This window comes from Sphingomonas sp. CCH5-D11 (genome assembly GCF_001557395.1).
Lineage (GTDB): Bacteria > Pseudomonadota > Alphaproteobacteria > Sphingomonadales > Sphingomonadaceae > Sphingomonas.
In genome coordinates this window covers 1-55,176 of record NZ_LSKH01000306.1, presented here as the reverse complement: position 1 = coordinate 55,176, position 55,176 = coordinate 1, and the positions used below count along the sequence as shown (strand labels likewise).

56 protein-coding genes, 1 tRNA gene, 1 pseudogene and 1 other annotated feature (1 of these 59 only partly in view) are annotated in these 55,176 nt (G+C 66.8%); of the genes and pseudogenes, 39 read left to right on the top strand and 19 right to left on the bottom strand.

Annotated features, from left to right (window positions below; translation table 11 throughout):
• A protein-coding gene (pdxH, locus tag AX702_RS18775) for a pyridoxamine 5'-phosphate oxidase (RefSeq protein ID WP_066781935.1) crosses the window boundary here: on the bottom strand, positions 1 to 557 show its 5' portion. Its footprint begins 34 nt before the window's first position; the window shows 557 of its 591 coding nt (coding positions 1–557); its start codon is at positions 555 to 557; the stop codon falls past the left edge of the window.
• A gap of 84 nt (positions 558 to 641) precedes the next feature.
• Between pdxH and ku the strand changes: the two genes are divergently transcribed.
• The 5 genes from ku (at position 642) to AX702_RS18750 (ending at position 8,877) form a co-directional block, all read left to right on the top strand.
• On the top strand, positions 642 to 1,538 hold the full coding sequence (gene ku, locus AX702_RS18770; protein WP_066781934.1) for a non-homologous end joining protein Ku: 897 nt from the start codon (positions 642 to 644) through the stop codon (positions 1,536 to 1,538).
• A gap of 84 nt (positions 1,539 to 1,622) precedes the next feature.
• Entirely contained in the window at positions 1,623 to 4,112 is a 2,490-nt protein-coding gene (ligD, locus tag AX702_RS18765) for a DNA ligase D (protein WP_066781933.1), read from the top strand.
• A gap of 101 nt (positions 4,113 to 4,213) precedes the next feature.
• The gene (locus tag AX702_RS18760) at positions 4,214 to 6,694 is read left to right on the top strand and encodes a circularly permuted type 2 ATP-grasp protein (protein ID WP_066781932.1); all 2,481 of its coding nucleotides are present in this window, start codon (positions 4,214 to 4,216) and stop codon (positions 6,692 to 6,694) included.
• Between the two features lie 23 nt (positions 6,695 to 6,717).
• Complete coding sequence (locus tag AX702_RS18755; RefSeq protein ID WP_066781958.1) at positions 6,718 to 7,602, top strand: transglutaminase family protein; 885 nt, start codon at positions 6,718 to 6,720, stop codon at positions 7,600 to 7,602.
• A gap of 81 nt (positions 7,603 to 7,683) precedes the next feature.
• Positions 7,684 to 8,877, top strand: a complete 1,194-nt coding sequence (locus tag AX702_RS18750) for a multidrug effflux MFS transporter (RefSeq protein WP_066781931.1) — start codon at positions 7,684 to 7,686, stop codon at positions 8,875 to 8,877.
• Positions 8,878 to 8,935: 58 nt separating this feature from the next.
• Here the strand turns inward: AX702_RS18750 and AX702_RS18745 are convergent, their stop codons facing one another.
• The 6 genes from AX702_RS18745 to AX702_RS18720 form a co-directional block, all read right to left on the bottom strand.
• Positions 8,936 to 9,193, bottom strand: coding sequence for a hypothetical protein (locus AX702_RS18745; protein ID WP_156455596.1), 258 nt, complete (start codon positions 9,191 to 9,193; stop codon positions 8,936 to 8,938).
• A gap of 87 nt (positions 9,194 to 9,280) precedes the next feature.
• Positions 9,281 to 10,765: a SulP family inorganic anion transporter gene (locus AX702_RS18740; protein WP_066781929.1), complete on the bottom strand. Its 1,485-nt coding sequence runs from the start codon at positions 10,763 to 10,765 to the stop codon at positions 9,281 to 9,283.
• Positions 10,766 to 10,831: 66 nt separating this feature from the next.
• Positions 10,832 to 10,887, bottom strand: a sequence feature (sul1 is cis-regulatory element that is thought to sense ions involved in sulfur or methionine metabolism; They are found in Alphaproteobacteria).
• 67 nt (positions 10,888 to 10,954) lie between these two features.
• Positions 10,955 to 11,701, bottom strand: coding sequence for a ZIP family metal transporter (locus AX702_RS18735; RefSeq protein ID WP_231731941.1), 747 nt, complete (start codon positions 11,699 to 11,701; stop codon positions 10,955 to 10,957).
• 86 nt (positions 11,702 to 11,787) lie between these two features.
• On the bottom strand, positions 11,788 to 12,180 hold the full coding sequence (locus AX702_RS18730) for an acyl-CoA thioesterase (protein ID WP_066781927.1): 393 nt from the start codon (positions 12,178 to 12,180) through the stop codon (positions 11,788 to 11,790).
• Positions 12,177 to 12,737 (bottom strand): DedA family protein, encoded by a 561-nt coding sequence (locus AX702_RS18725; RefSeq protein WP_066781926.1) that lies wholly within the window; start codon positions 12,735 to 12,737, stop codon positions 12,177 to 12,179. Before AX702_RS18725 ends, AX702_RS18730 begins: the two co-directional genes overlap by 4 nt.
• Before the next feature lie 34 nt (positions 12,738 to 12,771).
• Entirely contained in the window at positions 12,772 to 14,832 is a 2,061-nt protein-coding gene (locus tag AX702_RS18720) for a S9 family peptidase (RefSeq protein ID WP_066781925.1), read from the bottom strand.
• 267 nt (positions 14,833 to 15,099) lie between these two features.
• On the opposite strand from AX702_RS18720, the gene AX702_RS18715 reads away from it, so the two are divergent.
• Complete coding sequence (locus AX702_RS18715; protein ID WP_066781924.1) at positions 15,100 to 16,029, top strand: DUF808 domain-containing protein; 930 nt, start codon at positions 15,100 to 15,102, stop codon at positions 16,027 to 16,029.
• A 71-nt stretch (positions 16,030 to 16,100) separates the two neighbouring features.
• Here AX702_RS18715 and AX702_RS18710 read toward each other — a convergent pair whose 3' ends face one another.
• Positions 16,101 to 17,021: an ABC transporter ATP-binding protein gene (locus AX702_RS18710; RefSeq protein WP_066781923.1), complete on the bottom strand. Its 921-nt coding sequence runs from the start codon at positions 17,019 to 17,021 to the stop codon at positions 16,101 to 16,103.
• Between the two features lie 66 nt (positions 17,022 to 17,087).
• Between AX702_RS18710 and AX702_RS18705 the strand changes: the two genes are divergently transcribed.
• Together AX702_RS18705 and tldD are read left to right on the top strand one after the other, a co-directional pair.
• Positions 17,088 to 17,318: a zinc-finger domain-containing protein gene (locus tag AX702_RS18705; RefSeq protein WP_066781922.1), complete on the top strand. Its 231-nt coding sequence runs from the start codon at positions 17,088 to 17,090 to the stop codon at positions 17,316 to 17,318.
• A 179-nt stretch (positions 17,319 to 17,497) separates the two neighbouring features.
• Complete coding sequence (gene tldD / locus AX702_RS18700; protein WP_066781921.1) at positions 17,498 to 18,922, top strand: metalloprotease TldD; 1,425 nt, start codon at positions 17,498 to 17,500, stop codon at positions 18,920 to 18,922.
• 300 nt (positions 18,923 to 19,222) lie between these two features.
• On the opposite strand, the gene AX702_RS18695 is transcribed toward tldD, so the two are convergent.
• Complete coding sequence (locus AX702_RS18695) at positions 19,223 to 19,468, bottom strand: type II toxin-antitoxin system CcdA family antitoxin (RefSeq protein WP_066781920.1); 246 nt, start codon at positions 19,466 to 19,468, stop codon at positions 19,223 to 19,225.
• 52 nt (positions 19,469 to 19,520) lie between these two features.
• Here AX702_RS18695 and AX702_RS18690 point away from each other — a divergent pair, with 52 nt between their 5' ends.
• The 4 genes from AX702_RS18690 to AX702_RS18675 all read left to right on the top strand — a co-directional run bounded on the left by AX702_RS18690 (position 19,521) and on the right by AX702_RS18675 (position 22,139).
• Positions 19,521 to 20,075, top strand: a complete 555-nt coding sequence (locus AX702_RS18690) for a pyridoxamine 5'-phosphate oxidase family protein (RefSeq protein ID WP_066781919.1) — start codon at positions 19,521 to 19,523, stop codon at positions 20,073 to 20,075.
• A gap of 42 nt (positions 20,076 to 20,117) precedes the next feature.
• Positions 20,118 to 20,318, top strand: a complete 201-nt coding sequence (locus AX702_RS18685; protein ID WP_066781957.1) for a putative signal transducing protein — start codon at positions 20,118 to 20,120, stop codon at positions 20,316 to 20,318.
• A gap of 132 nt (positions 20,319 to 20,450) precedes the next feature.
• On the top strand, positions 20,451 to 20,789 hold the full coding sequence (locus tag AX702_RS18680; RefSeq protein ID WP_066781918.1) for a P-II family nitrogen regulator: 339 nt from the start codon (positions 20,451 to 20,453) through the stop codon (positions 20,787 to 20,789).
• 12 nt (positions 20,790 to 20,801) lie between these two features.
• Positions 20,802 to 22,139 (top strand): ammonium transporter, encoded by a 1,338-nt coding sequence (locus AX702_RS18675; protein ID WP_066781917.1) that lies wholly within the window; start codon positions 20,802 to 20,804, stop codon positions 22,137 to 22,139.
• Between the two features lie 179 nt (positions 22,140 to 22,318).
• On the opposite strand, the gene AX702_RS18670 is transcribed toward AX702_RS18675, so the two are convergent.
• Positions 22,319 to 23,284: a retropepsin-like aspartic protease gene (locus AX702_RS18670; RefSeq protein ID WP_066781916.1), complete on the bottom strand. Its 966-nt coding sequence runs from the start codon at positions 23,282 to 23,284 to the stop codon at positions 22,319 to 22,321.
• A gap of 590 nt (positions 23,285 to 23,874) precedes the next feature.
• Here AX702_RS18670 and AX702_RS18665 point away from each other — a divergent pair.
• Positions 23,875 to 24,492 (top strand): trimeric intracellular cation channel family protein, encoded by a 618-nt coding sequence (locus tag AX702_RS18665; RefSeq protein ID WP_066781956.1) that lies wholly within the window; start codon positions 23,875 to 23,877, stop codon positions 24,490 to 24,492.
• 80 nt (positions 24,493 to 24,572) lie between these two features.
• On the opposite strand, the gene AX702_RS18660 is transcribed toward AX702_RS18665, so the two are convergent.
• Together AX702_RS18660 and AX702_RS18655 are read right to left on the bottom strand one after the other, a co-directional pair.
• Positions 24,573 to 27,014, bottom strand: a complete 2,442-nt coding sequence (locus AX702_RS18660; RefSeq protein ID WP_082746360.1) for a ligase-associated DNA damage response DEXH box helicase — start codon at positions 27,012 to 27,014, stop codon at positions 24,573 to 24,575.
• Positions 27,015 to 27,282: 268 nt separating this feature from the next.
• Entirely contained in the window at positions 27,283 to 27,471 is a 189-nt protein-coding gene (locus AX702_RS18655; protein ID WP_066781915.1) for a hypothetical protein, read from the bottom strand.
• A gap of 73 nt (positions 27,472 to 27,544) precedes the next feature.
• On the opposite strand from AX702_RS18655, the gene AX702_RS18650 reads away from it, so the two are divergent.
• From AX702_RS18650 to AX702_RS23030, 4 genes are all read left to right on the top strand, one after another.
• Complete coding sequence (locus AX702_RS18650) at positions 27,545 to 28,543, top strand: ligase-associated DNA damage response exonuclease (RefSeq protein ID WP_066781954.1); 999 nt, start codon at positions 27,545 to 27,547, stop codon at positions 28,541 to 28,543.
• A 68-nt stretch (positions 28,544 to 28,611) separates the two neighbouring features.
• Positions 28,612 to 29,781 (top strand): hypothetical protein, encoded by a 1,170-nt coding sequence (locus AX702_RS18645; RefSeq protein WP_156455595.1) that lies wholly within the window; start codon positions 28,612 to 28,614, stop codon positions 29,779 to 29,781.
• A gap of 114 nt (positions 29,782 to 29,895) precedes the next feature.
• Positions 29,896 to 29,986: transfer RNA gene (locus tag AX702_RS18640), tRNA-Ser, on the top strand.
• Positions 29,987 to 30,265: 279 nt separating this feature from the next.
• On the top strand, positions 30,266 to 30,526 hold the full coding sequence (locus AX702_RS23030; protein WP_231731937.1) for a hypothetical protein: 261 nt from the start codon (positions 30,266 to 30,268) through the stop codon (positions 30,524 to 30,526).
• Between the two features lie 33 nt (positions 30,527 to 30,559).
• Here AX702_RS23030 and AX702_RS23025 read toward each other — a convergent pair.
• The 3 genes and pseudogenes from AX702_RS23025 to AX702_RS18620 all read right to left on the bottom strand — a co-directional run.
• Positions 30,560 to 31,585: pseudogene (locus tag AX702_RS23025) on the bottom strand (recombinase family protein); the annotation flags it as partial.
• Between the two features lie 385 nt (positions 31,586 to 31,970).
• Positions 31,971 to 32,264 carry a type II toxin-antitoxin system RelE/ParE family toxin gene (locus AX702_RS18625; protein ID WP_047166819.1) on the bottom strand — a complete coding sequence of 98 codons (294 nt, stop codon included), beginning with the start codon at positions 32,262 to 32,264 and terminating at the stop codon, positions 31,971 to 31,973.
• Positions 32,261 to 32,530, bottom strand: coding sequence for a CopG family ribbon-helix-helix protein (locus AX702_RS18620; protein ID WP_047166818.1), 270 nt, complete (start codon positions 32,528 to 32,530; stop codon positions 32,261 to 32,263). Before AX702_RS18620 ends, AX702_RS18625 begins: the two co-directional genes overlap by 4 nt.
• 444 nt (positions 32,531 to 32,974) lie before the next feature.
• On the opposite strand from AX702_RS18620, the gene AX702_RS18615 reads away from it, so the two are divergent.
• Positions 32,975 to 35,008: a ParB/RepB/Spo0J family partition protein gene (locus tag AX702_RS18615; RefSeq protein WP_047166817.1), complete on the top strand. Its 2,034-nt coding sequence runs from the start codon at positions 32,975 to 32,977 to the stop codon at positions 35,006 to 35,008.
• A 98-nt stretch (positions 35,009 to 35,106) separates the two neighbouring features.
• Here AX702_RS18615 and AX702_RS18610 read toward each other — a convergent pair whose 3' ends face one another.
• A complete protein-coding gene (locus AX702_RS18610; protein WP_047166873.1) occupies positions 35,107 to 36,516 on the bottom strand; it encodes an MFS transporter in 1,410 nt (469 codons plus the stop codon).
• Positions 36,517 to 36,607: 91 nt separating this feature from the next.
• Here AX702_RS18610 and soxR point away from each other — a divergent pair, with 91 nt between their 5' ends.
• On the top strand, positions 36,608 to 37,069 hold the full coding sequence (gene soxR, locus AX702_RS18605; protein WP_047166816.1) for a redox-sensitive transcriptional activator SoxR: 462 nt from the start codon (positions 36,608 to 36,610) through the stop codon (positions 37,067 to 37,069).
• 302 nt (positions 37,070 to 37,371) lie between these two features.
• The gene (locus AX702_RS18600) at positions 37,372 to 37,671 is read left to right on the top strand and encodes a DUF736 domain-containing protein (protein WP_047166815.1); all 300 of its coding nucleotides are present in this window, start codon (positions 37,372 to 37,374) and stop codon (positions 37,669 to 37,671) included.
• A gap of 59 nt (positions 37,672 to 37,730) precedes the next feature.
• Here the strand turns inward: AX702_RS18600 and AX702_RS18595 are convergent, their stop codons facing one another.
• The gene (locus AX702_RS18595) at positions 37,731 to 38,060 is read right to left on the bottom strand and encodes a hypothetical protein (RefSeq protein WP_047166814.1); all 330 of its coding nucleotides are present in this window, start codon (positions 38,058 to 38,060) and stop codon (positions 37,731 to 37,733) included.
• Between the two features lie 261 nt (positions 38,061 to 38,321).
• On the opposite strand from AX702_RS18595, the gene AX702_RS18590 reads away from it, so the two are divergent.
• Positions 38,322 to 39,164, top strand: a complete 843-nt coding sequence (locus tag AX702_RS18590; protein ID WP_047166813.1) for a DUF932 domain-containing protein — start codon at positions 38,322 to 38,324, stop codon at positions 39,162 to 39,164.
• A 162-nt stretch (positions 39,165 to 39,326) separates the two neighbouring features.
• Here AX702_RS18590 and AX702_RS18585 read toward each other — a convergent pair whose 3' ends face one another.
• Positions 39,327 to 39,554, bottom strand: a complete 228-nt coding sequence (locus AX702_RS18585) for a helix-turn-helix domain-containing protein (RefSeq protein WP_047166812.1) — start codon at positions 39,552 to 39,554, stop codon at positions 39,327 to 39,329.
• 157 nt (positions 39,555 to 39,711) lie between these two features.
• Here AX702_RS18585 and AX702_RS18580 point away from each other — a divergent pair, with 157 nt between their 5' ends.
• The 11 genes from AX702_RS18580 (at position 39,712) to AX702_RS18535 (ending at position 48,064) form a co-directional block, all read left to right on the top strand.
• Positions 39,712 to 39,984, top strand: a complete 273-nt coding sequence (locus AX702_RS18580; protein ID WP_047166811.1) for a DNA -binding domain-containing protein — start codon at positions 39,712 to 39,714, stop codon at positions 39,982 to 39,984.
• 144 nt (positions 39,985 to 40,128) lie between these two features.
• Entirely contained in the window at positions 40,129 to 40,350 is a 222-nt protein-coding gene (locus AX702_RS23020; RefSeq protein ID WP_075150514.1) for a transcriptional regulator domain-containing protein, read from the top strand.
• The gene (locus tag AX702_RS23015) at positions 40,244 to 40,912 is read left to right on the top strand and encodes a DUF2285 domain-containing protein (protein WP_231731936.1); all 669 of its coding nucleotides are present in this window, start codon (positions 40,244 to 40,246) and stop codon (positions 40,910 to 40,912) included. Before AX702_RS23020 ends, AX702_RS23015 begins: the two co-directional genes overlap by 107 nt.
• A 129-nt stretch (positions 40,913 to 41,041) precedes the next feature.
• On the top strand, positions 41,042 to 41,308 hold the full coding sequence (locus tag AX702_RS18570; protein WP_015459426.1) for a helix-turn-helix transcriptional regulator: 267 nt from the start codon (positions 41,042 to 41,044) through the stop codon (positions 41,306 to 41,308).
• The gene (locus tag AX702_RS18565) at positions 41,305 to 41,811 is read left to right on the top strand and encodes a DUF2840 domain-containing protein (protein WP_047166810.1); all 507 of its coding nucleotides are present in this window, start codon (positions 41,305 to 41,307) and stop codon (positions 41,809 to 41,811) included. Before AX702_RS18570 ends, AX702_RS18565 begins: the two co-directional genes overlap by 4 nt.
• Complete coding sequence (locus tag AX702_RS18560; protein WP_047166809.1) at positions 41,808 to 42,353, top strand: S26 family signal peptidase; 546 nt, start codon at positions 41,808 to 41,810, stop codon at positions 42,351 to 42,353. Before AX702_RS18565 ends, AX702_RS18560 begins: the two co-directional genes overlap by 4 nt.
• Before the next feature lie 36 nt (positions 42,354 to 42,389).
• On the top strand, positions 42,390 to 42,725 hold the full coding sequence (locus tag AX702_RS18555) for a DUF736 domain-containing protein (RefSeq protein WP_082746359.1): 336 nt from the start codon (positions 42,390 to 42,392) through the stop codon (positions 42,723 to 42,725).
• 187 nt (positions 42,726 to 42,912) lie between these two features.
• Entirely contained in the window at positions 42,913 to 43,641 is a 729-nt protein-coding gene (locus AX702_RS18550; protein WP_443026313.1) for a lytic transglycosylase domain-containing protein, read from the top strand.
• Positions 43,642 to 43,879: 238 nt separating this feature from the next.
• Positions 43,880 to 45,640, top strand: a complete 1,761-nt coding sequence (locus tag AX702_RS18545; protein WP_047166806.1) for a relaxase/mobilization nuclease domain-containing protein — start codon at positions 43,880 to 43,882, stop codon at positions 45,638 to 45,640.
• A gap of 14 nt (positions 45,641 to 45,654) precedes the next feature.
• The gene (locus AX702_RS18540) at positions 45,655 to 47,628 is read left to right on the top strand and encodes a conjugal transfer protein TraG (protein ID WP_047166805.1); all 1,974 of its coding nucleotides are present in this window, start codon (positions 45,655 to 45,657) and stop codon (positions 47,626 to 47,628) included.
• Positions 47,629 to 47,638: 10 nt separating this feature from the next.
• Positions 47,639 to 48,064 (top strand): CopG family transcriptional regulator, encoded by a 426-nt coding sequence (locus AX702_RS18535; RefSeq protein WP_047166804.1) that lies wholly within the window; start codon positions 47,639 to 47,641, stop codon positions 48,062 to 48,064.
• A gap of 7 nt (positions 48,065 to 48,071) precedes the next feature.
• Here the strand turns inward: AX702_RS18535 and AX702_RS18530 are convergent, their stop codons facing one another.
• Positions 48,072 to 48,611, bottom strand: coding sequence for an NYN domain-containing protein (locus AX702_RS18530; protein WP_047166803.1), 540 nt, complete (start codon positions 48,609 to 48,611; stop codon positions 48,072 to 48,074).
• A gap of 275 nt (positions 48,612 to 48,886) precedes the next feature.
• Here AX702_RS18530 and trbB point away from each other — a divergent pair, with 275 nt between their 5' ends.
• From trbB to trbL, 7 genes are all read left to right on the top strand, one after another.
• Positions 48,887 to 49,873, top strand: coding sequence for a P-type conjugative transfer ATPase TrbB (gene trbB, locus AX702_RS18525; RefSeq protein ID WP_047166802.1), 987 nt, complete (start codon positions 48,887 to 48,889; stop codon positions 49,871 to 49,873).
• Positions 49,870 to 50,205 carry a TrbC/VirB2 family protein gene (locus AX702_RS18520; RefSeq protein ID WP_047166801.1) on the top strand — a complete coding sequence of 112 codons (336 nt, stop codon included), beginning with the start codon at positions 49,870 to 49,872 and terminating at the stop codon, positions 50,203 to 50,205. Before trbB ends, AX702_RS18520 begins: the two co-directional genes overlap by 4 nt.
• Positions 50,202 to 50,483 (top strand): VirB3 family type IV secretion system protein, encoded by a 282-nt coding sequence (locus AX702_RS18515; RefSeq protein ID WP_047166800.1) that lies wholly within the window; start codon positions 50,202 to 50,204, stop codon positions 50,481 to 50,483. Before AX702_RS18520 ends, AX702_RS18515 begins: the two co-directional genes overlap by 4 nt.
• A complete protein-coding gene (gene trbE / locus AX702_RS18510) occupies positions 50,480 to 52,969 on the top strand; it encodes a conjugal transfer protein TrbE (protein ID WP_047166871.1) in 2,490 nt (829 codons plus the stop codon). The genes AX702_RS18515 and trbE overlap by 4 nt, the downstream gene beginning before the upstream one ends.
• On the top strand, positions 52,966 to 53,724 hold the full coding sequence (gene trbJ, locus AX702_RS18505; RefSeq protein ID WP_047166799.1) for a P-type conjugative transfer protein TrbJ: 759 nt from the start codon (positions 52,966 to 52,968) through the stop codon (positions 53,722 to 53,724). The genes trbE and trbJ overlap by 4 nt, the downstream gene beginning before the upstream one ends.
• Positions 53,725 to 53,729: 5 nt before the next feature.
• Positions 53,730 to 54,032 (top strand): putative entry exclusion protein TrbK-alt, encoded by a 303-nt coding sequence (trbK-alt, locus tag AX702_RS18500; protein WP_047166798.1) that lies wholly within the window; start codon positions 53,730 to 53,732, stop codon positions 54,030 to 54,032.
• Position 54,033: 1 nt separating this feature from the next.
• On the top strand, positions 54,034 to 55,176 hold a 1,143-nt coding region (gene trbL, locus AX702_RS18495; protein WP_066781912.1), incomplete at its 3' end, for a P-type conjugative transfer protein TrbL.

The following is a 55,176-nucleotide window of genomic DNA, read 5'->3' as shown; positions in this document are numbered from 1 at the left end:
CCGCCATCGTCGTCGGCGCGCGTGAACAATCGACGCTCATGTAACCGATGTGCGCGGTCCTGCCAAAATTCGATCCGGTCGGGCACCACGCGGTAGCCGCCCCAATGCGGGGGTCGCGGCACGTCCCCGCCCTCGAAGCGGAATTGCATCGCCTCGAACCGCGCCTCGAAGATCGAGCGCGCCGCCAGTGGCCGTGACTGTTCAGATGCCCAGGCGCCCAATTGCGAGTCGCGCCCGCGCGAGGCGAAATACGCGTCGCTCTCCGCATCGGACACCCGGCTGACGGTGCCTTCGATGCGCACCTGACGACGCAGCGATTTCCAGTGGAAAAGCAGTGCGGCCTGCGCGTTCGCCGCCAGATCCTCCGCTTTCCGGCTTCCGCGGTTGGTATAGAAGACGAATCCGTCGGGCCCGTGCCCCTTCAGCAGCACCATCCTAACGGCCGGCCGTCCACTCGCCTCGGCGGTCGCCAGCGCCATGGCATTGGGATCGTTCGGCTCGCTCGCCCGGGCCTCGGAAAACCAGCTGTCGAACAAGGTGAAGGGGTCTGTGGTCATGCCCGGCCCTTAGCACCGTACAAATCGCGGAACGACTCCCCGCGCCGGGATTTGAATCGGCCTCGCAACGACAAAGGCCCGACCATGCCCGCTCGCGCTTACTGGCAGGGACAGATCCGCCTCGCGCTCGTCTCGATCCCGGTGGAGATCTACTCCGCCACCAAATCCGGTGCCGCCGTGAAGTTTCGCCAGATTCACGAACCGACCGGCAAGCCGATCCACTACGAAAAGGTGGCGGAGGGGGTCGGTCCGGTCGATCCCGACGACATCATGAAGGGGTTCGAGATCGAGAAGAACGAGTACGTCCTGCTCGATCAGGATGAGATCGACTCGGTCAAGCTGGAGTCCAAGAAGACGCTTGAGCTCACCCAGTTCGTCGACGCGAGCGACATCGACGTCCTTTATTACGAAAAGCCCTATTTCGTCGTGCCCGCCGACGATCTCGCCGAGGAAGCGTTCATCGTTCTTCGGGAGGCGCTGAAACGCACCAAGAAGGTCGGGCTTGGCCAGCTTGCCATGCGCGGGCGCGAATATGTGGTCAGCCTGAAGCCGTGCGGGCGCGGCATGGTCCTGGAAACGCTGCGCTATGCCGACGAGGTGAACCGCGCCCAGAGCTATTTCCGCGACATTCCCGACGAAAAGCCCGACACCGAGCTGCTCGAGCTTGCGGAAGCGCTGATCGAGAAAAAGAGCTCGGCGTTCGATCCGCAGGAATTCCACGACCGCTACGTCGATGCGCTGAAAAACCTGATCGACCGGAAGCGCAAGCAGAAGCCGAACCGCAAGATCATCGAGGAAGACGAGGGCGGCGGCCGATCGGCATCCAACGTCGTCGACCTGATGGCTGCCTTGAAGAAGTCGATGGAGAAGTCGGGCAGTGCTGCCGCTACGGAGAAGCCGGCCGCCAAAAAACCCGCTGCCAAGAAAGCGCCCGCCAAGCCAGCCGCGGCCAAGAAGCCGCCCGCGAGAAAACGTGCCTGAGCGGGGCCACAGCATCAATGCACGCCCGACCGCATGGGCGGGCCAAATCGCTGATGACCGCCATCATGGCACCGGAGCCGCACGATGAGCACCGATCCCCTCGCGCTGTACAACGCCAAGCGTGATTTCGCGAAGACGGCCGAGCCTGCCGGCACCTTGGCGCCCGGGAATGGCAACAGCTTCATCGTCCAGAAGCATGATGCCACTCGTTTGCACTGGGATTTCCGCCTGGAACTGGATGGCGTGCTGAAGAGCTGGGCGGTGACGCGCGGGCCGAGCCTTGATCCCAATGAAAAGCGCCTGGCGGTTCGCACGGAGGATCATCCGCTCAGCTACGGGACCTTCGAAGGCACCATTCCGAAGGGCGAATATGGCGGCGGCACCGTTATGCTGTGGGATCGGGGAACCTGGTCCGTCATCAAGGGGAAGTCGGCCAAGGATCTGGAAAAAGGCCATCTTCACTTCGTGCTCGATGGCGAACGGATGAAGGGCGAATGGCTGCTGATCCGATTGAAGCCGCGCGGCAAGGAAAAGCGGGAGAACTGGCTGCTTCGCAAGATCGACGATGCGCAGGCCGGCGGGACTGACACGTTGGTGGAGACGGGCCTGACCAGTGTTTCCACCGGCCGCACGATGCAGGAGATCGCCGAGGGCAAGCCCGCGCGGGCACCAGCCGCAAAGCGGATCGCCAAGGGGAAGAAAGCCGTCGACACCAGCGCGCCCACGCCGGCGCCCGCTCGAAAGCGGCGCGCCAGCGCCAAGCTGAAGCCTCCGGCCTTCTCGGAACCCCAGCTCTGTACGCTGGTCGACGCCGTGCCATCCGGTTCCGGATGGATGCACGAGATGAAGTATGACGGCTATCGCGCGCTCATCGCGGTGGGCGGCGGAACGGCCAAAGTGTATACCCGCAATGGCCTAGACTGGACCGACAAGTTCGCCGCGATCGCGGCAGCCGCCGCACAGCTTGATGTCGGCAACGCTCTGATCGACGGGGAGATCGTCGCCTTCAAGGACGGCCGGCCGGACTTTTCCACCCTGAAGAACGCCATCTCGGCGGGCGGAGACATGACCTTCTTCGCCTTCGACCTGCTGGAGCTCGACGGTGAGGACCTGCGCGCCCTTCCCAACGTGCAGCGCAAGGAGCGGCTGCGCGCGCTTGTTCCCGGTTCCGACCGCCTGCAGTTCAGCGAGCATGTGATCGGCGCGGGTGAAACGCTGCTCGAGCGCATGTGCCAGGAGGGGCTGGAAGGTGTCGTGTCCAAACAGGTGGATGCGCCCTATCGCGCGTCACGCACCAAGGCGTGGCTCAAGATCAAATGCACCCGCCGGCAGGAATTCGTGATCGTCGGCTGGACGACATCGGACAAGGCGCGCGGCTTTCGCTCCCTGCTGCTGGGCGTGCATGAAGATGGCAAGCTGCGCTATGCCGGCAAGGTCGGGACCGGATTTTCGAACCAGCTCATGCTGGAACTTGGCGAGAAGCTTGCCAAGCTGGAGCGCAAGACACCAACGGTGGAAGTGCCCAAGAACCTCGGCCGCGCGGCCGTCCGCAATGCCCGATGGGTGAGCCCGAAGTTGGTGGCGGAGATCGCCTTTACCGAGACGACACCCGACAAGCTCTTGAGGCATCCCAGCTTTCTCGGGCTGCGCGGTGACAAGAGCGCGAAGGATGTGGTGGCCGAGACGCCGCAGCCGGCGCCCGCGCCGGCGATCACCAGCATCAAGATCAGCAACCGCGACCGCCTGATCTTTCCCGAGTCCAGCGTCACCAAGGGCGATCTTGCGGACTATTATGCAGCCGTTTCCGGAATCATGCTGCCATGGGTCGCGCGGCGGCCGGTCAGCCTGGTCCGCTGCCCGCAGGGACGCGCGCGAAAATGCTTCTTCCAAAAGCATGATGCGGGGTCGTTCGGCGAGCATGTTCACCAGGTCCCGATCAAGGAAAAGGACGGAAGTACAGAAGATTACCTGTGGGTGGATAATGCCGACGGGCTGGTCGCCTGCGTCCAGATGGGGACCATCGAGTTCCACGGCTGGGGATCGAACGTCGACCATCTCGAACGGCCGGACCGGCTGGTGTTCGATCTCGACCCCGACGAGGGACTGGATTTCGACGACACGAAGAAGGGGGCCGAGCATTTGAAGAACCAGCTCGCCGAGCTTGGCCTCACCAGTTTTCCCATGCTTTCAGGGGGTAAGGGCGTGCATGTCGTCGTGCCGCTGACCCCGGAGGCGGAATGGCCGGCGGTGAAAAGCTTCGCCGACCGGTTCGCGCGGGCGCTGGCGCAAGCAGAGCCTGACCGGTTCGTCGCGACCATGAGCAAGGCCAAGCGCAAGGGGCGTATCTTCATCGACTGGCTGCGCAACCAGCGCGGCGCGACCGCGATCATGCCATATTCGGCGCGCGCCCGCGCCGGGGCACCGGTGGCCGCGCCGGTATCTTGGACGGAGCTGCGCCAGATTGAAACGGCCGCAAACTGGAGCGTTTCGGCCACTCAGGAATTGATCGAGCGCGCGGGCAGCCGGGCACTCGCCGGCTGGGGCGTCGCGGATCAGGTTCTGCCCGATCTTTAACCCGGGCCATCACCAAGCGGCCAGCACATGCGCGGGCCAAGCAGTTTCATATTGCGCGTGCAGCGGGCACCGCTAGGGTCCGCGCCGCTTAGGAGCCCGGCTTGGCAACACAACAGGCCCTTTTCGGTGCCGCGACGCATGCGCGTCGCTGGGTGGACGATTACCGGGCCCATGCGGGCACCGGCGGCGACGTGCTGTGCGCGGCGGAGGACGCGCCGTGGCTGGCGATGTTCGAGGAGCTTGCCGCGCTGGTCGGCGACGATCTGGGCCATGCGCGCGAGCGGGTGCAACGCCATGCCGCCGACATCGGCACCGGCTTTCGCATCATCGGCGAGACGGAGGAGCGATCCTGGCCGCTCTCCCCGGTCCCGCTGCTGATCGACGGGGACGAATGGCGCCACATCGAGCGCGGCGTCGTGCAGCGCGCCGACCTGTTCGAGGCAATCCTGGCGGATCTTTATGGCGAGGCGAAGCTTGTCGCCCGCGGCCTTGTTCCGGCCGCTTTGGTGGCGGGCAGCCCCTTCTTCCTGCGCCAGCTCGTCGGCCTGACGCCGCCGGGAGGACACCATCTGCACTTCGTGGCGGTGGACCTGGGGCGCGGCCCCACCGGCGAATGGCGTGTCCTGGCCGACCACCTGCGATCCCCAACGGGTGCGGGCTACGCGCTGGAGAACCGGCTGGCCGTGAGCCGGACACTGGGTGGATTGCAGGCGCGGCTCAACGTCGCCCGGCACGCGCCCTTCTTTGCCGCATTCCGCGACGGGCTCGCCGCCGCCTGCGCGCGCACCGACCCGCGCATCGGGCTGCTGACGCCAGGGCGCTACAATCCGAGCTATCCCGAACAGGCGCATCTCGCGCGATACCTGGGGCTGTTGCTGGTGGAAGGCGCGGATCTCGCGGCCTTGGAAGACCGGGTCTATGTCCGCACCATCGGCGGGCTGAAGAGGATAGACGCGCTGTGGCGCCGGCTCGACCCCCGCTTTCTCGATCCGCTGGCGTTCGACACCCACTCCAAGATCGGTGTTCCGGGCCTGATCGATGCCTATGCCACCGGCAACGTGCTGCTCGCCAATGCGCCGGGCGTGGGCGTGCTGGAGGCGCCGGCGTGGAATGCCTTTCTGCCGCAATTGTGCACGCGGCTGACGGGCGCCGGGCTCAGCCTGCCCAATATCGCCACCTGGTGGTGCGGCCAGCCGACCGAGCGCGCGCGCGTGGAGGAGGATCTCGCAAACCTGCTGATCAGCCCCGCCTTCGGCGGCGGCACCCTGGGCCTGCCGGGCGACGCCCCGGTTTCGGGCGGCGACCTGACCGATGCGCAGCGCGCCACCTTGCTTGCCGATCTGGAGCGGCGCCCGCAGGATTATGTCGGGCAGGAGATCGTGCGGCTGTCGACCATGCCGGTGGTGGGTGACGAGGCGCTGGTCGCGCGGCCCTTCACGCTGCGCGTGTTCGCCGCGCGCGGCCCCGACGGGCGATGGACGGTGCTGCCCGGCGGCTTCTGCCGGATCGGCGAGCATCCCGATCCGCGCGCGGCGGTAATGGGCGAGGGCAATTGGTCCGCCGACGTGGTGATCTACGGCCGCGATCCCGTCGACCCGGTATCGCTGCTGCCGGCACCTGATTCGCATCACGTGCGCCGCAATCCCGGCACGCTGCCGAGCCGGGTGGCGGACAATTTCTTCTGGCTGGGCCGCTATCTCGAGCGCGGCGAAGCGCTGCTGGCGATCATTCGCGTGATGCTGGGCAATTCGATCGATGCCGACGGCGGCGCGGCGCTCGGGCCCGACACGGTCAGCCGGCTGGTCGGTATGCTGGCCGCCGCCGGCGCCGCACCACTGCCGACCGCGCTGAAACGGCCGGACCTGACGCAGATGGCGCGCACCGCGATGGAATCGGTGGGTGCTGGCTGGCAGTCCGTGGCCGAGATGAACGTGCAGGCGCGGCGCATCGGCAATGTCTCGCGCGATCGCCTGTCGGCGGACATGGTGCGGCTGCTGGATGCGCCCTTCCCCACGCATCGCGGCATGCTGGACCGGACCGGCTCGCTGCAGCGCCGCTATGCCGCGATCGCCGGCCTGTCGGCCGAACATATGAGCCGGACGGCGGCCTGGCGGTTCCATGATCTGGGCCGGCGGATCGAGCGCGCGCTGGCGATCGTTCGCGCGACCCGCACCTTCGGCCTGCCCGGCGCATCGCTGGACGACCTGTCCACGCTGCTGGACCTCGCCAACAGCCAGATCAGCTATCGCCAGCGTTACCTGACGGGGCTGGCGCGCGTGCCGGTGCTCGATCTGGTCGCGCTCGATCCCGGCAACCCGCGCGCGCTGGCATTCCAGGTCGAGCGGATCTGGGAGCATCTGTGTGAGCTACCCGTGCTGCAGGACGATGGCATGGCAGAGGAGCAACAGGCGGAAGCGACAGAGCTGAAGGCGATGGTGTCGGTGGCGCGCGCCGCCACAATCAACGCCGATATGCTGAACACGACCGAGCGCCGCCTTTCCACCCTGTCCGACGCCATCGCACGGCGCTATTTTCTGCAAGGCGCCGAGCCGCTTCGCGCGGGCGGGCTGACGCTGGCGTGAGCGACACCGATTTTCCGGACAACATGATCTACGACATCGCTCATATCACGCGCTTCGATTATGGCGCGCACGTCAAATTCGCCCGGTGCAACCTGCGGCTGGAGCCGATCGACTGGCCCGGCCAACGGCTCGACTCCTATATTCTGCGCGTGTCGCCGGCCGGGCGGACCACGCCGGCGCGGGCCGAGGCGGGGCTGGCCAATGTCACGCGGCTGACGGTGGACGAACCGGTGCGCCGGCTGACGATCGAAAGCATCGCGCGCATCGCTGTGGACCGGCTGGTGCCCAACCCCGAATCAGGCGATCCGACGCTGGGCGAAGTGGCGGCAATGGCGCGCGACAGCCGCGACCTTACCGCCGCGGGCCCCTCCAGCTATCTGTTCCCCTCCCCCCTGATCCCGCTCGACCGGGAAATCGCCGCTTATTGCGCGCCCGATCTGGAGCCGGGGCGCAACGCGCTGGATGCGGGCATCGCCCTTGCCCGCCGCATCCAGCGCGATTTCGAGTTCGATCCGGCGGCGACGCTAGTGGATACGCCGCCGCACGAAGCCTTCGCCAAGCGCCGCGGCGTCTGCCAGGATTTCGCGCAGATCATGATCACCGGGCTGCGCGCCGCCGGGCTGCCGGCGGCCTATGCCTCGGGCTATATCCGCACCATTCCGCCACCCGGGCAGGAGCGGCTGGTCGGCGCCGATGCGACCCATGCCTGGGTCCTGCTGTGGTGCGGGCCGTCGCGCGGCTGGATCGGGCTGGATCCCACCAACGGCATCTGGATGGCAAGCGACCATATCGTGGTGGCGGTGGGCCGCGACTATGCCGAAATTGCCCCGGTCGATGGCGTCGTCCTGGGGTCGGGCGCACAGGAGATGAGCGTCTCCGTCGATGTCGCGCCGGTCGAGGAAGGCTGACAACGGGCAAAGCTGCGCTTGTGCCGCGGCGTTCCTGTCCCGATAGGCAGGCGCATGACTTCCCATCCCGCACCGCCCGGCATGCATCCCCGCGAATTCGTCGCCTTTGTCGCCGCCGTCATGGCGGTGAATGCGTTCGGCGTGGACCTGATGCTGCCGTCGCTGGCCGACATCGGGCACGAACTGGGCGTGACCCAAGCCAATCACCGCCAATGGATCATCACCGTCTATATGGTCGGCTTTGGCGCCGGGCAGCTGCTCTATGGCCCGCTGGCCGATCGCTATGGCCGGCGGCCGGTGCTGACGCTGACGCTGGCGGGTTTCGTCGGGGCGAGCATCTTTGCCGCGGGATCGGCGAGCTTCGCCGCGCTGCTGGGCGCGCGGCTGCTGCAGGGGCTGATGTCGGCATCGACGCGGGTGCTGGCGGTTGCCATTGTTCGTGACGGTTCATCCGGGCGACAAATGGCGCGAACCATGTCGGTGGCGCAGATGATCTTCTTCCTGGTGCCGATCCTCGCGCCCTCGCTGGGGCAGCTGCTGCTGGCGTTCGGGCCGTGGCGCTTCATCTTCTACGCGTTGGGCGGCTTTGCGGCCCTGGTGCTCGCCTGGACGCTGGTGCGCCTGCCGGAAACGCTGCCGGTGGCACGGCGCGTGCCGATCTCGCTGGCGACGCTCAGCGCCAACTACCGGCTGACGCTCACCAACCGATATTCGCTGGGCTATGCCATTGCAGCGTCGCTGACCTTTGGCGGGATCATCGCCTTTGTATCGCTGTCACAGCAGATCTTCGTCGATGAATTCGGCGCGGGCGACCGCTTCACCCTGCTGTTCGCCATTTGCGCCTGCGCGATGGGCGCGGCGTCCTTCATGAATGCCAAGCTGGTCGAACGGCTGGGCACGCGCCTGATCTCCCAGACGGCGGTGCTGGGGCTGATCGCGCTGTCGATCGTGCATGTCGCGGTCACGGTGACCGGCGTGGAGACGCTATGGAGCTACATCTTCTTCCAGGCGCTCAGCATGACGTGCATCGGTCTGTGCGGCGCGAACTTCGGCGCGATGGCGATGGAGCCGGTGGGGCATATCGCCGGCACCGCTTCGTCATTGCAGGGCTTCATCACCAGCATCGGCGCGGTCGTCGTGGGATCGGCGATCGGACAATCCTATGCCGGGACGACCACCCCGCTGGCGATCGGCTACCTGGCGATCGGCCTTGTCGTGCTGGGCATCATCTGGGTGGTGGAAGGCGGAGAGCTGTTCCACGCGCGAATGCGCTGATCGAGGCACGGCTGCGCCACCGGCGGGATGAAACTCGACGGTGGGCGCGGCGTCAGGCCTAGCGGAACGGGCGCAGCAGCTGACGTTCCGCAGGATCGATGATCGCAGCGGCGAAGAAGATCGGCGTATCGCCCCGCAACGGACGAGCTGGCCTGGTCAGCGGCAGCGGATCCGCCTCGTCATAGACGATAGGGACCGGCAGGTGCTGCGCCAGCGGATCAGCCTCCGGATAGGAGTGCGGGCTTTCGCCTCCACGGGGCCGGACCGGATCGGCCATAATCACATCGTACGGCATGGCCATGGTTAGGTCAGCCATGCTGTCGGATCAATTGGCTTCGTGATATAACAGATCAACTTTGCGACGAATGGAAGGGAACATTGCGTTCCTCCCCTTCCCCCTCCCTCAGTGCGGCACGGCACCCAGCTCCACCCCAGTCTTGTCGTGCAGGGCGAAGCGATCGACCAGATCGGCGCTGGCCTTGTTGTAGCCGATGACGGACACGATGGAGGCTTCGCGGCGGAGGCGGGCGACAATCTTGTCGAGCGCACCGACGGCGGAAATGTCCCAGAAATGCGCGGCGGTGACATCGATCGTCACTGGCCGCCCCTCCTCCGACCGGAAGGCGCGCGCGAAGCGGTCGACGGAGGCGAAGAAGATCTCCCCCTCCACCCGGTAGGTGGTGCCCGCGCCGTCCGGCTCGCGCACCACGGCGAACATGCGCTGCACCTTGCCGGCAAAGAAGATGCCCGACAGCAGCACACCGGCCAGCACGCCCTGCGCCAGATCGCGGGTGGTGACGACCACCGCGACCGTCACCAGCATGACGATCGAGGAGGTGGGCGGATGTCGGCGCAGGTTGGGGATCGAATTCCAGCTGAAGGTACCGATCGACACCATGATCATCACCGCGACCAGCGCCGGCATCGGGATCTGCCCCACAATCGGACCGAGCACCGCGAGGAGGAACAGCAGAAAGGCGCCCGCAACGAAGGTCGACAGCCGCTTGCGACCGCCGGAAGTGACGTTGATCACCGATTGGCCGATCATCGCGCAGCCGCCCATGCCGCCGACCAGCGCGGCGGCGAGATTCGCCCCGCCCTGCCCCATGCATTCGCGGCGCTTGTCGCTGTCCGTATCGGTCATGTCGTCCACGATCTGCGCGGTCAGCAGCGATTCGAGCAGGCCGACGGCCGCCATGGTCAGTGAGTAAGGAAGGATGATGCGCAGCGTTTCCAGCGTGAGCGGCACCTGCGGCAGCGTCAGGCTGGGGAGCCCCTGGGGCAGCTGGCCCATGTCGCCGACGGTACGGACCGGCAGGCCAAGCGCGACACTGGCCCCGGCGAGCACCAAGATCGCAACCAGCGGCGACGGCACCGCGCGGGTCAGCCGCGGCAGGAGATAGATGATGGCGAGCCCCGCCGCGACCATCGCATAGGTGTGCCAGGTGACGCCGGTGAACTGCGGCAGCTGCGCCATGAAGATCAGGATCGCCAGCGCATTGACGAAGCCGGTGATCACCGATCGCGACACGAATTGCATGACGAGGTGGAGGCGCAGCAAACCGGCGGCGACCTGAAGCGCGGCCATCAGGATGGTGGCGGCGAACAGATAATCGACGCCGTGATCGCGCACGAGCGGCGTCACCACGACGGCAACGGCGGCCGTGGCGGCGGAGATCATGGCGGGTCGTCCGCCGAGGAACGAGATCACGATGGCGATCGCCACCGAGGCGTAGAGGCCGACGCGCGGATCGACCCCGGCGATGATCGAGAAACCGATCGCCTCCGGAATCAGCGCGAGGGCGACAACGATCCCCGCCAGGACATCGCGGCGCGCCTCTGCGGCGCTGGCGAACCATTCGGTTCGGACACGGGAGAAAAGGGTCATGGGCCTGTGGTGAACAACGCACGCCGCCCCACCTGATGCAGGGCCGGGCTGATGAAGGCATGTGCGAGTTGCCCGGCGGATCGGCGGCCGGGATAGCCACCCGGAGTTGCACCGGGTCCTTGCGAGTGGTCTTGGTCTTGTCGCAAGCGCAGGGTGAATTCAAGCCCGTGAGTTCAAGCCTTTGCGCCGTCAGCCGCCAGATTTCGACAGGACAAAGGCCAGCAGGAATCCGCTGACCGCAATAAGACCGGAATAATCGTGTGTCGCTTCGGTCGCTTCCGGGATCATCGTATCGACCAGCATCGCCAGAATGGCGCCGGCAGCCAGCGCGGTGATGGCCGCGATCATGCCGGGCGTTGCGCCGGCGAGCGCGACATTGCCGATCATCGCCGCCACGCCGGACGCAAGCGCAATCCCGCCCCACACGCCGAAGACGTAGCGCGCGCTTCGCCCTGCGCGCTTCATGCCGGCGGCGCTCGACAGCCCCTCCGGCACGTTCGACAGGAACACCGCCGCGACCGTCACCGCATCGACGCCGCGCCCGTCCAGCAGGCTGATCCCGATCACTACCGATTCGGGAATCCCGTCCAGCAGGGCGCCGATCGCGATCGCCGCGCCGGAGCTTTCCACCGCGCCATGCTGGCGCTCGTCGGGATTGGAGCCGGATCGCTTGCGATGCCGCGCACCGCGTCGCGAGACGATGATATTGGCGATTGTATAGGCCAGGGCGCCGCCCAGAAAACCGGTCGCGGTGGCGGTAAAGCCTCCCTGCCGATAGGCCTCGTCCATCAGATCAAAGGCCACGGCGGAGATGAGAACGCCGGCACCGACCGCCATGATCGCGGCGATGAGGCGCTGCGGCAGGGTTGCGACCCAGGCGATGGCGGCACCCAGCACAAGCGCGGACCCGCCCAGCAGCCCCCAGAACCCTGCCACCAACGCGCCCTGCACCGACCCTCGCTTTCACACCGGATGAAACAGGCCCAACGCCTCGATCGGCAAAGCTCTCCCCAAGCTGGCGATCAAGGCGCCAGAAACGGTGCCGCAATCTCCGGCCGGACGCGCACCAGCCGCCCGCTCGCTCGGTCCAGCAAGGCCCAGGTGGTGATCCCCTCCACCAGCACCCGGCCAGCGCCATCGGCAAAGCGAAAGTGGCGGTTGAAGCGGGCACCGCGTGGCGGATCGGGCACCCATGTCTCCCCAGTGGCGAGGCCGCCCTCCGCCAGATTGCCGCGATAGTCGATCTCATGCCGGGTCACGACCCAGACGTAGGCGGTGCGATGGTCCGCCGGGGCAACCGCCTCCCAATGGGCGACCGCCAGATCCTGAATCCAGCGGACCCAGACGGCATTGTTCACATGGCCAAGCTCATCGATGTCCGCCGCCTGCGCCGTGAAGCTCTTCGTGAAGCTCATCGTTCCTTCCACCACCGCACGAACTGAAAGATCGCGAATCCGCCGCTGAGCACGGCCACGCCCATCAACAGCGTCTGGCGGCTGGGGCGCAGCCGGCCGGCGAGCTCCGTCACCGCTTCACCGAACCAATAGCCAAGCGCCGTGAACAGGCTGGCCCAGATCAGCGCGGCAAGCGCGTTGATGGTGACAAAGGTCGCCGCCGGTACGCGGCTGGTGCCAATCGCCAGCGGGCTGACGGTACGGAACCCGTACAAAAAGCGGAAGGCGAAGATGAAGCCGACGGGGTAACGCTCCAGCAGCCGCAACGCCTTGGCGAAGGCGCGCTTCTGCATCCATCGCCGCACGAACGGCCGATCGCGGTAGCGGCGTCCGGCGGCGAAGAAGAACTGGTCCGCCAGGAAAGATCCCAACGCCCCGGCGGCAAGCGCCAGCGGCCAGGCGATCAGCCCCTGATGCGCGATCAGCCCGCCGGCGATCACCGCGGTTTCCCCCTCCAGCATGGTACCGGCGAACACCGCGGCGACACCCCAGCGGGCGATGATCGCCTCGATGGTCATGACGCGGACCTGAAGTCCATGGCCGGCGCTCCCCTCACGCCTCCACGCCGAGTTGCCACAGGACAAAGGCATGTTCCTCGGCCGCTTCACGCAGGCTTTCGAACCGACCGGACTTGCCGCCGTGACCGGCGCCCATGTTGGTCTTCAGCAACAGGATGTTGTCGTCCGTCTTGGTCGCGCGCAGCTTCGCCGCCCATTTGGCCGGCTCCCAATAGGTGACGCGCGGATCGTTGAGGCCGCCTGAAATGAACAGCGGCGGATAGGCCTGCGCGCGGACGTTATCATAGGGGCTGTAGCTGCGGATCAGCTGGAAGGCGGCGGGATCGGAGATCGGATTGCCCCATTCGGGCCATTCGCCGGGCGTGAGCGGCAGGCTTTCGTCCATCATCGTGTTCAGCACGTCGACGAACGGAACGTCGGCGATCACCGCGCCCCACAGCTCCGGATCGGAATTCACCACCGCGCCCATCAGCTCGCCGCCGGCGGACCGGCCCGCGATGGCGATGCGGCCCTCGCTGGTCCAGCGCTGATCGATCAGCCCGCGCGCCACGTCCACGAAGTCGTTGAACGTGTTGGTGCGCTTTTCGAGCTTGCCGTCGTGATACCATTGCTGGCCCAGATCATCACCGCCCCGGATATGCGCGATGGCATAAGCGAAGCCGCGATCGAGCAGCGACAGCCGCCCGGTCGAAAAGCCCGGCGGGATGGCGTGGCCGTAGGCGCCATAAGCATAAAGGAACAGTGGACGGCTGCCATCCTTCGGGAAGTCTGCCGGATAGACGATCGACACGGGCACTTGCGTGCCATCGCGCGCGGTGATGTGCAGCCGCTCGGTACGATAGCGGCCGGCATCATAGCCGCAGGGGATCTCCTGCACCTTCAGCTTCGTCAGCGTGCGCGTGGCGGTGTCGTAATCATAAACGGTGCCCGGCGTGACCATCGATTCGTAGCCGACCCGCAGAACGGTCTGGTCATGTTCGGGATTGTCGCCGAGGCCGGCGGCATAGCTCGCCTCCGGAAAGGCGATCCGTTCGCCTTCCGCCGGCGCGTCGTAGCGGTGGATCGCCACCTGATCGAGGCCGTCCTCGCGCCCCTCCACGACGAAGAAGTCACGGTAGCATTCGACGCCCGTCATGTAGAAATGCGCCGAGGGACCGATCAGTTCGGTCCATTCGCCCGGGGCGCTGATCGGCGCCGTGACGAGCCGCCACATCGGGTTCACGTCATTCGTGTGGATGAACAGCGTGTCGCCATGCGTGTCCACGTCATATTCGCGGCCAGGCTGGCGCGGCGCGACAAGGATCGGATCGGCGAGCGGATCGGTGGCGGGGAGCAGGCGGACCTCGCTGGTCACGTGATCGCCCGTGCCGATCACGATCCAGCGGCGATCGCTGGTTTCCGCCACCGCGACGCGATAGCCCTCGTCTTCCTCGTGATAGAGCTCGATGTCCTGCGCAGGATCGGTGCCGAGCCGGTGGAGCCGGGCATTGTCCGTGCGCCATTCCTTGTTCGCAAGGCCATACAGGAAGCCGCTGTCATCCGCGGTCCACACGATATCGGACAGCATGCCCGGGATCGTATCGGGAAGCAGCGTGCCGGTGGCGAGATCCTTCACATGGATGGTGAAGCGTTCGGAGCCGTTATCGTCGATGGCATAGGCCAGCTTCATTCCGTCGTTCGACACGGCGAACGCGCCGAGGCGGAAATATTCCTTGCCCTCCGCCAGCGCCGGCTCGTCCAGCAGCAGCTCGTCCGGCCCGCCGGCGACGGGCTTGCGCCACCATTTGCGATACTGGCCGCCGGTCTCGAACGCGGTCCAGTACAGCCAGTCTCCGTCCTTTTGCGGCACGGACGATTCGTCTTCCTTGATGCGCGCCTTCATCTCTTCATAGAGCCGGTCGACCAGGGGGCGGTGCGGCGCCATGGCGGCCTCGAAATAGGCGTTCTCCTCCTTCAGATAGTCGAGGACGTCGCTGTTGTTCACATCGGGATAGTTCGGGTCCTTCAGCCACGCCCAGGGATCATCAATGGTGACGGCATGGGCCGTGAACTGATGGGGGCGAGTGGCGGCGACGGGGGGCTTGGGAAGCGTCATTCCTCCTTTGTGGCGATCAGCAACCGTTCTGTCGACCTGAGCCGATTGCAGTAATTGCAATCGAGCCAAAACCTTTTGCACTTGCGGAATGTTATGTTGCGGTGCACAAGGATCGGGCCTTTCAGGCATCCTCTCCTAAAAACTTTCATGGCCGATCCCTCGCGGGTCGGCCCTTTTTTTGTGCCATGAACGCCGGAACGAGTGGCTTGCCTGTGCGCTGAGCCTGGGCAATGGCGGGCGGGACCGTCACACAGGGGGGATTACAACATGGCCGGTGGCCTCGTCGCATTGCTCGACGACATTGCCGCACTCGCAAAGCTGGCCGCGGCCAGCCTGGACGATGTAGCCGGCGCCTCGGCCAAGGCCGGATCCAAGGCGGTCGGCGTCGTCATCGACGACACGGCGGTCACCCCGCGCTACGTCACGGGGCTGTCGCCGACGCGCGAGCTACCGATCATCTGGAAGATCGCGCTCGGCAGCCTGCGCAACAAGCTGCTGTTCCTGCTGCCCGCCGCGCTGATCCTGTCTGCCTTTGCGCCCTGGGCGATCACCCCGATCCTGATGGCGGGCGGCGCCTTCCTCTGCTTCGAAGGCGCGGAGAAGATCATCGAGGCGCTCAGCGGCGAGCATCACGGCGAGGAAGCGGTCGAGATCACCGATCCCAAGCAGCTGGAGGACCGGCAGGTCGCGGGGGCGATTCGCACCGACCTGATCCTGTCGGGCGAGATCATGGCGATCGCGCTGGCGGAACTGGCAGACCAGAGCATCGTCAACCAGGCGATCGCGCTGGCGCTGGTCGGCCTGGCGATCACCGCGGGCGTCTATGGCGCGGTGGCGCTGATCGTGAAGATGGACGACATCGGCCTGTCGCTCGCGCGGCGGCCCGGCGCGGGGACACAGGCGCTCGGGCGCGGGCTGGTTTCCGCCATGCCGGTGGTGCTGAAGGCGCTGGGCACGATCGGCACGGCGGCAATGCTATGGGTGGGCGGGCAGATCATCGTCCACGGCCTGCACGAATTTCACCTGACGCCCTTGCCCGAATGGATCGAGCATGCCGCCGAAGCCGCGCGCCATGCGGTGCCGGGGATCGGCGGCATGGCGGCTTGGGTCGTCAATGCGGGGCTGTCGGCGATCTTCGGCTTCGTGATCGGCGGCGTGATCGCCGGGCTGCTCCACCTCAAGCCGAAGAAGCATTGAGGGGTCACCTGCGGCCTCGTTATCCGCGCGCTTCCACCTCCACCCGCGGCCGGAGCGGGTGATGCGGCTCCTTACGCGGCGCTACGCGTCAGGCTGAGGAAGACGTCCTCCAGATCGGCCTCGCGCGTGGACACGTCCGCGATCGCGAAGCCGGCCCCCTGTACCGCCGCGAGCACCTCGCCGGCATTCACCTGATCCTTGGAATAGGTGATCTCCAGCGTGCGCTCGCCCTTCAGCGCGATCTTCTGGAAGCAGGGCGCCTGCGGCAGCGTGGAAACATCGCGCTCCACCGTGACTTCGACGACCTTCTCCTGCGCGCGGCTCAACAGCTGGCGGGTCGGCTCGTTCGCTACCACCGTGCCGTGATTGATGATCGCGATGCGATCACACAGCTCTTCGGCTTCCTCGAGATAATGGGTGGTCAGCACGACGGTGACCCCGCCAGCGTTCAGTTCGCGCACATAGGCCCAGAGCTGCTGGCGAAGCTCAATGTCCACACCGGCGGTCGGCTCGTCCAGCACCAGCACGGGCGGCGAATGGACCATCGCCTTGGCCACCATCAGCCGCCGCTTCATGCCGCCCGACAAGGTGCGGGCATAAGCATCCGCCTTGTCGGCGAGGTGAACGGCCCGAAGCAGCTCCATCGATCGGCGCTGCGACTTGGGAATGCCGTAGAGGCCGGCCTGGATCTCCAGCGTCTCGATCGGCGTGAAGAACGGATCGAACAGGATCTCCTGATTGACGATGCCGATCGACGCCTTGGCATTGCGGGGATGCGCATCGATGTCGAAGCCCCAGATCGACGCCGTGCCGCTGGTCTTGTTGACGAGGCCGGCCAGGATGTTGATCAGCGTCGACTTGCCCGCGCCATTTGGCCCGAGCAGGCCGAAGATCTGGCCGCGCGGCACATCAAACGTCACCCCGTCGAGCGCGCGCTTGCCGCCCTGATAGGTCTTGCAGAGGTTCTGGATGGCGATCGCTGCGTCGGTCATGCCTCGCGAAGTAGGCGGGTGCGGGGATGATTGCTAGCGGCGCTGCGCCTTGCTAACGCGCGTTCCATGTTGCCGCCGCCCCAGATCACCCGAGTTTCGCACCACCGCGTCGCCTGCGACGGCGCGCATGACGGTATTCCCGCCGCGCTTGGCCATCCGCGCGTGTGGCTGGAGATCGATGAAACGGGCTATGTCGATTGCGGCTATTGCGACCGGCGCTTCGTGCTGATCGGTAGCCCGGCCGACGGTGCGGACCAGGCGAGCCTGCCGGATCATGGAGACGGCGCGGGCCGTTGATTCAGGTTTCGCCGTCACCCCGGACTTGATCCGGGGTCCAATCCTCCGCCCGCGCTGCGCCTGGAAGTCGGGTGGCAGCGCTCGCCGCGCGATGGATCCCGGATCAGGTCGGGAATGACGGATCGTGTTGTTGGCGGCGGAGCCTTTGCCATCCCGCTGCAACACCCTACATCAGGTACATGACCGCCACCGACCCCCGCTCGTTCCTGTACCGCGACTCGCTTGACGCCGACGCCGCGAAGGTCCTTACCGCCGACGCGCTCGGCCGTGCCGATGACGGCGAATTGTACCTTCAGTACAAGAAGTCCGAGGCGTTCGGCTTCGATGACGGGCGGCTGAAGACGGCGAGCTACGATACGCATTCCGGCTTCGGCCTGCGCGCGGTGTCGGGCGAGATGACCGCCTTTGCGCATGCGAGCGAGCTTTCGGAAGCGGCGATCAAGCGCGCCGCGGAAACGATGCAGCTGATCGACCCGTCGAGCGGCCCCAAGGCGGGGCCGCCCGCCGGCACCAACCAGCGGCTGTATACTGATGGCGATCCGCTCGACCTGGTGCCGTTCGCCGACAAGGTGAACCTCTGCCAGACGATCGACGCCGCCGCCCGCGCGCGCGATCCGCGCGTGGCGCAGGTGTCAGTCGGCCTGTCGGGCACCTGGAGCGTGGTCGAGATTGTCCGGCCGGACGGCTTTGTCGCGACCGACGTTCGCCCGCTGGTGCGGCTGAACGTGTCGATCGTGGTGGAACAGAATGGTCGGCGCGAAACGGGCACCTTCGGGATCGGCGGGCGCTGCCTTTACGACTCCCTTTTCGATGAGAAGACCTGGAACCGCGCGATCGACGAGGCGCTGGCGCAGGCGCTGGTCAATCTCGATTCGGTTGCCGCGCCGGCGGGCGAGTTTACCGTGTTGCTCGGACCGGGCTGGCCGGGCGTGCTGCTGCACGAGGCGATCGGCCACGGGCTGGAGGGCGATTTCAACCGCAAGGGCACCAGCGCCTTCTCCGGCCGCATCGGCGAGCAGGTGGCGGCGCGCGGCGTGACGGTGGTGGATGACGGGTCGATCCGCGATCGCCGCGGCTCTCTGACCATCGACGACGAGGGCACGCCGACGCGCGAGACGATCCTGATCGAGGACGGCTTCCTCAAGGGCTATATGCAGGATCGCCTGAACGCGCGCCTGATGGGTGTCGAGCCGACCGGCAACGGCCGGCGCGAAAGCTTCGCGCACGCGCCGATGCCGCGCATGACCAACACTTTCATGAAAGCGGGCAACGACGATCCTGCCGAGCTGCTCAGCCGCGTGAAGAACGGCATTTTCGCCAAATCCTTCGGCGGCGGTCAGGTCGATATCGTATCGGGCAAGTTCGTCTTTTCCTGCACCGAGGCGTACAAGGTGGAGAACGGAAAGATCGGCGCTCCGATCAAGGGCGCGACGCTGATCGGCGACGGCCCGACCGTTCTGACCAAGGTGCTGGGCGTCGGCAACGACTTCGCGCTGGACGAGGGCGTGGGCATGTGCGGCAAGGGCGGGCAGAGCGTACCCGCCGGCGTTGGCCAGCCGACGCTGCTGGTTGGCGGTCTGACCGTGGGTGGGACAGCGGCCTGACGGCGATCAGAAGCCGGAGATCAGCCCGTCGATCGCAGATTTATGACAAGATCGTGGTCCGCGAGCGAAGCAACCTTGTCCCTTAGCTGGGACCGTTCCACCGCCCTCATGAACTGGGTGGCCGTGCGCAGTTCCTGCCCGTCAATTTCAAAACGCGGGTTCAAGCGCTCGGGCCAGCCCATTCTTCTCCCGCGTCGCGCAAGGGTGCGACCACACGCGACTTGAGGCCGCTGAGCAGATCGCTCTGGCAGTCGAGAACGAGGCCGTGGTCCTTGAATCGGTAGACGTCGAATGGCGCTATCAAAGCACGCGCAGGGTCGACAACGGAATCCCGCTCTCGTCGATCCAGCGGTTGTGCGCATCGATCCACTCGCGATGTTCCTCTTGCCACCGCCGCGCGCGAACGGCTTCGGTTGCCTTGCGGATCGCCGCCTCGCTAACCTGCGAAAGGTTGACGCCCGCCTCTCGCGCGAAGGCGACGATACCGGTACCAATCGACATATTGACCGGCTTCCGCTTTCCGGAGGCGATGGGGTCACGCTTCATGCGCCTGAAATTTGCGTATGAGAGACACGCGTCAACGCGAGGAGCATTCACCATGGCCGAGTTCTTCCCCGCCCTCTCCGATGCGCACCGCCTGTTCGTCGAACGCCAACCGGTCTTCTTCGTCGCCACCGCAGCGGAAGGATCGCGGATCAATCTCAGTCCCAAGGGCATGGACAGCTTCCGCGTGCTGGACGATCGCACCGTTGCCTATCTGGACGTGGTCGGATCGGGCAATGAAACCAATGCGCACCTGCTGGCGGATGGGCGCATCACCATCATGTTCTGCGCCTTCGATCAGCCGGCGCTGATCTTCCGCATCTATGGCAAAGGGCGCGCCGTGCTGCCGCAGGATGCCGAATGGACTGCGCTGCACGCGCAGTTCACGCCGTTGCCGGGCACGCGCCAGATCTTCGTCATCGCGATCGATCAGGTGCAGACATCGTGCGGATGGGGCGTGCCGCAGATGACGCTGGAGCATCCGCGCGAGACGCTGAACAAGTACAACGCCAAATATAGCGACGAGGATCGGCTGGATTATTGGCGCGCGGTGGACGGCAAGAGCATCGATGGCCTGCCGACGCGCCTGCCTGATGCCCTCCCCGGCTGATCTATCGGCGGCACGAACCACGCGCCGGCACGTTGCATGATCATGAGCCTCGTGGAACTCGGCCGCTACGATCGCAACCTCGCCAATATCCTGGTCGGGCGATTGGAGAGCGAAGGCATTCCCGCGCTTGCCTTCGACGCTGGCGCATCGATTGCGGACGGAAGCTGGCTGCTCATCCCCGTGCGGGTGATGGTGGATGAGGATGACCTCGATCGCGCCCGGGATGTGGCAAATTCTGCCTAATAATTGAGCAGCCGCTCGCATCTGCACAAAAACTGACACATACCTTAACCCGTCGGCGCCCTGTTCTCGTCCGTCAGGCATTTGGCACGGGGGTTGCGATGCTCTTTCCCGGGACAACGGGAAGGGGGCGCGATGAAACTGGTCATAGCCATCATCAAGCCGTTCAAACTGGACGAGGTGAGAGAAGCGCTCACCACGATCGGGGTGGCGGGGATGACGGTCACCGAGGTCAAGGGTTTTGGGCGGCAGAAGGGCCAGACCGAAATCTACCGCGGGGCCGAATACAGCACCAACATGGTGCCCAAGATCAAGATCGAGGTCGTCTGCGCCGCCAATCTGGCGGACCGGGTCGTGGAGGCGATCCAGTCCTCGGCCAACACCGGCGCGATTGGCGACGGCAAGATCTTCGTCCTCGATGTCGGGCAGGCCGTGCGCATCCGCACCGGCGAGACCGACGACACGGCGCTCTGAGGGGGGATGAGCATGAAGCAAGCATTGAAGATTGCCGGCGCCCTCGGACTTGGCGCCGCCGCATGCGCGGCGCTGCCTGCCTGGGCACAGGAAGCGACCGCTGCCACACCCGTGCCGGACAAGGGCGACACGGCGTGGATGATGATTTCCACCGTCCTCGTCATGACCATGATCGTACCGGGACTGGCGCTGTTCTACGGCGGCCTCGTGCGCACCAAGAACATGCTGTCGGTGCTGACGCAGATCCTGGCGGTAGCCAGCTTCGCGATGATCATCTGGGTGATCTACGGCTATACCATGGCGTTCGGTGACGGCGGCAATGCCTTCATCTCCGGCTTCGGCAAGCTGTTCCTCGCCGGCGTGACCGCGGATTCGACCGCCGCAACCTTCACCGACGGCGTCGTGATCCCGGAATTCGTCTTCATCGCCTTCCAGATGACGTTCGCCGCCATCACCGTCAGCCTCGTGATCGGCGGCCTGGTGGAGCGGATGAAGTTCGCCGGCCTGATGGTGTTTGCCCTCATCTGGCTGACGATCGTCTATTTTCCGATCGCGCACATGGTGTGGGCGGGCAATGGCCTGCTCTTCAACTGGGAGCCGGCAGCGCTCGACTTCGCCGGTGGCACGGTGGTGCACATCAACGCCGGTATCTCGGCATTGGTCGGTGCGATCATCCTTGGCCCGCGCCTGGGCTATAAGAAGGACATCATGGCCCCGCATTCGCTGGTCATGACGCTGATCGGCACCGGCCTGCTCTGGGTGGGCTGGTTCGGCTTCAACGCCGGCTCCGCACTGGAAGCCAACGGCTCGGCCGCGCTGGCGATGATCAACACCTTCGTCGCGACCGCCGCTGGCGTCCTGTTCTGGATGCTGACCGAGCGTGCGCTTGGCCACAAGGGCTCGCTGCTGGGCGCCTGCTCGGGCGCGATCGCCGGCCTCGTCGCGGTCACCCCGGCGGCCGGCAATTCCGGGCCGTTCGGCGCCATCCTGCTGGGTGCGATCGCGGCGATCGTCTGCGCCTTCTTCGTGGTGTCGGTGAAGCCGAAGCTGAACCTGGACGACTCGCTTGATGCCTTCGGTATCCATGGGCTGGGCGGCATCGTCGGCTCGATCGGCACCGCTTTCACCATGCTGCCGGGCCTCGGCGGGCCGGGCGCTGCCGATTATGCGCTGGCGCCGCAGCTGATGACCCAGGTCATCGCGGTGGTGATCTCCGTGGTCTGGGCAGCGGTCGGATCGGGCATCGCCTTCACCATCGCCAAGGCGGCGACGGGCCTGCGCGTCAGCGAAGAGGTGGAGCGCGAAGGCCTCGACCTCGGCGAGCATGGCGAGCGCGCCTACAATTATTGACGAGATTGGGGGCCGGCTGCGGTCGGCACCCAAACCATGTTCCTCCTGCGGACACACTCAGGCCCGGTACGAAAGTACCGGGCCTCTTTTCATGTTCGACTGGCCGTGAACGCAGCCCGCCCAGCCTGGGTACGGCGGCCCGGCGGCACAAATCGGCCATCCCTAGTCGGTGCTCGGCCTCACCCCCGGCGGGAGGCGCCGCGCGGCAGCAGCAGGCGCAATTCGCGGTTGGCGAAATCGATCTGGACGCGGGTGAACAGCTTCAGCACATCCATGCCAAGCATGATCGCCGGTTTCTTTTCGAGGCCGAAGGCGCGGAACGGCGGCGCATCGGCAAAGGCAACCGGCATGTCATGGATCTCGGCATCGCCGATCTTCACGAGGCCGACCGTGCCGTAATCGGCGACGAGCTGACCGCCGGTGACGCTGATGAGCGTAATCGGCGTGACCTTGCCGCGCTTCGCCAGCCGCTTGCGAAGCGCCATGTTGCCCATCGACACCGCGCTGCCGGTATCGAGGATCACGCGCACCCGCTCGCCGCCTACCCTGGCGTCCGTCACGACCAATTGGCCGAACAGGCTGCGCGCCTGGATGACGATCTCGTCCGGCGCGCGGCGGACCCGTTCTCCGCGCTTTCGGGCCGGCGTGACGGTCATGCGCTGATTGTCGAAATCGATGGCGAGCGCATGGCCCTGCAAGGCATCGATCCCAAGCATGCCGGGCGCGCCGAGATGCGCGGCGGACAGCGCCGGTGCCTCGATCCGCTCGCCGCCCAGCGTGCTGACGGAAATGGAGGGGATGACGACGGTGCCCACGTCCTGCGTGCCCGTCATCCCGGTCAGCCGCACCATGCGGCCGCCCGGCAGGTTCAGCTTTCCGGCAAGTTCGCGGCTGATCACCGTGCGCTGGGCGCCCGTGTCGATGATGAACTCGAACGGCCCGGCGCCGGCAATCTGCACCGGCACGGTCATCCGCGGCCCTTCGTCCCCGAAGGCGAGCTGTTCGGCCAGGCTGGGCTCGGCAATGTCCGTGATCGGCAGATTTGGCGTGACCGGCAGGTTCGCCGTGGCCGGCGCATTGACCGGCTGCTGCGGCTCCATGTTGGCGAGCAGCGCAAGGAGTGGCAAAGCGAACCAGCGGCGCATACCGGCAGGAAGCGCCCGATCCGGACCTTTGTCAAACGAATATCGCCAAGCTTGTTTTGCGCGACGCAAGCGTGCGAGCAGCCGCGCAATGCGTGTGAGGGAACGCACAATAGCGCGAGGTTCGGCAATGGTTTGGCTGACCAGATGACCATAAGCCGACAGGCGGGTGTCTTCCCCCTATCGCCGGCTCGCTAAGTCACACCGCAGAGCTTGATCACCCGACCTGATCCGACTCTCCGTCGGATGCGAGGCCTCTGCGAAACTGCTTGCTCAACTAAGGAGCGCGTCAGCCAGGCACTTTCGAGGTCGCCTGCGAGATTGCTCAGGACGGCCCCTGCCTCCACTGGTTCGTAACCTAACAGCTTAGGGTTTGATCCAGCCAGATTGATCCTCCCCCCGGAGCCTGGATCAAACCCTAGCGGTTTGCCGCGCGGTGGGCCCGGCGTGACGAAGGAGGCTTCACAGAGGGCGTGCATAGACCGGGTTTTTGCGGCGGACAGAGCTGGCGCGCGCAGCCGGAGAGGACGGGATCAGCCTCTAATCAGCGCACAGGCCGGATCGGCTGTGTTAGGCCTGCCAGCATGATCACCATGGATCCGCATACCGCTGCCCCCGTGCTTCACCTCCTCAGTCTGGCAGGGATCACCGTTTTTGCGGTTTCGGGGGCACTCGCCGCGGCACGCCAGCGGCTGGATATCATTGCCGCCGGCTTTTTTGCGATCGTGACCGCGACGGGCGGCGGGACGGTTCGCGACCTTCTGATCGCGGCGCCCGTGTTCTGGATGAAGGATGCAGTGCCGATCGTCATCTGCATCATGGTGGCCGGAGCGGTGTGGCTGGTTCCGCTCACCCGCTGGCCGACCAGGGCGCTCGACTGGTTCGACGCGGCCGGCCTGGCCGCGTTCGCCGTCTATGGCACGGCCAAGGCACTGGGAACCGGAGCGTCACCGCTTTCGGCGGTCGCGATGGGCGTAGTCACGGCATGCCTGGGCGGCATCATTCGCGACATGGTGGCAGGGATCCCTTCGATCATGCTGCGCAACGAACTGTATGTCACGGCGGCGCTGGCGGCGGGCCTGATCTTCGTCGTTCTTCTCCATGCCGGCGTGCCGCAGGCCTGGGCGTCCGTCGTTTCCGCCGCAATCGGCTTCGCGCTGCGCGGCGCAGGCATCGTCTGGAAGCTCGCGCTGCCGCGTCATCCGGGCTGACGAACGCTCCTGCCGACCGACCTTCTGCGCATCAGGGCGCTCTGAAACACCGGTGACAGGCGGCGAAACTTGTGGGGGCCCTACACCGCCTCCGCTTCATCCAGCCGCATCGCCTCCCCTGCCAGCGCCTCCGCCTCGATCAGTAGCGCATCGTCGGCGCTGCCGGTCGCGATGCGCTCGCGCCCGATCAGGACCAGCACCGGCACGGCGAGTGGGGAGACGCGCGGCAGATCGACGTGCAGCATGGTTTCCGCCGCGCGGTCGAGCAGCCCGGCGAGGCGGCCGACGTCGGTCATGCGGGCGCGGGCGTCGGCCCAGGCGGCCTCCAGCAGGACGTGGCCGGGCTCATATTTGCGCAGCACGTCATAGATGAGATCGGTCGAGAAAGTGACCTGCTTGCCGGTCTTTCGCTTGCCGGGGTGCTGCCGCTCGACAAGGCCGCCGATCACCGCCACTTCGCGAAAGGCACGTTTCAGAAGGTGCGATTGCTGCACCCAGTCGACAAATTCATGCTCAAGGATGTCGGCCGAGAACAGCGCGGCCGGATCGGTGACGGGATCGATCGAATAGGTCGCAATGGCATAGTCGTTGGCGACAAAGCCCAAGGGCTTAAGCCCCGCAGTCTCCATGCGCCGCGTGATCAGCATGCCGAGCGACTGGTGCGCATTCCAGCCTTCGAAGCTGTAGGCGACCATGTAGTTGCGCCCTTCGCGCGGGAAGGTTTCGACCAGCAGCTGATCGGGGCGCGGGAGCGCGGAGCGGCGCGCCTGGATCTCCAGCCATTCGCGCACGTCATCGGGAAAGCGCGACCATTGGGCGGGCGTGTTGAGAAAGCCGCGCACGCGATCCGCGAGGTTGGTCGACAAGGGCATCCGGCTGCCGCCATAGGTCGGGATGCGTGCGGGCCGGGCAGTAGCGCGGACGATCAGATCCTCGGTGTCGATCTTCTCCACCTCCAGGCTCATGCCGGCGAAGAAGAAGGTATCGCCATGCGCCAGCGTGGCGGCAAAGGCCTCCTCCACCTTGCCGAGCGCGCGACCGTTGCGGAAGCGGACCTTGAGCATGGTCGCTTCGACAATGATGCCGGCGTTGAGGCGGTGCTGAGCGACAAATTTGGGATGGCTGACGCGCCATAATCCGTCGGCATCCTGGGTCAGCCGCTTGAAGCGGTCATAGGCGCGAAGCGAATAGCCGCCGTCGCGGATGAAGCCGAGCACCTTGTCGAACAGTTCGTCGGTCAACGCCGAATAGGGCAAGGCCGAGCGCACCTCGTCCAGCATCGCCTGCTGATCGAACGGCGCGGCGCAGGCGCAGGCCATGACGTGCTGCGCCAGCACGTCGAGCGCGCCCATGCGGAAGATGTCGGTATCCAGCTCACCCGCCTCCACCGCATCGAGCGCGGCGCGCGCCTCGAGATATTCGAAGCGGTTGCCGGGGACGAGGATCGCCTCCGACGGCTCGTCCAGCCGGTGATTGCTGCGGCCGATCCGCTGAAGCAGGCGCGAGGAGCCCTTGGGCGCGCCCATCTGAATGACGCAATCCACATCGCCCCAGTCGACGCCAAGATCGAGGCTGGCCGTGGCAACCAACGCGCGCAGCCGGCCGCCGGCCATTGCCGCCTCCACCTTGCGACGCGCCTCCTTCTCCAGGCTGCCATGATGGATGCCGATCGGCAGCTGCATGGCATTTTCCTTCCAGAGATCCTGGAAGATCAGTTCGGCCAGGCTGCGCGTGTTGCAAAAGACGATGGTCGTCTTGTGCGTCTCGATCTCCGCCATCACCTGCGCCGCGGCATAGCGACCGGAATGGCCCGCCCAGGGGACGCGATCCTCGGGCAGCAGAATATCGATGTTCGGATCGACGCCGGTCTCGCCCTGAACGAGGCTGACCGCATTGATGTCGCCATCGGGGGCGAGCCAGGCGCGATAGCCGTCGGGATCGGCCACGGTGGCGGACAAAGCGACGCGGCGCATGGCGGGCGCGATCGCCTGAAGCCGCGCCATGCACAGCGACAGGAGATCCCCGCGCTTGCCGGTGGCGAAGGCATGCACCTCATCGATCACGATCGTCCTGAGGCCGGCAAACATGCTGAAGCTGTCCGGATAGCTCAGCAGCAGCGACAGCGATTCCGGCGTCGTCAACAGGATCTGCGGTGGCCTTGCCCGCTGCCGCGCCTTGCGATCCGACGGCGTGTCGCCGGTGCGGGTCTCCACGCGGATGTCGACGCCCAAATCGTCGAGCCTCATCTCGTCCAGCGGGGTGACGAGATTGCGCTGGATGTCGACGGCCAGCGCCTTGAGCGGCGACACATACAGGGTGTGAAGCCCTTCGCCGGGATTATCGATCAACTCGGCAAGGGTCGGCAGAAAGCCCGCCAGCGTTTTCCCCGCCCCGGTCGCGGCGACGAGCAAGGCATGACGGCCGGCGCGCCCCTCGCGCAGCATGTCCAGCTGGTGACGGCGCGGCGCCCAGCCCCGGGATGCGAACCAAGCGGCGAGCGGGGCGGGAAGATCAGGCGTCATTATGGGTGAATATAGGGGGGCGCTCGACGCCGTGAAATGGCGCTGCCCACCCGCGGCCTGCCATCCGCCTTTCGCCGTCATGCTGAACTTGTTTCAGCATCCATCGTGCCGCAAGCGGCGCCTGTCCGCGTGGAGAGATGGCCCCTGAAACGCGTTCAGGGTGACGGCACGATCGGATACCGCGAACCGACGCCCATTCTGCCTGCTCCCTAGCGCCCCGCTATGCTGGCACGCATCCACGGTGACGCCGGGGACGCAGGTGCGCGGCTCACCCGCGCGCCGCATCCTCTCGCGATTGCTCCTTGTACATCTCGCGCGTCGCCTGCTCCGTCCGCCGCTCCTGCTCGGGCGACACCCTGTTGCGCAGCTTCGCAAAGGCAATCGCAAGGCCGAGGATGATGAACCCGCCGACGACGATGAAGGCCCAGAGGCTGTCACCCGTTGCCTGATGTTCCATGCCGAACTCTCCTTTTCCTTGAATGCAGAACGAGGAGGTGGGGCGATTCGATCCGTTCGTGCGTAGTGCCGGCATGCCCAAGCTTGGCGACTGGCTCGAACCTCATCCCCACGGCATCTATGTTCGCCCGGCCGACGCCTGGATCGACCCGTCCACGCCGGAGCCGCGCGCTTTGGTGACGCATGGCCATGCCGATCACGCCCGCGGCGGGCATGGCGCGGTATGGGCGACGCCCGAGACGCTGGCGATCATGGACACGCGCTATGGCGCCCAGGCCGGCCATCCGGTGGCTTATGGCGAAAGCGTGCGGCTGGGCGAGGTGGACGCGACGTTCGTGCCGGCGGGCCATGTGCTTGGCTCCGCGCAGATCCTGCTGGAGCATCGCGGCGAACGGATCGTGGTCTCGGGGGATTACAAGCGGCGGCCCGACCCGACCTGCGCGCCATTCGAGCCGATCGCCTGCGACGTGTTCATTACCGAGGCGACGTTCGGCCTTCCCGTCTTCCGCCACCCCGATACCGGCGACGAGATCGACAAGCTGGTCGCGCGGCTGCACGCCAACCCGGATCGCTGCGTGCTGGTCGGCGCCTATGCGCTCGGCAAGGCGCAGCGCGTGATCGCGGAACTGCGCGAGCGCGGGCATGAGGCGCCGATCTATCTTCACGGCGCGCTGCAGCGGTTGTGCGACCTTTATGCCGAGCATGGCGTGCGGCTGGGCGAGCTGATCCCAGTGGCCGGTGTTCCCAAAGCGGCGATGGCGGGCCATGTCGTGATGTGCCCGCCAAGCGCGCTCAACGATCGCTGGTCGCGCCGCCTGCCCGATCCGATCACCGCCATGGCGAGCGGCTGGATGCGGGTGCGCCAGCGCGCACGGCAGAAGCTGGTCGAGCTGCCGCTGATCATGTCCGATCATGCCGACTGGGACGAACTGACGCACACGATCGAGGAGATCGCACCGCGCGAAGTGTGGGTGACGCATGGGCGCGAGGAGGCGCTGATCCACTGGTGCGCGATGCGCCAGATCAAGGCGCGCGCGCTGGCGCTGGTCGGTTTCGAGGACGAGGACGACTGACCGCGCGCCATCTGTCGCCGGCTGGACATGCCGCCGGGGTGCGATACGCTCCGGGCGCGGAGGGCTGATTGCGCGAGGACGGAGTGCAGGAGGAGTTGTTCCGTTCCGACAATCTCCTGGTCCGGCGCGCGGGGGCGACGCCGGGCCAGCGCAGTGGAGCATCGGGCCGCGCGGTGATCGTCACCTTCGGCTCCTACACCACCGAGGACACGCTCGACCGCCCGGCCTTTGCCGAGGACTTCCTCCGCAAGGCCGGGCTGGACGCCGTGCATGTCATCAACCGGCGCAATCGATGGTATCAGCATAGCGAGCGGCCGGCCGCCCTTGCCGCCGTCGCGGTAGCCACGCGCGGCTATGACCGGGTGATCACTTATGGCTCCAGCATGGGGGGCTATGCGGCCTTGCGCTACGCCGTTGCGTGCGGCGCCGACACCGCAATCGCCCTCTCGCCGCAATTCTCCGTCGATCCCCGCGTCGCACCGTGGGAAACGCGGTGGCAGGCCGATGTGGCGCGCACGCGCTTCGCCGAACCTCCCTACGCGGGCGCGCCGACCGCTTATGTGTTCTACGATCCGCGACAGGCACTGGACGCGCGGCACGCGGCGATGATCGCCGATGCGAGCAGCGCAGCGACGGCGATCCCCATCCCGTTCGGCGGCCATCCCGTCGGGCCGCTGCTGGTCGAGACAGGGGCGCTGCAACGCGCGATCCATGCCATCGTCGCCGGCGACTTCCATCCGTTCGCCGTGCGCCAGCAAGTCCGCCGCGCGCGGCGACAATCGCAGCACCAGCATTTCATCCTCGCCCGCCATTGCGCCCCGAGGCGCCCGGCCACCGCGCTTCGCCTGCTGGAGCGAGCGGCGGCGATCGAGCCTGAGTCGCACATATTGAGCGCCCAGGCCGCGCTCCTCGACAGCCTGGGGCGACCGGCGGACGCCGCGCCGCTGCACCGCGCCGCCCTGCAGCGCACGCCCGGCAACATTCACGCGCGGATCGCCTTTGCCGCCCATCAGGAGATCACGGGTGACCATGCCGGTGCCGCGCACAGCCTGCACCTGGCGGCAAAGGGGCAGAGCGGGTCGATGCTGCTGTTCGTTCGGCTCCGGCAGATGCGCTTGTGGTTGAGGCGCCATCGCCTTCATGCCGCGGATCGGCTGGTGGAGCGCGCCATCGCGCGAAGCAGCCGATCGCGCTTTCACGCCGCGCTGCTGCGCCGGATCGGCACTCACATGCGGTGACGCGGCTCGGCAGCGGGCGCCGAACGTGCGGAAACATGCATATTGCACCACAACACGCGCAAACGCTTGCGCCGGACGCGCCAGCAGCTTAGGGCGCGCAACTCCCAGGTATGCGGAGCGGTGGCCGAGTGGTCGAAGGCGCTCGCCTGGAAAGTGAGTATACGGCAAAACCGTATCGAGGGTTCGAATCCCTCCCGCTCCGCCACTTCGGAACAACGGTGGGCACTCCGCCCGCCGCCGTGGCTACGCCGTTGGCCGAGAGCAACCGTAGCAGGCTGCTCTTTGAGCCCATGATTCGGACTTCCCCGCGATCAACCTCAACCCGCTGCGCCAGCGCGCGAAGATGGTCGCGGCGGTAGCCGCCGCCCTCCACGCGGATGCGTCGCCGCGCGGTAGAGGCGAACTTGTGCAGCATCGTCGGCGTGATTGCCTGTTGCGCCGAGCTGTGAAGCAGTGCCGAGGCGCGTTCGGAATCCGCCCGCGCTTGGTCGCGCGTCGCCTTGAGGCCGTCAATGCGATCCTTGAGCGCGGGATCATCCAGATCGGCGATGCCGCTTTCGATCGCATCATAGAGGCGCTTCAAGCGCAGCTCCGTTTCGGAGGCGCGCCTGTTCAGTTCCGCGATATGCTCGCGGCGCCGGTCGGATCGCTCCTGCCGACGATCGAGCACATCGGACAGCACATCTTCCAGCCGGTCAGGATCGAGCAGCCGTTCCGAGAGATAGCCGGCGACGAGATCGTCTAGGCGCTCCATTGCGACGGTCATTCCTTCGCAAGCCGTCGCGCCCTGCCGCGCCTTCATCGAGCACGTATAGTAGCGGTAGCGCCCACCTTTGCCCGTGCGGATTGTCATCGCGCCGCCGCACTTCCCGCAATAGATCAAGCCCGTCAGCAGCGTCGGGCCACCGACGACCTGCGGATGGGCGACCTTTGGGCTGCGCGATTTCAAGTGCGCCTGAACCGCGTCGAAGGTCGCTTGGTCGATGATCGGCGGAACCTCGACCGCGATCACTTCGTCAGCCGGCTTCAATTCCTTCGACTTGCCGCGCTTGTTGAACTCATGCCGACCCGCATAGGTCGCGCGGGTCAGCATCCGATGCACCGTGCCAATCCCCCAACGTCCGCCGTCGCGGGTGAAGATACGGCGTTCGTTGAGGTGCTTGGTGATCGTCTTTACGCCCATCGGCCCGGACGTGCCGTCGCCTTCCAGCGCCAGCTTGAACGCCAGCCGCACCGTATCGGCGTGCAGCGGGTCAATCTCCAGCTTCTTCTTGACCTTCGCGCCGCGCTGCTCGGCCGCCACGACGCGGTAGCCGATCGGCGGCAGCGAGCCATTCCAGAAGCCCTGCCGGGCATTCTCCTTCAACGCGCGCAAGACGTGCTTTGCGTTCTCCTTCGACTGATATTCGTCGAACAGCGCCATGATCTGCCGCATCATCACGTGCATCGGATCGTCGCCCATCTCCTGGGTGATCGACAGCAGCTTGACCCCGTTCTTGGCGAGCTTGCGGACGTAGAACTCCAGCTCGAAATGGTCGCGGAAGAAGCGCGAGAAGCTGTGGACCACGACGACATCGAACGGCGCGGGCTTGGACGTGCCCGCTTCGATCATGCGTTGGAACTCCGGCCGACGATCATTGGTCGCCGACGCGCCCGCCTCGACGAAGGTGTCAACCAGCTCCAGCCCGCGCGACAGGCAATAGGCTTCGCCTTGTTTGCGTTGATCGGGGATCGACACGTCATGCTCCGCCTGCCGCGCCGTCGAGACGCGCAGATAGAGGGCGGCGCGCAGCGGCACGGTCATGGCAACGAACTCCTCACATCATTGGCACGGCCCGAACAACTCGTCGAAGACATCGCCGAACCATGCCTCAAATACATCCACCTCGGCGGTCGTGACCGGGATGCGCTCTGGCCAGTCGTCTGTGACGGTCCAGGCCGAAAGATCGTCCTTTGGCGGTCGCCCGGCACCCGGCCGGACAACAAACGCCATTTCGGCATAGTCCAGTAGATCGTCCGGGCATTGCCGGAGACGGCGTGGGGTTCGGCGACGGAGCTTGCGAGGCGCGGCCATTCCGACAAGGTGCCGTCCACCCGCCCCGCGCGCAAAGCCGCAACGTCGGCGTAGCGCAGATAGGAGCCGAGGGCGGCGTGCGGCAGGATCAACCGATGTGCATCAGTCGGCATGGTCAGTCTTCCGACTCGAAGCTGCGGTTCTCGCGGCAGTGCCAGAGGCGTAGAATGAAGATCGTTGCGTCTGCGATTTCGTAGCGCAGCTCGTAGTTGCCGACGATGATCCGCCGGACCTCGCGCGGCTCGTAGGCTTCCAGCTTCTCGCCGATCCGGGGATAGTCGAGCAGCCGATCCGGCGCGCGTGCGAGTTGCTGCACCACCCTCGCCGCAGCGTCTGGAGCAACCGGGCGTAGGTGCTCGTGTAGTCGCACGAGATCTGAGGACGCCCTGCCGGTCCACTTGATCCTCATGCTGACGGCGGCGGCAACGGCGTGTCGGTGCCGAGGCTGTCCGCCCAAGCCTGTATCGCTTGATGGTCGATCACCCGCCCCGCGTCCACATCCGCCAAGGCTTCGAGCGTCATCCGATGACGCTCCTCTTCCTGATCGACCCAGGCGGCGAGCGCCTGTTTCATTACCCAGCCGCGCGAGCGTTCGAGCCGCAAGGCCATCGCCTCGACCTTTTCCGCCAGTCCGATGGGGACGTGCGCCGTCAAAACTTTAGTGTCTGTGGCCATAGTAGCACTCTCTATCAGTGTGATTAAAATATAATCGAAAAGGCGATGGGAAGCAAGTTGGCGCCTCCCTACGGGACGCCGCTCTATCTTCGCTGCGCTCCGACCGAGCCCCAATGGGTCTCGGCCCTACCGGGTGACGATCAGCATGGCGAGCCGGCGCTGGCGCGCCGATAAGCCAATCCGCCGGGCGGATTGCAGTTGTTCGAGAGTACGGAGATCGGGCCAGGGCTACGCCGTCCCGATCGCATTGTTTGTTTCTCTCCCCGTCGGTGGGGTGGGCGACGCTTCTCTCTAGGCCCGCCGCGCCGGGCGGCAACGCGCACGCGCGTCCTCCACGATGTTCCGGCCCGGAGGGTGCCGCCCGGCTCCGTCGGCGGGCCTGCCGATCCGCTTTTTCGCCGCCCACCCCATTCCGGGGTGAGTGCGGTTTTTAGGAGAAGTGTGATGAACGCTGTTACCGAAACCGTAGCCGCCGAGCCTGTGTCGGGCGTCGAGATTTTCGTGCCCCTCGCCAAGCTCAAGAAGTCCCCCCGCAATGCCCGCAAGGTGTCGCACGGGGAAGCCGCTATCGAGGCGCTGGCCGCTTCGATCCAGCACAAGGGGCTGATCCAGAACCTTGTCGTGGAGCCGGAGATAAAGGAGGACGGGACGCCGACCGGCTACTATCTCGTTACCGCTGGCGAAGGCCGCAGGCTGGCGATGCTGCTGCGCGCCAAGCGCAAGCAGATCAAGAAGTCCGAGCCGGTGCGTTGCTGGCTCGATACCGCCAACGACCCGTCCGAAATCAGTCTCGACGAGAACGTAACCCGGACCAACATGCACCCCGCCGACGAGTTCGAGCGGTTCCGCGAGCTTGCGGACGGCAAGGGTTGGGGAGCGGAGGAAATCGGCGCGCGGTTCGGCAAGACGGCGGCGGTGGTGAAGCAGCGGCTTCGCCTTGGCGCTGTCTCGCCCAAGCTCTTGCAGGTCTATCGGGAGGACGGGCTTACGCTCGATCAGCTTATGGCGTTCGCAATCACCGAGGACCATGCCCGGCAGGAGCAGGTGTTCGCGGGCCTGCATCACAACCGCGAGCCGTGGATCATCCGGCGCGACATGACCGCGAGCAATGTTCCGGCGACCGACCGGCGCGCGCTGTTCGTCGGGGCCGACGCCTATGTCGAGGCGGGCGGCAACATCATCCGCGACCTGTTCAGCGAAGACCGGGGCGGGTTCTTCGAGGATGCGGGCTTGCTCGACACGCTCGCCGCCGAGAAGTTGCAGGGGGTTGCCGAGGAAATTCAGGCCGAGGGCTGGAAATGGGCCGAGGCCCATATCGACTACCCCCACGCCCACGGTATGCGGCGCTTCTATCCGCAGTCGGTTCCGCTGTCCGACGAGGACGAGGCGCGGCTGGAGGCGCTGTCCACTGAGCATGACGAGCTTGCCGAAGGCTATTCGTCCTACGACGAAATGCCGGAGGACGTGGCGGCGAGACTGGAGGCGGTGTCCGATGAGATCGACGCCATTTCCGAGAAGCGTTCCGCCTACGACGCCCACGTGATCGCCCACGGCGGCGCGTTCGTGGTGCTTCACCATGACGGCAGTGTCAGGGTCGAGCGCGGTTTCGTCCGTCTTGAGGATGAGGCGTTGGCGGACCCGCAGCCCGAACCGGAGGCCGAAGGCGATGCGCTCCCTCCGCAGACCGTGGAGGACGAGCAGCCGGAGGACGGCGACGAGGACGTGCAGGATGTCGAGGGGGACGAGGAACCCGGCAAGCCGATTTCCGACAGCCTCACCCGCGACCTGTCCGCCTATCGGACGCTGGCGCTGCGCGTCGCCTTGGCCGACCAGATCGATATGGCGTTGGTCGCGCTCACCCACACGCTCACCGCGCAACTGTTCTACAGCTATGCCGAGGCGGGTTGCCTTGAGGTGCGTCCGACCGTGACCCCCTTGGGGAGCCACGCTGACAGAATCGAGGACACCCCCTTGGCGGCGCGGGCGGGTGAGCAGCGCGAGGCATGGGCCGAGCGTATGCCGCGCGACGTGGCGGACCTGTGGGGCTTCATCGTCGCGTTGGACGACGAGAAGCGGCTGGCGCTGCTGGCGCATTGCGCGTCCCGCACCGTCAACGCCCTGCGGCTGCCGTGGGACCGCAAGCCCCGGACGCTGCAAACGGCGGACAGGCTGGCGAGCGCGCTGGCGCTGGACGTGGCGAAGGACTGGACGCCAACCGTGGACAGCTACTTTGGCCGCGTCACCAAGGCGCATATCGTGGAGGCCGTCGCGGAGGGCGTGTCGGAGGACGCCGCTCGCCGGATCGCGGACATGAAGAAGCCGGACATGGCGCGAGCCGCCGAGCAGCTCCTGGCCGGGACCGGCTGGCTTCCCGCCGTGCTGCGGACGCCGCAGCCGGAGGGCGAACAGCCCACCGAGGGCGAAGCGATTAAGCCGCAGGACGCGGACGAGGACGCCTACGCCGTCGCTGCTGAATAGCGGCAGCGGGCCGGGGCCGCGCGAGCGGTCCCGGCCTTTTCGCGCTTTGACCAGAAAAATTTGCGGCCGCGCCCGTAAGGGGCGCGGCCGCCTCTGCCTTATCGCGTCGCCACGGTCTTGAGCGCAGCGAACGGGGCTAGCGCGAACACCGCTAACAGCCAGAATGCCGCTGCGGACGTGCCCGCGACCCCGCCCGGGTCGGTCAGGCCGCCGAGATTGGCGACCATGCCCGCGAGCGCCGCGCCGATCGCGGTGGCGAACAGTTGCACGGTGGTGATCGAGGCCGAGGCCAGATCCCGCTCGTCGTCGGGCGCGACCTTGAGCACGCGGGTCAGGAGATGCGGCCAGCCCAGGCCGACCCCGAACCCGACTGCCGCCAGCGCTACCGCGATTGGGGCGAGCACATTCCAGGCGCCATCGCTCGGCCGGGGCACGAGCCCCGTCAGCGCCGCCATCCCGATCAGCGCGATGATCGGCGCAGCCTGGACCGCGCGGCGCGCGCCATGCTCGCTCGCGCCGGAACTCGCGATCGATCCCAGCGTCCAGCCCGCTGCCATCAGCGCGGCGAGATAGCCGGCGGTGAGCGGCGTCTGCGCGTGCAGAACCTGGAGGAACAGCGGCACGAAGATTTCGGTCGAGGTCACCGCGACCGCGAGCAGCGCCATCGTCGCATAGAGCGCGCCGAGCGGCGCACCCAGCCGGAACGCCCCGCGCGGCAGCAGCCGGTGGCGGGCCTTGGCTTCAACCACGATCAGCGCGCCGGCGGCGATCAGCGCGGCGACAATCCCGGCGAAGTTCCATGCCAGGACGTTCGAGACGCTGCCCGCAGATACGGCGAGCACCGCCGCGGTCAACAGCACGAGCTGAGTCGTCGGCGTCGCCGTGCGGTCGTTCGAATCGCCACTGCGCCGGGGCAGGACCGCTAGCGCGAGGAACGCGAACAGCGCGACCACCGGCAGCAGCGACCAGAACGCCCAGCGCCACGCATCGAGCTCGGCGAACACCCCGCCGACCGCGGGACCGACGAGCGTGGCGACGCCCCACATTCCCGAGACCAGCGCCATCGCGCGCGGCCACAGTCCTTCGGCGAACACCAGCCGGATCATCGCGTAGGACAGCGCGAACAGGAATCCGCCGCCCAGCCCCTGGACGATCCGCCCGCCGAGCAGCACCGGCATCGACGGCGCGGCGGCGCATATTAGTGTGCCGAGCGCGAACAGCGCAGCGGCGGCGACGTAAGCGCCGCGCGGCCCGGCCGCGCCGAGCAGCCGCGCCGAGGTCGCCGAGCCAAGGATCGAGGCTACCACGAACAGCGTCGTGTTCCAGGCGTAATAGTCGAGACCCCCGATGTCGCGCACGACCGAGGGGAGAATGGTGGTGGCGATGTAGACGTTGACAGCGTGTAGCGCAACGCCGCCCGCCAGCGCCAGCGAGCGAACGCCGTTGCGGCCTGACAGCAGGTCGGCCCACCGGGCTACGGGTGCGGGCCCAGGTTCGGTGATGTCCATATCGGCTCCTTTCCGGCGGGACTCGCCGCGGGCTTGATTGACGGCCGACATCTCTGATAAAACCTCAACCATTGTTGAGGTCAAGCCCCTTATGACGCAGCGGATCGACACGACCAGGGCGCTCAGCGTCGGCGAGGTCGCGCGACGCAGCGGCGTCGCGATCTCGACCGTGCATTTCTACGAGGCCAAAGGGCTGATCGAAGGCTGGCGCAGCGGCGGTAATCAGCGCCGCTACACGCGCGACGTGCTGCGCCGAATTGCGGTCATCCGCGTCGCGCAGCGCGCGGGTATCGGACTCGCCGACATCCGCGCCGCGTTCGCTGCCGTGCCAGCCGGCCGCACGTTGACCGCACAGGACTGGGGTGCGCTGTCATCGGCCTGGCGGGCCGAACTCGACGCGCGGATCCGCGCGCTCACGCAGCTTCGCGACGAACTGGACGGCTGTATCGGCTGCGGCTGCCTATCGCTGAGCGACTGCCCGTTGCGCAATCCCGGCGATCGACTCTCGGAAACGGGAGCCGGCGCGGTGCTACTGGAGCCCTCGGGTCGATGAGCCGCTAGCGACCGGGTGGTGCCGCAGTTCGCATGACGATCCATCCCGCATCGGCGCGACCGCGCGGCCTCTCGATTGGCTTGATCTAACCGGGGCCGGCTTCGCCTCGCTCGGCCTGGCGCAACGCCGCCGCGCGGCCTTTTTTCCGCCGCCTTCGGCTTTGCATCGCGAAGCAAAAAAGCCGCGCGTCGCCATCCTCCGCTGCGCTTCGGCCGCAAGCGGTGCGCGTCCGATCGTCCCCGCTTCACCGATCGCCATCGAGGCCGCGGCGGTCGTGGCCCGAAAGCGAAAGGAACTTCGACATGGCGACCATCGGCACCTTCACCAAAGCCGACAAGGGCAACTTCAACGGCACCATCACCACCGCGACCCTCAAGCTCAAGGCGACGCTCCGGCCGATCGACATGGACGGCGACAAGGCGCCCGACTACCGGCTGACGGTCGGCACGGTCGAGTGCGGCGCGGGGTGGAAGAAGACCAGCCGCGAGAACCGCGACTACATCTCGGTCAAGTTCGACGACCCGACATTCCCGGCTCCGATCTACGCCACCCTATCCGAAACGGAGACCGGCGGAGAATACGCGCTCATCTGGTCCCGCTGACCCCATACGGCGCCCCCGCTCCACCGGAGCGGGGGCGCCTCTCGCGTTGAATAGGGCAACTAACCAGACAGCGAATCGAATAGCGGCAGCGGCATTGGGCTGCGCTCCGGCAGCGCGCCGGCGTCATAGGGTGCGATTGTCACCCATTCGACGCGCCAGTCCAGCGTCAGCTCGCCGTGACCAACGCGCGAGATCCCCGCGCCGTCCACCACGACCCGGAAGTCGAAGCGATCTTTTTCGGCTTCGAGGCGGCCTTCGATCAGCGAACCGTCGCTCGCCGCCAACAGGAAACGCTCCTCCACCTCGTCATAGGGAACGCGCAGCGTCTTTGTGATGTCGCCCGCGACCGCGATGCGCTGGCCGGGCTGTCCTGTTATGGTGATGCTCATACCGACTCCTTGTTGGTGGTGTGGATCAAAACAGGAACAAATGGCAAGCGTTGTTTGCTGGCACCGCAGGCGACGCGGTGCTTGGGGCTCTGCCCCGGCGCACTACAAGCGGCTTCCGCCCAGCTTCCTCCACGCGCGAGCGCGTTCCGTGCAGCCGGTTCCCCGCGAAGCTGCTTTCCGTTTGCACCCCCGGTCTCGCCGACGGGCAGGGTTTCAGCGCGGCGCTCCGCTGCGCGGAAACCCAAGCCCAAGGAGGCCAAAATGCACTATCAGCTTGCCACCCGGTTCGGCCGCAACGCCCACCAGATCAGCGGCCGGGAGCCGCTCGACAACGAGGCGCTGTATCGCCACGTCCCGTCCATCTTCGCGCGCGAGGCGCACGACAGCCGTTCAGATCGCTACGTCTATGTTCCGACCATCGACATCGTGGAGGGGCTGCGCCGGGAAGGATGGTTCCCGTTCTTCGCCGTCCAGTCCGTCCCCCGCGACGGCAGCCGCCACGGCCACGCCAAGCATATGCTTCGCCTGCGCAGGGATGACGGCATCGGCAAGCCGGAGGCCGCCGAAGTCATCATCGTCAACAGCCATGACGGGACCAGCGCCTATCAGATGTTCGCCGGAATGCTGCGGTTCGTCTGCACCAACAGCATGATTGCCGGTGAGCGGTTCGAGGAGGTCCGCGTGCCGCACAAAGGCAATATCGAGCATGACATCATCGAGGGCGTTTACACGGTCGCGGAGGACTTCCCCCGGCTGATCGACGCCAGCGAATCGATGAAGGAGATCCAGCTTTCGCCGGATGAGCAGCGCTTGCTTGGCGAGGTTAGCCTTGTTGCGCGCTATGGCGACGACGAAAGCCCGGTTCGGCCCGAGCAGATCATCGAGCCGCGCCGCCGCGAGGATGTGGACCGCAGCCTGTGGACCACCTTCAACGTCATTCAGGAGAATGTCGTTCGTGGCGGGTTGCAGGGCAGTAAGCGCAACGCCGAGGGCCGTATCCGCCGCGCGCAGACCCGCGCGATCAATGGCATCGACCAGAATGTGACGCTCAACCGCGCGCTCTGGACGCTGGCCGAAGGGATGCAGCGCCTCAAAGCGGCCTGACCCATAATTACCGCAGGGCCGGAGTTTCCGGCCCTGCGGCTTTGCCATTTTCGCGCCGATCCGCTGCGTCGGATCGGCGGCGGCCGCGCGTCCCAAGGTCCGCGCGGCCGCAACGGCGCGCTCGCCGGGCTGGCGCCCGGCTCGCGCTCAAGTTTTGCGAAGCTAGTCGGTTTCGGAGGGATCGAGTTGGGCGATAAGATCGGCGGGCGTGACACCAAGCGCGGAGGCCAAGTGAAACAAGGTGACGACCGTTGGATTGCGCAGGCCGCGCTCCAAATCGCTGACATATTGTTGGGTAAAACCGGACGTCTCGGCAAAGCGCTCCTGGGTAAAGCCCTTATCCTTCCTCAGCTTGGCGAAGTTCAATCCCACTAGGCGGCGCATATCCATGCGCGCGAAGCTGGACGCTACATCTCATCCGGTTTATCCCATATCAGTTGTATTGGCTAAATCGCACTATCCGCCGCTGCGGGATGTGCATCTAGCGATGCAAGGCTTGCGCATATCCGGTTCTGTTTTTTGAGCTAGACTGGTTAACGGGGACACCATGAGCACCAGCCAATTCGCTGATCGCGCGCCGGAGGTTTCGCAGCTCACGGCCTATGACGAAAGCCATCTCAATGTCTATTTGCGGCTGCTCGATGCGGACGAAGTAGGAGCGGACTGGCGCGAAGCGGCGACCGCGATCCTCGGCGTAGACCCAGCCGCCGAGCCGCAACGAGCCAAGGCGATGCACGATAGCCACCTTGCGCGCGCGCGGTGGATGACGGAGGTTGGTTATGCGCATCTGCTCGGCTGCGAGCGCCCGCTAAGGCGTTAAGTTTAATCCATTTTGGTATCGATTCATTGCTTTCGTCGCAGCGCGCGCGGCACGGTTGAGCGCAACCTTGGCGCTATCGTGCGTCGGTCGAGCCGGAGATGTTCGTCCCCCGCAATCCGCCCTTAGTGCGGTTGGGAGGATGCCATGCCGACGCCCCAGCGCCGGCGCGAGCGACGCGGCGGCAATCTGTCCGACGCGCTTGGTCGCGCCGATATAGCCGCCGAGTTTTTGCGGCGAAACCACACGTATCGCGCCGAACATGCGCAGATGCAGCAACGCATCGCGGACGGCGCCGTCGTCAAGGACGCCGCCGAGACGGCGTTCGCTCGGCGCTGGGGGTTATCCTTTCGCCACTGCGCCGGATGACCTTTCAGACCCGGTCGTCTGGCGCCCGGAGCTGACCGCCGTCACGGTCATTCTCGACGCCGCGCCGGATGGATTCGAGACCGCCGCTCCGGTCGATCCGCGCGCGCTCGGCGCGCTGCTCGCCGACCTAGCCGGGATCGATGGACGGCATGTTGTCGTCGCCGATGCGGCCGGCGAGCATCGGCTGTGGCTGCGTGATTCGCAGCCTGGCCGCCCGCTCGCCGCGGTCATTCCGCTCGACAAGGATTTCATCACCCGCATCGCCAGCCTGTTGCGTTTCCACCGTCGCCTGCTCGGCCGGGCGGCCGGGCCGCTACCGCGCGGCTGGCCGCTCACCGCCTATCGGCTGGCGCGGCTCGACCTGATGCTCCGCGCGCTCGACCTGCGCGATGAGGGCGCAACTTATCGCGAGATCGCGACCGCCTTGGGCCGCGACGACGCCGCCCGGCTATCCGCGAGCGACTGGAAAATGTCGGCGTCGCGCTCTTTCGTGGTGCGCTTGGTCCGCGACGGCATCGCCATGATGAACGGCGACTACCGCAAACTGCTCCGCATCCGTTGATCCGATTCCCCCAGCGACACCTTCTAGGGGGTGGTCGCATCCGTGCAGCCGCACATCTTCATACCCCACCCGGCCGCCTCGGTTCTGACAATTACGCCTCCTGCCGCCACCGCCCGCAGGAGCCGTCACTTGTCCGATACGCCCACCAATCTGCCACCCCGCTTCCTGCGCACGCCGGAAGCCGCACGCTTCCTCGGCCTCTCGGGGCGCACCCTGGAGAAGCACCGTTATTTCGGGACCGGTCCGGCCTACCGCCGGATCGGCGGCCGGGTGGTCTATTCGGTTGATGACCTGCGCGCCTGGGCCGACATCGGCATCAAGCATTCGACCTCCGATCCGGGGCAAGACGACCTCATGCCGCGCGCGGATTCCGCTATCGCCCGGAGCCGGCGATGACCGTCCCGCCGTCACCCATGCGGCACCGCCAGCCGTCCGAAGACGGCATGACCCGCGTCGAGCTGACCTGGATCGAGAAGCGGATCGAGCACTGGATCAGGTTCGGCCGCGTCGCCGTGGACGAGATCGTTGATCGCCGCCGCCGCATCGTCCGCTTCCGGCTAGGCGCGATCTTCGCGTTCGTCCGCTGGGCGGCGAACGACTACGGCACGGTCAGTTCGCGCATCGACATCGTGCGCGCGGTCGGTGCAGGCGAGCCGTTCACGACGCTCCCGTTCGTGCGGCCAGGCGGCGAGATCCTGCTCAAGATCGAAGGCTGGCCCAAGGTCAGCCAAGTGCTCGCCGCGATCGACGCGACCGAGGCGGCTGGCGTCGATCCGTGCGACGCCGCGCCGGATCATTGGCGGCACGTCCACAACCGCATCGCAGCCGGACAACCGCCGCGCCCCTATACGATGGAGCGACATCGCGCCTGGCTCAAACGCCAGGAGATCGAGCGATGACCCGCCGCAGATGGGCCATTGCGACGGCCTCCGCCGCCTCGCTGTTCGGCGCGTCGTTCCTCGCCGTGGCGGTGTTCGATCCGCTCCCGCGCGTCGTCTGGAACGCCAGCGCGAGCGCGCCGATCGGGCTCTACCGGATCGAGCCGCTTCCCGATCCGCCGAACGGTGCATTGGTCGCCGTGACGCCGCCACCGGTGCTGGCGCGCTGGCTGGCGGAGCGCGGCTATCTCGGCGAGCGCGTGCCGCTGTTGAAGCATGTCGCGGCCCGGCCGGGGCAGATCGTTTGCCGCATCAACGCAGTCGTGAGCGTCGATGGGCGGCCCGTCGTCGTCGCCCGGCAGCGCGACGGCCGCGGCCGCCCGCTGCCGGTCTGGCAAGGCTGCCGCACGCTGCGCACCGGCGAGCTGCTGATGCTCAACCCCGACCACGCCGACAGCATGGACGGCCGTTATTTCGGGCCGCTGCCGGCCTCCACCGTGCTCGGCCGCGCCATCCCGATCCTCACCCGCGACACACCCGAGGCGCCGCTCATTTGGCGCTGATCCGATTCACCGCCTGCCAACTCAAAGGAGATCATCATGCAGATCGGCAGCTTCTTCCGCACCGCCAAAGGCTACGAAGGCATCATCGAGACGGCGACCCTCGACATCCGTATCTCGATCGTTCCGGCTGAGCAGAGCGACGCCGACAAGGCGCCGGACTGGCGCGTTCACCGCGGCGACGGCGGCGAAGGCCCGGAGATCGGCGCCGGCTGGAACGAGAGCGGCGAGCGCGCCGGGGATTATGTCTCGCTGCGCATCGACGATCCCGCGTTTGCGCAGCCGATCCGCGCCGCGCTGTTCCAGAACGCCGCCGACAAGTCGGCTTGGTCGCTGCGCTGGAACCGCCAGCCAAAGTCGCGCGAGCAGGACTGATCCCGTGCGGCCGATCATCATCCCTTTGTTCGCGGGAAAGCCGTCTCATCCCTTCGTCCCGCTCGGTCGCAGGCCGGCCGGGGCGCGCAGCGAAGGTCAAGGGCGGCCAAAGGCCGGCGCTTTGCGCGCACCCTTGACCGCAGCGAGCACGCCGGCAGGCTGGCGACGGAGCGGAGTCGGATCGGCAGTGGTGCTCGCCGTCGTCCTGCTGTCCGGCGGCGTCGCGCCGGCCCCGGCGATGGCGCAGGAAATGCCGGTCGCTCGATCGGCGCTTGTGCATCCATACGCCGCTCATGTCGCCTCGGCCGCGCGGCGGTTCGGCATCCCCGAGGCGTGGATATGGGCGGTGATGCGCGTCGAGAGCGGCGGCAATGCCCGCGCCGTGTCGCGCGCCGGGGCGATGGGCTTGATGCAGATCATGCCCGCGACCTGGGCGGGCCTGCGCACCCGTTACGGCCTCGGCCCCGATCCGTTCGACGTGCGCGACAACATCATGGCGGGTGCCGCTTATCTGCGCGAGATGCACGACCGCTACGGCAACGCGAGCGCGATGCTGGCGGCCTATAATGCGGGACCGGGCCGCTACGACGACTTCGTGTCTCGCGGCCGTCCTCTGCCTCCGGAAACGGTCGGATATCTCGACCAGCTCGCACCGATTACGGGCGTATCAGGCGCGCTGGAGGTGGCGGCGAATGCTACGCCTGATCCGTTCGCATGGCGTCGTGCGGCGCTGTTCGTCCGCACCGCTAGCGCCGCTTCGGAAACTGTCGCCGGGGAGTCGGGCGGCGAAGTAGCCGCATCCGAACCACCGACCGACCGGCCGACGCCCGGCGACGTTCGCGCGGCTGAGCCGTCCGCTAATGAGCCGCGCGACACGCTGTTCGTGCCCCGCGTCCGCGCGGGCCGACCGCGATGATCCGCGCGGGAGCCCCATCCTCCGTCCGAAGCAGCAATGGCGCTGGGGAGGAGGAAAACGGCAGGGACAGACGAGGGCAAGATATAAGCCGCACCCCGTTCAGACGAAAAGCCGAGGCTTTTCCGTGGCTTCACGCGGGGGCGTCAGTCGACGCGCGTGCCGCGCGGAAGGGAAAAGCCAGCAAAAACAACGCCTCGAATGGCACCGCAGGCCATTTTCGGCCGAAGGCGGCCCGGCCGTGAGCGAGGACGGCGAGTTTCGCGTCCGGCCGGGCAAGGCCAAGCGCAGCAAGGCGCAGGGCCGCAACGCGCGCGGCCTGATCGCCGAGGTGCTTCGCGTCGCTGCGATCCACAGCGGCGGCCGGCGGGGCGGCGCCAGCGGCGCGCGCCGAGGCGCGCAATCGACCTTCGGGCGTGGACGCACCGCGTTCGCCCGCAGTCGCCTGTTCGGCTCGGGCCGGCGCGTCATGGTCAAGATGCTGCCCGTTACCACGCGCAGCCGGGGCGGCCGGCGAATGGCGCCGCTGTCCGCGCACGTCGCCTATCTGAAGCGTGAGGGCGTCACCCGCGACGGCTCGCCGACGCGCATGTTCGATGCGGCCGAGGACAACGCTGACGATCGCGGTTTCACCGAGCGGTGCAAGGATGACCGGCACCATTTCCGGGTCATCGTGTCGCCGGAGGATGCCGCCGACCTGACCGACCTGCGTGAATACACGCGCGACCTGATGCGGCAGATGGAGGCGGACTTGGGGACGCGGCTCGATTGGGTTGCGGTCGATCACTGGAACACCGACAATCCGCACGTCCACTTGCTCGTGCGCGGCGTTACCGATCAGGGCGCCGATCTCGTTATCTCCCGCGACTACATCAGCCACAATCTTCGCTCGCGCGCGCAAGACCTGGCGTTCGCCGAGTTGGGGCCGAAGCCCGAAAATGAGGTGCAGCGCGCGCTCGACCGTGAGGTGACGGCGGAACGCTGGACCCGGCTCGATTCCGAGATCCAGCGTTCCGCCGATGAGCTGGGCGTCATCGACCTGCGCCCCGAGTGGCCCGGCCCCGACGATCCGCGGCTCCGCCGCTTGATGATCGGGCGCTTGCAGCACCTGGAAACGATGGGGCTCGCTGCCGAAGGCGATTCCGGCCAATGGGCGGTGGCGAAAGGCGCGGCGGCGAAGCTGCGCGAGCTGGGCACGCGCGGCGACATCATCCGCACGATCGGCGCGGCGCTAAGAGACCGCGGGCAGGATCGGCCACTCGACAGCTACGCCGTGGTCAGCGGCGCGCCCGAGAAGCCAATCGCTGGCCGGCTGATCGACAAGGGCTTGCACGACGAGCTGACCGGCACGGCCTATGCTGTGATCGACGGCACCGATGGCCGCACCCACCATGTCCGGCTACCCGGCATCGAGGCGCTGGAGCACAGCCCCAAGCTCGGCGGCATCGTCGAGCTGCGCGCGATCGAACGGGCCGGCGAGGAGAAGCCGACCTTTATCCTCGCCACCCGATCGGACCTCGACCTTGCCGCGCAGGTGAAAGCGCCTGGCGCGACCTGGCTCGACCATCGGCTGATCGAGCGCGGCGCTGGCGTCGCCGATGGCGGGTTCGGCGCCGAGGTGCGGCGCGCGATGGACGCGCGCACCGACCATCTCGTCAAGGAAGAGCTGGCGCGCCGCTTCGGCGAGCGGACGGTGTTCGAGCGCGGGATGCTCGACACGCTCCGCAAGCGCGAGCTGGACGCGGTTGGCGCGAAGATCGCGGGCGAGACCGGGCTTGCCTATCGGCCCGCCGGCTCTGGCGAGAAGATCGCTGGCATCGTGCGCCAGCGCCTCGCGCTCGCGTCAGGCCGCTTCGCCATGATCGACGACGGGCTCGGCTTCCGGCTCGTTCCGTGGACCAGCACCTTCGAACAGCAGCTCGGCCGTCAGGTGTCCGGCGTCGTCCGCGCCGGCGGCGGGATCGACTGGACGCTGGGCCGCAAGCGCGGCCTTGGCATCTAAATCAGGAGACCTCCATGTCCGCGACCAAGATACTCTGGGGCCAGATCATCACCGTGTTCCTGATCGTGCTCGCCGGGGTGTGGGGTGCGACGCAGTGGACCGCCGCCGCGCTCGCCTATCAGCCCGAGCTTGGGCCGCCCTGGTTCGTGGCGTTCGGCTGGCGGGTCTATCCGCCGCCGGCTTTCTTCTGGTGGTGGTTCTCATTCGACGCCTATGCACCAAGCATATTCCTCACCGGTGCTTACATCGCCGCGTCGGGCGGCTTCGCGTCGATCGCCGTCGCCATCGGCATGTCGGTGTGGCGCGCGCGTGAATTGAAAAACGCCGAGACCTACGGGTCGGCTCGCTGGGCGACTGAGCGCGAGGTTCGCGGCGCCGGGCTGCTCGGGCCGAACGGCGTCGTGCTCGGCAGGCTCGCCCGCGACTATCTGCGCCACGACGGCCCTGAGCATGTGCTGTGCTTTGCCCCGACCCGTTCGGGCAAGGGCGTCGGCCTGGTCGTGCCGTCGCTGCTGACTTGGCCGGCGTCGGCGATCGTCCACGACATCAAGGGCGAGAACTGGACGCTGACCGCCGGTTTTCGCGCACAACATGGCCGCGTGCTCTTGTTCGATCCGACCAACGCGGGGTCGGCGGCCTACAACCCGTTGCTGGAGGTGCGGCGCGGCCAATGGGAAGTGCGCGACGTGCAGAATGTCGCCGACGTTCTGGTCGATCCCGAAGGCTCGCTGGAGCGCCGAAACCACTGGGAAAAAACGAGCCATAGCTTGCTGGTCGGCGCGATCCTCCACGTCCTCTATGCCGAGGGGGACAAGACCCTGGCCGGCGTCGCCGGATTCCTGTCCGACCCGGCGCGCACGATCGAACAGACCTTGGCGGCGATGATGGCTACGCCGCATTTGGGCGAAGCCGGCGTGCATCCCGTCGTTGCTTCGGCCGCGCGCGAGTTGTTGAACAAGTCGGACAACGAGCGATCGGGCGTGCTCAGCACCGCCATGTCGTTCCTCGGCCTCTACCGCGATCCCGTCGTGGCGCAGGTCACACGCGCCTGCCAGTGGCGCATATCGGATCTGGTCGAGGGGGATCGGCCGGCGACGCTGTATCTGGTCGTGCCGCCCAGCGACATCTCGCGCACGAAGCCGCTGATCCGCCTCATCCTCAATCAGATCGGGCGCCGCTTGACCGAGGAGCTGACGCCGAAGGGCAACCGCCATCGCGTGCTGTTGATGCTCGACGAGTTTCCGGCGCTCGGGCGGCTCGACTTCTTCGAGTCCGCCCTGGCGTTCATGGCGGGATATGGCCTCAAGGCGTTCCTGATCGCGCAGTCGCTCAATCAGATCGAGAAGGCTTACGGTCCGAACAACGCTATTCTCGACAACTGCCATGTGCGGGTGAGCTTCGCGACCAACGACGAGCGAACCGCCAAGCGCGTGTCGGACGCGCTCGGCACCGCGACCGAAATGCGGGCGATGAAGAACTATGCCGGGCATCGCCTGTCGCCGTGGCTCGGGCATTTGATGGTGTCGCGGTCCGAGACCGCCCGCCAGCTCCTGACGCCCGGGGAGGTGATGCAACTCCCACCCGACGACGAGATCGTCATGGTCGCGGGCGTTCATCCGATCCGCGCGAAGAAGGCGCGCTACTATCTGGATCGCCGCCTGTCCGAGCGGATTGCGTCGGTGCCCGCACCGGAGGCGGCTAGGGTGAGGCCCGATGACTGGACCGGGCGGCAGGCATCCGCCGATCCGAAGCAGGTCGCGCGCATCGTCCGTGATGTTGAGGACGCGGCCAATGGCGGGCTGCGCCGCGAGCCCGAGTTGCCCGAGCATGTCGCCATCGCGCCCGAAACCGCGCCGGCACCGTCCCAAGAGTTCGCAATCGTCGAGGATGAGCAGGACGAGGCGGCTCGGCAGGCGGCCGTGCGTCGCCGGATGCAGGGGCTAGCACGGCAAGCGTCGCTCGATCCCGGCGACGGCATCGAATTGTAGGAGGCCCGTCATGCGAACCCGACTGAACGTTTATTTCCCACCCGCGCTCGCCAAGCAGGTGGACGAGTTGGCGATCCGCCGCCGCATATCACGGTCGGCAATCGTGGAGGCGGCAGTCGCGTCTTACCTTTCGCCAGACGGCGCCGACCGGATGGAGGCGGCATTCGCGCGCAGGCTTGATCGCCTGTCGCGGCAGGTCCAGCGGCTGGAGCGCAACACGGGCCTCTCAACTGAGGCGCTGGCGCTGTTCGTGCGCTTCTGGCTTTCCGTGACGCCTCCGCTCCCCGACGAAGACCAGGCGGCCGCGCAAGTCAAAGGGCGCAAGCGCTACGAGGGCTTCATAGAAACACTCGGCCGGCGCTACGCGAGCGGCAAGAATCTGATCGACGAAATCCCGGAAGACCTCTGGCCCAAGACCGGCACTGAAACGGACTGATTCCCATTTAGACCCGAAGGTTGTCGAGGTGGTCGTCAAGCGAGATGAAGTTCGACGCCGTCTCGCGCAGTTCCTTGCCGGCGTGACTCCAAAAGACGACATCGACTTGGAAGCCGTCGTCTCGAAGCTGTTGTACGGCCGGGACATAGTCGTTGTCGCCCGACACGATGGTGAAGATGTCGCCCGGTTTAGCGTTGCGGTACGCGTCGCGGGTGAGCGCCGCGACCAAGCCGGTGTCGATCTTCTTCTCCTTGTTCGCGACGTTGCGGTCGTGCGTCACGACTTCGAACCCAGCGCGCTTCGCGATATCCCAGATCGCGTCGTTCTCGGGCGGGCGCGAGCCGAACAGCATAGCGCGCGCGGTGTCCGCCCTGTTTTGGCCAGCAACGAACTCGTAGAGCTTACCAAAGCTCATACGATAGTCGTTGTCGAGGATGCGATAATGAAACGCGTCCCAAATGTCGGGCGCGAGCCCTAGCTTCACCGCGCTGACACGCTTGCCCTCGATGAACACGTTGGAATTGTCTACGTAAATCCAGTCAGCCATCGCCGATCCCCAATTCCGCAATCGCGTCGCTATGCGCGCTCAATAGCGGTGCTCCAGCGCAAAGCTTTAGAACAATTTTACTCTGCCGCCGATTCGGATTCTCGGACGAGCACGCCAACCGGCTTCTGCAACGAGCGAAATCGCCGTCGACCGCGTATCTACCGCCCCCTCTACTACGCCCGCGAGTAGCTGTTGCAACGGCTGAGTTTCTGGCTCTCTTGATGTGCTCCTGACGCCGGGCGGCGGTTCGCCCGGCTCATTTCAGGGGCCAATCGTTGACCATCCACCCGATCCGATCCGAGGCAAAATCACGCGGCGCGCGGATGCTGCGCACCGCGCTCGGGCCGTCGATCGCGGGATGGCTCGACGACCCAGCTGTGATCGAGGTGATGTTGAACCCGGACGGCCGGCTGTGGCTCGACCGGCTCGGCGAGGGCATCAGCGATACGGGGGAGCTGCTGAGCGCTGCCGATGGCGAGCGCATCGTCCGCCTGGTCGCGCACCATGTCGGTGTCGAAGTTCACGCCCAATCCCCGCGCGTGTCGGCCGAGCTGCCGGAAGGCGGTGAGCGGTTCGAGGGATTGCTGCCGCCCGTCGTCGCGGCGCCAGCCTTCGCCATACGGAAGCCCGCCGTCGCTGTGTTCACGCTCGAGGATTATGCGCGCGCCGGGATCATGTCGGCGGTTGAGGCCGAGGCGCTGCGCCACGGTGTTGAGACCCGCGCAAACATCCTCGTCGCGGGCGGCACCGGCGCGGGCAAGACCACGTTGGTCAACGCGCTATTGGCGGAGGTCGCCAAGACCACCGACCGCATCGTCCTGATCGAAGATACGCGCGAGCTGCAATGCGCCGCGCCTAACCTCGTCGCCATGCGGACCAAGGATGGCGTGGTGTCGCTGTCTGAGCTGGTCCGCTCGTCGCTGCGACTGCGGCCCGACCGCATACCCATCGGCGAGGTGCGCGGCACCGAGGCGCTCGACCTCATCAAAGCCTGGGGCACCGGCCACCCCGGCGGCGTGGGCACGATCCACGCCGGCACCGCGCTCGGCGCGCTGCGGCGCATGGAGCAGCTCATCCAAGAGGCCGTTGTCTCGGTCCCGCGCGCGCTGATCGCCGAGACGATCGACCTGATCGCCGTGCTGGTCCGCGATGCGCACGGACGCCGGCTGACCGAGCTGGCCCGCGTCGAAGGGCTCGACCCTGCGACCGGCGACTACCGCCTCGCACCGCTCATCACCCCCCAACCCGGAGACCTGCCATGATCCATGCCCTTCGGCGTGGCGCGCGCCGCGCCATGCTTACCGCCACCGCCAGCGTGATTGCGCTGACCTTCGCCGTTCCGGCCCATGCCGGCGGCTCGTCGATGCCGTGGGAAGCGCCGCTCCAGTCGATCCTCGAAAGCATCGAGGGGCCGGTCGCCAAGATCATCGCCGTCATCATCATCATCGTGACCGGCCTCACGCTTGCCTTCGGTGACACGTCGGGCGGCTCGCGCCGGCTGATCCAGATCGTGTTCGGCCTGTCCATCGCGTTCGCTGCGTCGAGCTTCTTCCTGTCGTTCTTCTCCTTCGGTGGCGGAGCGCTGATCGCATGAACGGCGCGGCCGATTATGGCGAACCGGTCGCAGGCTATTTCGCCCCGGTCCACCGGGCGCTGACCGAGCAGATATTGCTCGGCGGCGCCCCGCGCTCGCTCGCCATCGTCAACGGGACGCTGGCGGGCGCGATCGGCCTCGGCCTGCGCCTGTGGATCGCCGGCCTAGTCATTTGGGCCGTCGGCCACGGGCTGTCCGTCTGGGCCGCCCGCCGCGACCCGCAATTCGTGGACGTGGCCCGCCGCCACCTCCGTTACCCGACATGGATGCGGCCATGATAAGCTTGCGTGAATATCGCAGCAAGGCTGCGCACCTGGCCGACTTCCTGCCCTGGGCGGCGCTAGTCGGCGAGGGCGTCGTCCTCAATAAGGACGGCAGCTTCCAGCGCACGGCGCGCTTCCGCGGTCCCGACCTTGACAGCGCGACGCCGGCCGAGCTGGTCGCCACGACCTCGCGGCTGAATGGGTCGCTGCGCCGCTTGAGCTCGGGCTGGGCGATCTTCGTCGAGGCGCAGCGGACGCCGGCTCTCGACTACCCGGCCTCCGACTTCCCCGATCCCGTATCCGAGCTGGTCGATATGGAGCGGCGCGAGCAATTCAGCGAGGAAGGCGCGCATTTCGAGAGCGCCTATTATCTGACGTTGCTGTGGATGCCGCCGGCCGAGGAAGCGGCGCGCGCCGAAGGCTGGCTTTACGAGGGCCGCTCCACATCCGGCGTCGATCCGTGGGAGCTGCTCAAGGGCTTCACCGATCGCAGCGACCGTGTGCTCAATCTGGTCGAAGGCTTCGTGCCCGAGGTTCGCTGGCTCGATGACGCGGAGACGCTAACCTATCTACACAGCACGGTTTCGACGCGCCGCCAGCGCGTGCGCGTGCCGGAAACGCCGATGCACCTCGACGCGCTCCTGGCCGACGAGCCGCTGACCGGCGGGCTGGAGCCGCGCCTGGGCGAGCATCATCTGCGCACGCTCACCGTCGTCGGCTTCCCGAGCGTAACCTTCCCCGGCTTGCTCGACGAGCTGAACCGCTTGGCCTTCGAGTATCGCTGGGCGACCCGCGCGATCATGCTCGACAAGACCGACGCGACCAAGCTGCTGAGCCGCATCCGCCGCCAGTGGTTCGCCAAGCGCAAGAGCGTCGTTGCGATTCTGAAAGAGGTGATGACCAACGAGGCGTCGGTCCTTGTGGACAGCGACGCCTCGAACAAGGCCGCCGACGCCGACACCGCCCTGCAGGAGTTGGGCGCCGACTATGCAGGTGTGGCCTATGTTACCGCCACGGTGACGGTATGGGACCGTGATCCCGCAATCGCCGCCGAGAAGCTGCGGCTGGTCGAGAAGGTCGTCCAGGGTCGCGACTTCACCGTCATCCCCGAGGGCATGAACGCGATCGAGGCATGGCTGGGGAGCCTCCCCGGCCACACCTACGCCAACGTCCGCCAACCCCCGATTTCCACGATCAATCTCGCCCACCTGATCCCCCTGTCAGCAGTATGGGCGGGGCCGGAACGGGACGAGCATTTCGGTGCGCCCCCCTTGCTCTATGGCAAGACCGAAGGCTCGACCCCGTTCCGGTTTTCCCTTCACGTCGGCGACGTCGGCCACACGCTGATCGTCGGCCCGACCGGCGCCGGCAAATCAGTGCTGCTCGCCCTCATGGCGATGCAGTTCCGACGCTACGAACGGGCCCAAGTCTTCGCCTTCGACTTCGGCGGCAGCATCCGCGCCGCCGCGATCGGCATGGGCGGCGACTGGCAGGATCTCGGCGGGATGCTCGCCGACGAGGCCGGTGACGGCGTGCAGCTCCAGCCGCTTGCCCGGATCGACGATTCGGCCGAGCGCGCATGGGCCGCCGAATGGTTGGCGGCGATCCTCACGAGCGAAGGCGTTACAGTCGATCCGCAGGCCAAGGAGCATCTGTGGTCGGCGCTCGGCTCGCTCGCCAGCGCGCCCGTACCGGAACGCACGCTGACCGGCCTCGCCGTGCTGTTGCAATCGCAGCAGCTCAAACAGGCGCTCGCTTCGTATTGCCTCGGTGGGCCGTGGGGCCGGCTGCTCGACGCCGAGGGCGAGCGGCTCGGCGAGGCGTCGATCCAGGCGTTCGAGACCGAGGGTTTGGTGGGCGCCGGGTCGGCCGCCGCAGTGCTGTCCTACCTGTTCCACCGGATCGAAGGCCGGCTGGACGGCTCGCCCACGCTCATCATCATCGACGAGGGCTGGCTGGTTCTCGACAGCCCGGAGTTCGCCGCGCAGCTCCGCGAATGGCTGAAAACGCTGCGCAAGAAAAACGCCAGCGTTGTGTTCGCCACGCAGAGCCTCGCCGATATTGAAACCTCGAACATCGCGCCGGCCATCATCGAAAGCTGCCCGACGCGCATCTTCCTGCCGAACGAGCGCGCGGCCGAGCCGCAGATCGCGGCCATCTACGAGCGGTTCGGGCTCAACGCCCGCCAGATCGAAATCCTGAGCCGAGCCACGCCCAAGCGCGACTATTACTGCCAGTCGCGGCGCGGCAATCGGCTGTTCGAGCTGGGGCTGGGCGAGGTCGCGCTGGCCTTCGCCGCCGCTTCTTCCAAGACCGATCAGCTCCGCATCGCCGAACTGGTCGAGACCCACGGCCGCGAACGCTTCGCCGCCGAATGGCTGCGTCATCGCGGCCTGGCCTGGGCGGTCGATCTTCTTCCCGAACCCCAACCCGATCCGCTGGCCGGCCCGCGGGAAGATGTCGGCCAGCTCCCCCTTGCCTTGAAGGACATGACCCCATGAAACCCAATATCCTGCGCCGCGCCATGCTGGCAGGCGCTATCGCTACGTCGAGCCTGATCGGCATCACCGCCGCCACGCCGGCGCACGCTCAGTTCGGCGGGATCGTCTATGACCCGACCAATTATGCGCAGAACGTGCTGACGGCCGCGCGGTCGCTCCAGCAGGTCAACAATCAAATCCAGCAAATTCAGCAGCAGGCGACCAGCCTCATAAACGAGGCGCGCAACCTGGCTTCGCTGCCCTTCAGCTCCCTCCAGCAGTTGCAGCAGCAGGTGCAGCGCACCCAGCAACTTCTCGGGGAAGCGCAGCGCATCGCCTACGACGTGCAGAACGTCCAGCAGGTATTCAACGACCGCTACAAGGGCGCGGCGCTGACCGGCACCCACGCGCAGATGGTCGCCAACGCCAATGCGCGCTGGGAGGATAGCGTCGGCGCGTTCGAGGATGCGCTGCGTGTTCAGGCCGGCGTCGTCGGCAACATCGACGGCGCCCGCACGACGATGGACGGCTTGGTCACCTCCAGCCAGTCGGCGACCGGCGCGCTTCAGGCTGCCCAAGCGGGCAATCAGCTTCTCGCGCTGCAATCGCAGCAGCTTGCCGACCTGACCGCGCTGCTCGCCGCGCAGGGCCGGGCGCAGGCGCTAGACTCGGCGCGCAACGCCGCCGTCGAAGCCGAAAGCCGCGAACGGCTCCGCCGCTTCCTGACGCGGTCCACCGGCTATCAGCCGGGCAACGCCCGCATGTTCCACGACTGATCGTCATGGACACCAAGCTCCTCGCGCGCGTCGGCGCCGTCATCTTCATCGCCATCGCCATCACGATGACGGCGATCGAGATGAGCCGTGCGCCAGAGCCACCGCGCGCGGGGCCGGCGACCGTCGCCGAGACACCGGCGACGGACCCGCTCCTGATCGAGTTGCGCCGCTGCCAGTCGATCGGCGCGGCCGGGGCGAGTGACCCGGATTGCCTGCGTGCCTGGGCCGAGAACCGTCGCCGGTTCCTCGCGCCCGGCGCGCGCCCCGCCGCCCGCATCGCCGACGGCGCCACCTCGCAGGAGAATTGATATGGGCGGCACCGGCGTCGTCGATCGCTTTCTGGATGTCTTCACCCGCTACATCGACAGCGGGTTCGGCCTGCTGGGCGGCGAGGTGGCGTTCATCGCCACCACCCTGATCGTCATCGACGTGACCTTGGCCGCACTGTTCTGGACGTGGGGCGAAGGCGACGACATCATCGCGCGCCTCGTCAAGAAAACTCTCTTCGTCGGCATCTTCGCCTACATCATCGGCAACTGGAACAGCCTGGCGCGAATCGTCTTCGAGAGCTTCGCCGGTTTGGGGCTGAAAGCATCCGGCACCGGCTTTACGGCTGCCGAGTTGCTCCAGCCCGGCCGCGTCGCGCAGGTGGGCTTGGACGCGGGCCAGCCGATCCTCGAATCCATTTCCGACCTGATGGGCTGGGTGTCGTTCTTCGAGAACTTCATCCAGATCGCCGTGCTGCTGTTCGCCTGGGTGATGGTCGTGCTGGCCTTCTTCATCCTGTCGATCCAGCTTTTCATCACGTTGATCGAGTTCAAGTTGGCGACGCTCTGCGGCTTCGTCCTCATCCCGTTCGGCCTGTTCGGCAAGACCGCCTTCATGGCCGAGCGCGTGCTTGGTCTGGTAATCTCGTCCGGCATCAAGGTGCTGGTGCTCGCCGTCATCGTTGGTATCGGCTCGACTTTGTTCGACGAGTTCCGCGCCGGGTTCGGGGGCGCGCAGCCCAGCATCGAGGACGCGATGGCCGTCGCGCTCGCCTCGCTCTGTCTTCTCGGCCTTGGCATCTTCGGCCCATCGATCGCCAATGGCATCGTGTCGGGCGGCCCGGCGCTTGGCGCCGGGGCCGCAGCGGGAACCGTGCTCGCAGCTGGCGGCGCGCTGGCCGGCGGCGCTGCCGCCGCCCGGCTTGGTGTCGGCGCGGCAGCGGGCGCGGTCGGCGGCGCGGCGCGCGGCGCCGCCTTCACATCGGGAGCGGCCAACAGCGCCTATGCGCTCGGTTCGGCCGGCAAGTCTGGCGCGGCCGCAGTCGCTGGCGGCGCAGGCGGCGTCGGCCAGGCCGCCGTCGGCGCCGCCATGTCGCCGCTCCGCAAGGCGGCAGCCTCGCTCAAGGACAGCTACCGTTCCGGCGGACGTGCCGCCGTCACCGCGACCGGCGGGACCATTTCGGGC

What these genes read in the sequence shown, in the direction of transcription:
- AX702_RS18620 (WP_047166818.1), bottom strand. Translation starts at nt 32,530, where the DNA reads ATGGCCACAGACACTAAAGTTTTGACGGCGCACGTCCCCATCGGACTG.
- AX702_RS18615 (WP_047166817.1), top strand. Translation starts at nt 32,975, where the DNA reads ATGAACGCTGTTACCGAAACCGTAGCCGCCGAGCCTGTGTCGGGCGTC.
- AX702_RS18595 (WP_047166814.1), bottom strand. Translation starts at nt 38,060, where the DNA reads ATGAGCATCACCATAACAGGACAGCCCGGCCAGCGCATCGCGGTCGCG.
- AX702_RS18685 (WP_066781957.1), top strand. Translation starts at nt 20,118, where the DNA reads ATGAGCCTCGTGGAACTCGGCCGCTACGATCGCAACCTCGCCAATATC.
- trbJ (WP_047166799.1), top strand. Translation starts at nt 52,966, where the DNA reads ATGAAACCCAATATCCTGCGCCGCGCCATGCTGGCAGGCGCTATCGCT.
- AX702_RS18710 (WP_066781923.1), bottom strand. Translation starts at nt 17,021, where the DNA reads ATGACCGACGCAGCGATCGCCATCCAGAACCTCTGCAAGACCTATCAG.
- AX702_RS18555 (WP_082746359.1), top strand. Translation starts at nt 42,390, where the DNA reads ATGCAGATCGGCAGCTTCTTCCGCACCGCCAAAGGCTACGAAGGCATC.
- AX702_RS18675 (WP_066781917.1), top strand. Translation starts at nt 20,802, where the DNA reads ATGAAGCAAGCATTGAAGATTGCCGGCGCCCTCGGACTTGGCGCCGCC.
- ku (WP_066781934.1), top strand. Translation starts at nt 642, where the DNA reads ATGCCCGCTCGCGCTTACTGGCAGGGACAGATCCGCCTCGCGCTCGTC.
- AX702_RS18515 (WP_047166800.1), top strand. Translation starts at nt 50,202, where the DNA reads ATGAACGGCGCGGCCGATTATGGCGAACCGGTCGCAGGCTATTTCGCC.
- AX702_RS18690 (WP_066781919.1), top strand. Translation starts at nt 19,521, where the DNA reads ATGGCCGAGTTCTTCCCCGCCCTCTCCGATGCGCACCGCCTGTTCGTC.
- AX702_RS18730 (WP_066781927.1), bottom strand. Translation starts at nt 12,180, where the DNA reads ATGAGCTTCACGAAGAGCTTCACGGCGCAGGCGGCGGACATCGATGAG.
- AX702_RS18740 (WP_066781929.1), bottom strand. Translation starts at nt 10,765, where the DNA reads ATGACCCTTTTCTCCCGTGTCCGAACCGAATGGTTCGCCAGCGCCGCA.
- AX702_RS18655 (WP_066781915.1), bottom strand. Translation starts at nt 27,471, where the DNA reads ATGGAACATCAGGCAACGGGTGACAGCCTCTGGGCCTTCATCGTCGTC.
- AX702_RS18680 (WP_066781918.1), top strand. Translation starts at nt 20,451, where the DNA reads ATGAAACTGGTCATAGCCATCATCAAGCCGTTCAAACTGGACGAGGTG.
- AX702_RS18720 (WP_066781925.1), bottom strand. Translation starts at nt 14,832, where the DNA reads ATGACGCTTCCCAAGCCCCCCGTCGCCGCCACTCGCCCCCATCAGTTC.
- AX702_RS18565 (WP_047166810.1), top strand. Translation starts at nt 41,305, where the DNA reads ATGACCGTCCCGCCGTCACCCATGCGGCACCGCCAGCCGTCCGAAGAC.
- AX702_RS18540 (WP_047166805.1), top strand. Translation starts at nt 45,655, where the DNA reads ATGTCCGCGACCAAGATACTCTGGGGCCAGATCATCACCGTGTTCCTG.
- AX702_RS18665 (WP_066781956.1), top strand. Translation starts at nt 23,875, where the DNA reads ATGGATCCGCATACCGCTGCCCCCGTGCTTCACCTCCTCAGTCTGGCA.
- AX702_RS18750 (WP_066781931.1), top strand. Translation starts at nt 7,684, where the DNA reads ATGCATCCCCGCGAATTCGTCGCCTTTGTCGCCGCCGTCATGGCGGTG.
- AX702_RS18535 (WP_047166804.1), top strand. Translation starts at nt 47,639, where the DNA reads ATGCGAACCCGACTGAACGTTTATTTCCCACCCGCGCTCGCCAAGCAG.
- AX702_RS18650 (WP_066781954.1), top strand. Translation starts at nt 27,545, where the DNA reads ATGCCCAAGCTTGGCGACTGGCTCGAACCTCATCCCCACGGCATCTAT.
- AX702_RS23015 (WP_231731936.1), top strand. Translation starts at nt 40,244, where the DNA reads ATGCGCAGATGCAGCAACGCATCGCGGACGGCGCCGTCGTCAAGGACG.
- soxR (WP_047166816.1), top strand. Translation starts at nt 36,608, where the DNA reads ATGACGCAGCGGATCGACACGACCAGGGCGCTCAGCGTCGGCGAGGTC.
- AX702_RS18745 (WP_156455596.1), bottom strand. Translation starts at nt 9,193, where the DNA reads ATGGCTGACCTAACCATGGCCATGCCGTACGATGTGATTATGGCCGAT.
- AX702_RS18560 (WP_047166809.1), top strand. Translation starts at nt 41,808, where the DNA reads ATGACCCGCCGCAGATGGGCCATTGCGACGGCCTCCGCCGCCTCGCTG.
- ligD (WP_066781933.1), top strand. Translation starts at nt 1,623, where the DNA reads ATGAGCACCGATCCCCTCGCGCTGTACAACGCCAAGCGTGATTTCGCG.
- AX702_RS18695 (WP_066781920.1), bottom strand. Translation starts at nt 19,468, where the DNA reads ATGAAGCGTGACCCCATCGCCTCCGGAAAGCGGAAGCCGGTCAATATG.
- AX702_RS18530 (WP_047166803.1), bottom strand. Translation starts at nt 48,611, where the DNA reads ATGGCTGACTGGATTTACGTAGACAATTCCAACGTGTTCATCGAGGGC.
- AX702_RS18610 (WP_047166873.1), bottom strand. Translation starts at nt 36,516, where the DNA reads ATGGACATCACCGAACCTGGGCCCGCACCCGTAGCCCGGTGGGCCGAC.
- trbK-alt (WP_047166798.1), top strand. Translation starts at nt 53,730, where the DNA reads ATGGACACCAAGCTCCTCGCGCGCGTCGGCGCCGTCATCTTCATCGCC.
- AX702_RS23020 (WP_075150514.1), top strand. Translation starts at nt 40,129, where the DNA reads ATGCCGACGCCCCAGCGCCGGCGCGAGCGACGCGGCGGCAATCTGTCC.
- AX702_RS18580 (WP_047166811.1), top strand. Translation starts at nt 39,712, where the DNA reads ATGAGCACCAGCCAATTCGCTGATCGCGCGCCGGAGGTTTCGCAGCTC.
- AX702_RS18520 (WP_047166801.1), top strand. Translation starts at nt 49,870, where the DNA reads ATGATCCATGCCCTTCGGCGTGGCGCGCGCCGCGCCATGCTTACCGCC.
- AX702_RS18715 (WP_066781924.1), top strand. Translation starts at nt 15,100, where the DNA reads ATGGCCGGTGGCCTCGTCGCATTGCTCGACGACATTGCCGCACTCGCA.
- tldD (WP_066781921.1), top strand. Translation starts at nt 17,498, where the DNA reads ATGACCGCCACCGACCCCCGCTCGTTCCTGTACCGCGACTCGCTTGAC.
- AX702_RS18755 (WP_066781958.1), top strand. Translation starts at nt 6,718, where the DNA reads ATGATCTACGACATCGCTCATATCACGCGCTTCGATTATGGCGCGCAC.
- AX702_RS18670 (WP_066781916.1), bottom strand. Translation starts at nt 23,284, where the DNA reads ATGCGCCGCTGGTTCGCTTTGCCACTCCTTGCGCTGCTCGCCAACATG.
- AX702_RS18625 (WP_047166819.1), bottom strand. Translation starts at nt 32,264, where the DNA reads ATGAGGATCAAGTGGACCGGCAGGGCGTCCTCAGATCTCGTGCGACTA.
- AX702_RS18660 (WP_082746360.1), bottom strand. Translation starts at nt 27,014, where the DNA reads ATGACGCCTGATCTTCCCGCCCCGCTCGCCGCTTGGTTCGCATCCCGG.
- trbE (WP_047166871.1), top strand. Translation starts at nt 50,480, where the DNA reads ATGATAAGCTTGCGTGAATATCGCAGCAAGGCTGCGCACCTGGCCGAC.
- AX702_RS18705 (WP_066781922.1), top strand. Translation starts at nt 17,088, where the DNA reads ATGTTGCCGCCGCCCCAGATCACCCGAGTTTCGCACCACCGCGTCGCC.
- AX702_RS18600 (WP_047166815.1), top strand. Translation starts at nt 37,372, where the DNA reads ATGGCGACCATCGGCACCTTCACCAAAGCCGACAAGGGCAACTTCAAC.
- AX702_RS18590 (WP_047166813.1), top strand. Translation starts at nt 38,322, where the DNA reads ATGCACTATCAGCTTGCCACCCGGTTCGGCCGCAACGCCCACCAGATC.
- AX702_RS18585 (WP_047166812.1), bottom strand. Translation starts at nt 39,554, where the DNA reads ATGGATATGCGCCGCCTAGTGGGATTGAACTTCGCCAAGCTGAGGAAG.
- AX702_RS18725 (WP_066781926.1), bottom strand. Translation starts at nt 12,737, where the DNA reads ATGACCATCGAGGCGATCATCGCCCGCTGGGGTGTCGCCGCGGTGTTC.